Source organism: Vibrio cholerae (genome assembly GCF_008369605.1).
Classification (GTDB): domain Bacteria; phylum Pseudomonadota; class Gammaproteobacteria; order Enterobacterales; family Vibrionaceae; genus Vibrio; species Vibrio cholerae.
The window spans coordinates 102,501-160,171 of the sequence record NZ_CP043554.1; the positions used below are offsets into that span (position 1 = coordinate 102,501).

The window sequence follows — 57,671 nt, forward strand, 5'->3', positions numbered from 1 at the left end:
CCTGGTAGTCCACGCCGTAAACGATGTCTACTTGGAGGTTGTGCCCTAGAGGCGTGGCTTTCGGAGCTAACGCGTTAAGTAGACCGCCTGGGGAGTACGGTCGCAAGATTAAAACTCAAATGAATTGACGGGGGCCCGCACAAGCGGTGGAGCATGTGGTTTAATTCGATGCAACGCGAAGAACCTTACCTACTCTTGACATCCAGAGAATCTAGCGGAGACGCTGGAGTGCCTTCGGGAGCTCTGAGACAGGTGCTGCATGGCTGTCGTCAGCTCGTGTTGTGAAATGTTGGGTTAAGTCCCGCAACGAGCGCAACCCTTATCCTTGTTTGCCAGCACGTAATGGTGGGAACTCCAGGGAGACTGCCGGTGATAAACCGGAGGAAGGTGGGGACGACGTCAAGTCATCATGGCCCTTACGAGTAGGGCTACACACGTGCTACAATGGCGTATACAGAGGGCAGCGATACCGCGAGGTGGAGCGAATCTCACAAAGTACGTCGTAGTCCGGATTGGAGTCTGCAACTCGACTCCATGAAGTCGGAATCGCTAGTAATCGCAAATCAGAATGTTGCGGTGAATACGTTCCCGGGCCTTGTACACACCGCCCGTCACACCATGGGAGTGGGCTGCAAAAGAAGCAGGTAGTTTAACCTTCGGGAGGACGCTTGCCACTTTGTGGTTCATGACTGGGGTGAAGTCGTAACAAGGTAGCGCTAGGGGAACCTGGCGCTGGATCACCTCCTTACACGAAGATTATCGTGATGAGTGTCCACACAGATTGATTCGGTTTAGATTAGAGAAGAGTATCTTAGTGTCCCGTTCGTCTAGAGGCCTAGGACACCGCCCTTTCACGGCGGTAACAGGGGTTCGACTCCCCTACGGGATACCACTTCCCTTGAGAAGTTAATGGGTCGTTAGCTCAGTGGTAGAGCAGTTGGCTTTTAACCAATTGGTCATAGGTTCAAATCCTATACGACCCACCATTTCCTTCATCCACAGGAAGTAAAACATGTGGGCGATTAGCTCAGTTGGGAGAGCACCTGCCTTACAAGCAGGGGGTCACTGGTTCGAACCCGGTATCGCCCACCACTCTTTAAGCATTTTTGGAATACATTTCCAAACCACCCAACACTGCGTGGTTCGGATTTTTGCCGCCGAAAGTCCTTAAAAAGTGGCTCTTAGTGATAAGAAGTACTTTGCTCTTTAACAATTTGGAAAGCTGACAAAACAACAAATTATTGTTGTTTGTAAAGTTCTCAATGTTTATCGAAAGATAAACACCAACAACACATTCAAGTGTGCTTGGTATCGAATAAGACTTCGGTCTTGTTCAAATTTGAGTCCGGCAAAATCTGTCTCGCACTCATGTAAATTAAACGCGAGACAACTTAGGTTGTTTAAACAACAACCCGAAACTCCTTCGGGTTGTATGGTTAAGTGACTAAGCGTACACGGTGGATGCCTGGGCAGTCAGAGGCGATGAAGGACGTACTAACTTGCGATAAGCGCAGATAAGGCAGTAAGAGCCGTTTGAGTCTGCGATTTCCGAATGGGGAAACCCAACTGCATAAGCAGTTACTGTTAACTGAATACATAGGTTAACAGAGCAAACCGGGGGAACTGAAACATCTAAGTACCCCGAGGAGAAGAAATCAACCGAGATTCCGGTAGTAGCGGCGAGCGAACCTGGATTAGCCCTTAAGCACTCGGTGAAGTAGGTGAACAAGCTGGAAAGCTTGGCGATACAGGGTGATAGCCCCGTAACCGACGCTTCATCGAGCGTGAAATCGAGTAGGGCGGGACACGTGATATCCTGTCTGAATATGGGGGGACCATCCTCCAAGGCTAAATACTCCTGACTGACCGATAGTGAACCAGTACCGTGAGGGAAAGGCGAAAAGAACCCCTGTGAGGGGAGTGAAATAGAACCTGAAACCGTGTACGTACAAGCAGTAGGAGCACCTTCGTGGTGTGACTGCGTACCTTTTGTATAATGGGTCAGCGACTTATATTCAGTGGCAAGGTTAACCGTATAGGGGAGCCGTAGCGAAAGCGAGTCTTAACTGGGCGCTCAGTCTCTGGATATAGACCCGAAACCGGGTGATCTAGCCATGGGCAGGTTGAAGGTTGAGTAACATCAACTGGAGGACCGAACCGACTAATGTTGAAAAATTAGCGGATGACTTGTGGCTAGGGGTGAAAGGCCAATCAAACTCGGAGATAGCTGGTTCTCCCCGAAAGCTATTTAGGTAGCGCCTCGGACGAATACTACTGGGGGTAGAGCACTGTTAAGGCTAGGGGGTCATCCCGACTTACCAACCCTTTGCAAACTCCGAATACCAGTAAGTACTATCCGGGAGACACACGGCGGGTGCTAACGTCCGTCGTGGAGAGGGAAACAACCCAGACCGCCAGCTAAGGTCCCAAAGTATTGCTAAGTGGGAAACGATGTGGGAAGGCTCAGACAGCTAGGATGTTGGCTTAGAAGCAGCCATCATTTAAAGAAAGCGTAATAGCTCACTAGTCGAGTCGGCCTGCGCGGAAGATGTAACGGGGCTAAGCAATACACCGAAGCTGCGGCAATATCTTTTAGATATTGGGTAGGGGAGCGTTCTGTAAGCCGTTGAAGGTGAATCGTAAGGTTTGCTGGAGGTATCAGAAGTGCGAATGCTGACATGAGTAACGACAAAGGGGGTGAAAAACCTCCTCGCCGGAAGACCAAGGGTTCCTGTCCAACGTTAATCGGGGCAGGGTGAGTCGACCCCTAAGGTGAGGCCGAAAGGCGTAATCGATGGGAAACGGGTTAATATTCCCGTACTTCTGACTATTGCGATGGGGGGACGGAGAAGGCTAGGTGGGCCAGGCGACGGTTGTCCTGGTTCAAGTGCGTAGGCTTGAGAGTTAGGTAAATCCGGCTCTCTTTAAGGCTGAGACACGACGTCGAGCTGCTACGGCAGTGAAGTCATTGATGCCATGCTTCCAGGAAAAGCCTCTAAGCTTCAGATAGTTAGGAATCGTACCCCAAACCGACACAGGTGGTCGGGTAGAGAATACCAAGGCGCTTGAGAGAACTCGGGTGAAGGAACTAGGCAAAATGGTACCGTAACTTCGGGAGAAGGTACGCTCTTGATGGTGAAGTCCCTCGCGGATGGAGCTGACGAGAGTCGCAGATACCAGGTGGCTGCAACTGTTTATTAAAAACACAGCACTGTGCAAAATCGCAAGATGACGTATACGGTGTGACGCCTGCCCGGTGCCGGAAGGTTAATTGATGGGGTTAGCGCAAGCGAAGCTCTTGATCGAAGCCCCGGTAAACGGCGGCCGTAACTATAACGGTCCTAAGGTAGCGAAATTCCTTGTCGGGTAAGTTCCGACCTGCACGAATGGCGTAATGATGGCCACGCTGTCTCCACCCGAGACTCAGTGAAATTGAAATCGCTGTGAAGATGCAGTGTACCCGCGGCTAGACGGAAAGACCCCGTGAACCTTTACTACAGCTTGGCACTGAACATTGAACCTACATGTGTAGGATAGGTGGGAGGCTATGAAGACGTGACGCCAGTTGCGTTGGAGCCGTCCTTGAAATACCACCCTTGTATGTTTGATGTTCTAACTTAGACCCATTATCTGGGTTGAGGACAGTGCCTGGTGGGTAGTTTGACTGGGGCGGTCTCCTCCCAAAGAGTAACGGAGGAGCACGAAGGTGGGCTAATCACGGTTGGACATCGTGAGGTTAGTGCAATGGCATAAGCCCGCTTAACTGCGAGAATGACGGTTCGAGCAGGTGCGAAAGCAGGTCATAGTGATCCGGTGGTTCTGTATGGAAGGGCCATCGCTCAACGGATAAAAGGTACTCCGGGGATAACAGGCTGATACCGCCCAAGAGTTCATATCGACGGCGGTGTTTGGCACCTCGATGTCGGCTCATCACATCCTGGGGCTGAAGTCGGTCCCAAGGGTATGGCTGTTCGCCATTTAAAGTGGTACGCGAGCTGGGTTTAGAACGTCGTGAGACAGTTCGGTCCCTATCTGCCGTGGGCGTTGGAAGATTGAAGGGGGCTGCTCCTAGTACGAGAGGACCGGAGTGGACGAACCTCTGGTGTTCGGGTTGTGTCGCCAGACGCATTGCCCGGTAGCTAAGTTCGGAATTGATAAGCGCTGAAAGCATCTAAGCGCGAAGCGAGCCCTGAGATGAGTCTTCCCTGATACTTTAAGTATCCTAAAGGGTTGTTCGAGACTAGAACGTTGATAGGCAGGGTGTGTAAGCGTTGTGAGGCGTTGAGCTAACCTGTACTAATTGCCCGTGAGGCTTAACCATACAACACCCAAGGGGTTTTGTAGTGGACTCAAAGCTAAGCGCATAAGAATGTGTGTGAGAACGAAAACAGCTTTCCAGAATTGTTGGTTATCACTTTTTAAGAAAAAGTGAAATCAAAAACAGAATTTGCTTGGCGACCATAGCGTTTTGGACCCACCTGACTCCATCCCGAACTCAGAAGTGAAACGAAACAGCGTCGATGGTAGTGTGGGGTTTCCCCATGTGAGAGTAGAACATCGCCAGGCTTTAACTTGTTGTTTTTAGATATTTAAGAAAAATCTAAAAGCAAAAAAAGTAGACGAAACGTCTAACCAGACAGCGGAGCGGTAGTTCAGTCGGTTAGAATACCGGCCTGTCACGCCGGGGGTCGCGGGTTCGAGTCCCGTCCGCTCCGCCACTTATTACGAAACCCAGTCTTAGGACTGGGTTTTTTGCTATCTGGAACTCATTGAACGCCAGATTTTAATCACCGCTTATCGCCTATCCCAGTACTCATCCTCTACGATGTTCAATCATCCCAAACTGCTGATTCTCTGTTTAATAGTTCTAGTTTATCGCCTTGTTGCATAGCCACATCGAGTAATAAAAAGCCGATGCTTTTGCATCGGCTCGAATAATGCTATGTGATTGATTAACCGCGTAGTGCCGCTTTGGCTAGAAGCGCTTTTTTCTCTGAATCAGAGAGGAAGGCCAACTCTAAACCGTTGAGCTGAGCTTGACATATCTGCTCTTGGCTTAAGCCTGCTTGAGGCGCTGCGATTTCATATTCGTAAGGTAGTTCAATCCCTTCTACAGCAGGATCGTCGGTGTTAATGCAGGCTAAAATACCATGCTCTAAGAAACGCTTAAGAGGATGTGTGGCTAGGCTATCCACCGTGCTCGTCTGTAGGTTGGAAGTCAGGCATGATTCGATACCGATCCGGTGCTGGGCGAGATAGTCCATAAGTTTTGGATCATGGATGGCTTTGACGCCATGACCAATCCTTGTAGCGCCCAGGTCTCTGATCGCTTGCCACATGCTTTCTGGACCTGCCGCTTCACCTGCGTGAACTGTCACATGCAATCCTGCATCTCTGACTTGTTTAAAATGTTGGATAAAGCGGTCACCGGGTTGCCCCAATTCATCACCTGCGAGATCGACTGCCACAATGTGATTTTTCTGGCTTAGGATGGCGTCGAGCTCTTGTTGGCAAGCATCGGTACCAAAGGTGCGGCTCATAATGCCAATAAGGTTGGCTTGAATACCAAAATCACGTACACCAGCGCGGACTCCATCGACAACAGCTTCTACCACTCCTGCAACAGGTAAGCTGTGTTTCATGGCCATGTAATAAGGAGAGAAACGTAGCTCGGCATAGTCAATACGGGCGTTAAGCGCATCTTCGACGTTCTCGTAGGCAACACGACGGCAAGCATTAAGATCGCCTAGTACCGCTACGCCCCAGTCTAGTTTGGATAAGAAGGCAACCAGAGAGGGTTCTGCTTCGACAATTTGTACATAAGGGGTAAGAGTTTCTAACGTGTTTGCGGGTAGCTTAACGCCAAATTTTTGTCCTAATTCCAAAATGGTTTGGGTGCGGATATTTCCATCAAGATGACGGTGCAAATCCGTTAAAGGGAGTGATGAAGTTATCATTATTGTTGTCCTTATCAGTATTTGCCGTTAAGTATAAAAACCAATCCACGGACTGTCAGCTAAGCAAAAGAAAGAAAAGGACTTATTTTGTTTAACTTTGCTTCATGTTAACCAGATCTGTTGGCCAATCCTGATAGGCCATTGGTTTACTGAATAAGAAGCCTTGCCCGCGAGGGCAACCGAGTTGGTTCAGTAAATCCACCTGCTCTTGAGTCTCTATGCCTTCAGCGACCAGCTCGACTTTAAAACCGCGAGTCATGTTAACGATCGCGGCTACCACGCTGTTTTCAATATTGTATGCATTGAGTTGAGAGACAAATTCTCTATCAATTTTTAGGCAATCGAAGGGAAGTTTGTGTAAGTAGGCGAGAGAACTATAGCCTGTACCAAAATCATCGATTGCAATGTGTATTCTTGCTTTTTTCAACTCAAGCATATTGTGCAAGATGACGGGGTCATTATCGACAATACGTGATTCGGTGATTTCGAGTGTCAGGTTGGCAGGCTGTAGGCCGGATTCGTCTAATACGCTGTGTAACTGAGCGATAAAATCGGGATGAGAGAGTTGATTAACCGATAGATTGACATGCATATGGAACGTCGATGGCCATTTATTTTCTGCAATACCACGAACGGTATCAGCACAGGCTTGACGTAAGATCTGCTCGCCAATCGCATTGATCAATCCACTCTCTTCTGCAATCGGAATAAAATCCATGGGTGGGATCAAGCCGAATTCAGGGGAAATCCAACGAGCAAGCGCTTCTGCGCCTAATACTTCACCACTATTTAAATCGACGATCGGCTGATAGAAGGGAACGAACTCTTGATTATCGAGCGCCAGTTTTATCTGCGTGACCATGAGCATTCTTTTGCGTGAAGCATTCGCCATCTCTGGTGAGTAAAAACTGATATGCGTATGTTCTGCCTTTGCGTTACTGAGGGCGATGCTACCATTACGCAGCCAAACGGTCATATTCGGTTCTTCAAGGTACACAATTCCGATCGACACATTCACAGCAATATTGTCGCTTGGCATGCTAAATGGAGAGGCAAACAGCTTGAGAATATCGGTAGCCACACTTTTTAAATCATCTTGCTGATTCACATCGGGTAGGTAGATAGCAAATTCATCGCCACCAATCCGAGCAATCAGAGCGGGCTCGGGAAACGTTACTTTCAGTCTTTGAGCAATAGCAACAAGCAGTTGATCGGCCTGATGGTGACCTAAGCTGTCGTTAATATCGCGAAATTTATCAATCCCAATCAGGATAAGGCCCCCGTTGAGTTGCGGGATTTGATGACAATGCTCAACTAACCCCTCTCGGCTAAGAAGTTGGGTCAGAGAATCGTAGACCAACTGTGAGCGTAGCGCTTTGAATGAGGCTTTGAGGCTATTGGTCATCTCAATAAAGGCTTGGACAAGCAAACTGGTCTCATAGATTTTACCGGGCTTAGGCATGCTGGCTGTCCAGTCACCATTGGCAAGTTGTCTTGCTGCCGAGGCGGTAGAAATGATCGGGTTGGCGACGCGGTTTAATGCCATTAAGCCGAGCCCTAAACCCACTAAGCTCACTAATAATCCTATCGCCCAACTGGTTTTTTGATTTTCAGGTAAGCTGCCTAGGAGATCCCCTTCCGCGATGGAAACACTGATATACCAAGTGAGGCCATATTGATCGGTAAAGGCTGAGGCTTGATTGAAATAGCGCTGTTGATTGACATGGGTAGTAAAAGTACCCACATTTAGGCCTTGCAGATCAAGTTGTTCGGCGCTGCTACGAATGATGGGGTTACGATTCTCGCTGGCGAACAGCCTTTCACCTTTCGGGCTTAACGGTGTCCCCCAAGAAACCACGCTACCTTCACCGGAATGGGCAATCAGGCGGTGCTGTTTGTCCATCACATAAACGTCAGCATTCATACGTTGTTTGAGTTCGGAGAGAAACTGGTTGAACGTATTGAGTTTGACATCAGAAACCATGACGCCAATAAATCTTTTATCCTGAAAAACCGGGCTGAGTGCGGAGAGAGTGATCTCTTGCTTCTCATCCATATTGGTATAAACCGAAGACCATTGTGGCGATGGCTTCTGCGCGACGGGGGCAAACCAAGGCCGCACGCGAGGATCGTAGTTATCAATCACCGTACGCAATTGATCATTCTTTGCCGCAGTTTGATAAATAACTAGTTTATCGTCAGTGCGTGCATCTTTGAGCATTAGGCTGTATTGCTCTGGTGCATCTCGACGCAGTCCTACATATTCACCATTCACTCCACCAAAACCGACCACGTCGATTTGCTGGATATTGTTACCTATGGGATTGGCTGCCGCACGAATGAAGTCTTCAATTCGACTTACGTCATTGAGCTGATAAAGATGGTGAAAGCCCACGTTGTAGGCAATCATCTGATTGGCAAAAAAAGGGCGATTAAGAAAGTCCGACAAGCGTTGTGAGATGCTATCAGTCAGATAAGATAACTTCTTAGAGCTGAGCTCTTTTACCGTTTGCTCATAACGATAGGTTTGCACCGCCGCCATTGCCAAAATCATGAACAGAAAGGTCAAGACAAACGGCAGTATGATGGCGGTTTTTAAGCGAATTTGGCGTTTTAAAGGCATACCCTTCTCTAATCTCACTTCCTGTGCAATAAAGTTGGGTAGGCCGTTAAGCTGACACTTAATATAACTCTTTGAGTTTACGTGTTAGCGTATTCCGTCCCCAGCCCAATACTTTGGCGGCTTCTTGTTTATGTCCATTGGTGTGGTGAAGTGCCGCTTCTAAAAGTATACGTTCAAATTCTGGGAGTGCGTAGGCAAGCAACTCGGTTTCACCGGAGGCCAGTGCAGATTTTGCCCATGTTTCTAACTGTTTCTGCCAACTTATATCATTATCAAAATGGCTGGCTTTCCTTTCTGATAATAATTCGGAAGGAAGATCACTTGGCAGCACTTCACTTCCACTTGCCATCACCGTGAGCCAGCGACACATGTTTTCGAGTTGGCGCACGTTACCCGGCCAATCGAGCTTGGTTAGAATATCCACGGTGCGCGGGTTGAGCGTTTTCATCTCCACTCCGAGCTCTTTGGCTGCCAGCGCTAAAAAGTGTTTAGTGAGCTTTTCAATATCTTGTCGACGTTCACGCAGTGACGGGATATGGATGCGAATAACGTTCAGACGATGGAATAAGTCTTCACGAAATTTGCCTTGATGAACCAGTTTTTCAAGATTTTGGTGAGTGGCTGCGACGATTCGTACATCGACTTTTATCGCGACATGACCGCCAACGCGATAAAACTGACCATCCGCCAACACGCGCAATAACCGAGTTTGAATATCGAGCGGCATATCGCCAATTTCATCAAGAAACAAAGTGCCGCCATTGGCTTGTTCGAAGCGACCTTGGCGCACGGTATTGGCACCAGTAAACGCGCCTTTTTCATGACCAAACAGTTCAGATTCGATGAGATCTTTGGGAATTGCCGCCATGTTGAGGGCAATAAACGGCTTTTGGGCACGAGGGCTGTGTCGATGCAGAGCATGAGCGACCAATTCTTTACCGGTTCCCGATTCACCGTTGATCAATACCGAAATCGAAGAGCGTGATAAGCGACCAATCGCGCGAAACACTTCTTGCATAGCCGGCGCTTCGCCAATGATTTCAGGGGCGGAATAGTTTTCACTGGGACGATGAGATGTCTTGCGCTGCTCTTGACCATGAGCGATGGCACGTTCGACTAAGGTGAGGGTTTCATCGACATCAAAAGGCTTGGGAAGATACTCAAAGGCACCTTGTTGGTAGGCATTGACGGCGGCATCCAGATCCGAATGCGCGGTCATAATGATCACCGGAAGTTCAGGGGTGCGTTGGTGCACTTGATTGAGCAGAGCAATGCCATCCATCCCTGGCATGCGAATGTCTGAGACGAGAACGTCGGGGGTTTCACGCTCCAGTGCCAGCAGTACGCTTTCCGCATCTGCGAAGGTTTCGCATTTTATATGGGCTGAAGAGAGCGTTTTCTCCATTACCCAGCGAATGGAACTATCATCATCGACAACCCAGACGTATCCTCTACTCATAGACAATCCTTAACAGCAATTCAAAATTGGCAAATAAATGGTAAACACGGTGCGTCCTGGCCAGCTTTGCACCTCTATTTTTCCCTGATGTTGATCGATCAGGTTTTGTGAAATGGATAACCCCAAGCCTGTGCCTCCTTCGCGGCCACTCACCATGGGATAAAACAGCGTATCTTGCAGCTCAGGAGGGATGCCGGGGCCGTTATCGATAATCTCGATGCTGGCGACGAGCTTATGACGTTGACCATGGATATTGGCTTGATGCACTGTTCTGGTGCGTAAGGTGATCACGCCGTGCGTTTGGTTAGCCAAAATTTGCGCCGCATTACTGACAATGTTCAGTAAGGCTTGTTCGATTTGATCCGTGTCCATCAAAATATTCGGCAGACTCGGGTCATAATCGCGCTCAAAGATCAAATTCGCGCCCGTTTCTAGCTCGACCAACTGACGCACCTTCTCCAAAATCAGGTGAAGGTTTTCCCATTTTTTCTCCCCCGGTCGTTGCGGGCCGAGTAAGCGATCAACCAATCCCCGCAAGCGATCTGCCTGTTCGATGATGATTTGGGTATATTCCATCAGGGTCGGATCGGGAAGCATACGCTCTAAAAGCTGGGCCGCACCTCTTAAACCACCCAAAGGATTTTTGATTTCATGAGCCAAGCCTCTAACCAATAACTTAGCCGCTTGTTGCTGAGCGTGTTGGTTGAGTTCTTGGGTTAGCCGGCGTTGTTGACCAATCGTGCGCATTTCGGCCAGTAACAGCAGCTCTTTGTGCCACGAAATCGGGCTGACGGTGACTTCGAGCATTAAGGGTTTGCTATCGATTACCAAGGTGACATCGCTATCAGTAATGCTTTGTCCGCTCTGGAGTGGCTGCGTGAGCAGTTGTAAATCGAGAGAGGAGTGTTGCACTAAATGATTTAAGCTTTGATGCATCAAGCGTTTAGCACTTTGTGAAAACAGCTGTTCAGCGGCAGGGTTGGCGTAGCGAATCATCAGTGACTCATCCAAAATGAGCACTGATGTGACCTGATTATTAATGATGGTTTGGCTTAATTCTGCACTCACACTCATTCTCGCTCGATGAACTTTAGGCTTGTTGGGTGATGCACAAAATTGGTGCATCGCCCAACAAGTATGGCGCAAGGGAGTGCAAACCAAAAGAGCAATCCCTTAGGCAATCGAGCTAATAGTCACATCTTGCGGTTATTTCACTGTAGCTCGATGCAAATGCACCGTGATAATCGAGGAAGATGCAATAATCTTGCCGCTTTCAATCGCTTGAATGGTAAAGGTGTGAGTGCCGCGATCGACATTTTTTAATTCCCAAACTGATTGGGTGGTGGGGGCACCATAGGGGCGGCCATCCATCATCAATTGCAATTGCTCACCGATTGAAAGTTTTCGATTGAGCTCAGAGCGAATGAAGAGATTGCCACTATTATTGCGTACCGTATCGTCATGCTTAGGTGAGATTAAACTGATTTTTAGCGGCTCCAGAGTTTGAGGTGCGGGAGATGCTGTCGAATCGGTTAGCTCTGTTTCAGAGGCGGTAACATTGCTAAGCCCTGTTTCATCCTCCGTTTCTGTTGTGACCGGCTCCGTTGAGTCGAAACTTGGCGCAGGGGCTTGTGCTTCATAATCCGGTAACTGGATGGATTTTGCTTTGTCACTTTGTGGCGTGTCACTAAAGTGCAGAACCCCTTTTTCATCGACCCAAGTGTAGACGTTTTGTGCGGCGAGCTGAGGTACCCAAAGCACACTAATGAGTAGCCATAGCAGACGAGACGATGACATATATCACCCCAATGACCTTAATGATTCACTTTATGGATCATGAGCTTATGCTCATGGTTAACGTTGTAAGCGGCATGTTAAAACGAATACTCAAAGGACTGAATATGCAAAAGGCCCGCCTGCGAGGCGAGCCTTAATATTGATGTAACCTAAGTCATTTTTTACACAGACTGAGAATTACACAGAGTAGTACAGTTCAAACTCAAGTGGATGAACAGCAACGTTCACGCGCTCAACATCTTTGGTCTTCAGTGCGATGTAAGAATCAATGAAGTCATCTGAGAACACGCCACCGGCAGTGAGGAACTCACGGTCTGCATCCAGATACTGCAGAGCTTGTTGCAGTGATTCCGCTACTTTTGGAATCTCTGCCGCTTCTTCTGCTGGTAAGTCATACAGATCTTTGTCCATCGCTTCTCCTGGGTGGATCTTGTTCTTGATACCGTCAAGACCCGCCATCAGCATAGCTGCAAACGCCAAGTATGGGTTAGCTGCTGGATCTGGGAAGCGAACTTCAATACGACGTGCTTTCGGGCTTGGTACCACTGGGATACGGATAGATGCCGAACGGTTACGCGCAGAGTAAGCCAGCATTACTGGTGCTTCATAGTGAGGAACCAGACGCTTGTAGGAGTTGGTGGATGGGTTAGTGATCGCATTCAGCGCGCGAGCGTGCTTGATGATACCACCAATGTAGTACAGTGCGGTTTCAGACAGGCCGCCGTACTTATCACCCGCAAACAGGTTAACGCCGTCTTTCGCGAGAGATTGGTGAACGTGCATACCTGAGCCGTTATCGCCAACCAGTGGCTTAGGCATAAAGGTGGCTGTTTTACCAAAAGCGTGCGCAACGTTGTGTACAACGTACTTGTAGATTTGGATCTCGTCTGCTTTCGTGGTGAGCGTGTTAAAGCGAGTCGCGATTTCGTTCTGACCCGCAGTCGCCACTTCATGGTGGTGCGCTTCAACAACCAGACCCATTTCTTCCATGATCAAACACATCGCTGAGCGGATGTCTTGTGATGAGTCAACAGGAGCAACTGGGAAGTAACCGCCTTTTACGCCTGGACGGTGACCTTTGTTACCATCTTCGTATTCAGTACCTGTGTTCCATGCCGCTTCTACGTCGTCAATCTTGAAGAATGAACCAGACATGTTGGTGGCGAATTTCACATCGTCAAACAGGAAGAATTCTGGCTCTGGACCGACAAGAACTGTGTCTGCGATACCCGTAGAGCGCATGTATTCTTCTGCACGTTTTGCGATAGAACGTGGGTCACGATCGTAACCTTGCATAGTCGCAGGTTCTAAGATGTCACAACGAATGTTCAGCGTAGCATCTTCAGTGAATGGGTCGAGCACAGCGGAAGATGGATCGGGCATCATCACCATGTCGGATTCGTTGATACCTTTCCAGCCAGCCACAGAAGAACCATCGAACATTTTACCGTCTTCGAAGAAGTCAGCATCAATTTGGTGAGCAGGGATAGAGATATGTTGTTCTTTACCCTTGGTGTCTGTGAAGCGTAGGTCAACAAACTTAACTTCGTTTTCTTGGATCAGCGATAAAACATTTTCTACTGACATCTTGGATAACCTCCGGTGTTAATAAGCGGTATGGGCTCGAGTCTTAAATAAAGTCGGCAAAGATTACTGCGTTGTACTATAGGTAACCGATGCTGAAATTAATAAAGCGAAAAGCGTGCCATGTTTATAAATCCAATATAATTCATGGTTTTGGTGCTGGAATGTTTGCTTTTTGATGAGCTTGTGCACCAAAAAGATCCTCAGTTGCACTATCATGGTGCGTATGCAGTTGCTCTGCACCATGTTTTACCAAAACGTTTGCTATTTCGCGCTCAATCACTGGGGATGTCAATGGCTGTTAAGCCGGAAACGTTAGAGATAAGTAAAGATGTCGAGCGAAATGAAGAAAAAGTCGACGATTTCAGCGCGACAGATCACATATTTCTAGGTTTTCCGCTAAAATCTGGTACATTATTGGCCGTTTTTGAACCATGTTCGGCGACTGCTTTAAGCAGCCAGCCTCAATGAAAAGTGAAGCAAACCCCGATGACCACTCCGCAAATTGAAAAATTAAGAAACATCGCGATTATCGCGCACGTTGACCACGGTAAGACGACCTTGGTTGACAAACTGCTCCAGCAATCCGGCACGTTAGAGTCTCGCGGTGATGTTGAAGAGCGAGTCATGGACTCGAACGACATTGAAAAAGAGCGTGGTATCACCATTTTGGCGAAAAACACCGCCATCAACTGGAATGATTACCGTATCAACATCGTAGACACCCCGGGACACGCGGACTTCGGTGGCGAAGTTGAGCGTATTATGTCGATGGTAGACTCAGTGCTGCTGATCGTTGACGCGGTAGATGGCCCGATGCCACAAACTCGCTTCGTAACCCAAAAAGCGTTTGCACACGGTTTGAAGCCAATCGTTGTGATTAACAAAATTGACCGTCCGGGCGCACGTCCTGATTGGGTTATGGATCAGGTATTTGACTTGTTCGACAACCTAGGTGCGACGGACGAACAGCTTGACTTCCAAGTGGTCTATGCTTCAGCGCTGAACGGTTGGGCAACTCTGGTTGAAGGCGAAACGGGCGAAAACATGGAACCGCTGTTCCAAGCCATCGTGGATAACGTTGCGGCGCCACAAGTTGACCTTGATGGTCCACTGCAAATGCAAATTTCTCAGCTCGATTACAGCTCTTACGTAGGTGTTATCGGTGTTGGCCGTATCAAACGCGGTAAAGTAAAACCAAACCAACAAGTGACTGTTATCGGTGCGGATGGTAAGAAGCGTAACGGCAAGATCGGTACGGTTCTGGGCTACCTTGGTCTGCAACGTTCTGAAACTGACCAAGCCACCGCTGGCGACATCGTTGCGGTAACTGGTCTGGGTGAGCTGAAAATCTCTGACACTATCTGTGATGTGAATGCTCTAGAAGCGCTGCCACCACTGAGCGTTGATGAGCCAACCGTAACCATGACCTTCCAAGTGAATACCTCGCCATTCGCGGGTAAAGAAGGTAAGTTCGTGACTTCACGTAACATCCTTGAGCGTCTGGAAAAAGAGCTGGTACACAACGTAGCACTGCGTGTTGAACAAACGGAAGATCCAGACAAATTCCGCGTTTCAGGTCGTGGTGAACTTCACCTATCGATCCTGATCGAAAACATGCGTCGTGAAGGCTTTGAGCTGGCAGTATCTCGTCCAGAAGTTATTCTGAAGCACGAAGACGGCCAACTGATGGAACCGTTTGAAACGGTCACCATCGACGTGCAAGAAGAGCACCAAGGCGGCATCATGGAGAAAATCGGCATGCGTAAAGGCGAGCTGAAAGACATGTCTCCAGATGGCAAAGGCCGTATCCGTATGGATTTTGTGATGCCTTCTCGTGGTTTGATCGGCTTCCAAACTGAATTCATGACTCTGACGTCAGGTTCAGGTCTGCTGTACCATTCATTTGACCACTACGGTCCACACAAAGGCGGCGTAATCGGTCAGCGTGTGAACGGTGTTCTGGTTTCTAACGGTACGGGTAAAGCGCTAACGAACGCGCTGTTCAACCTGCAAGAGCGTGGTCGTATGTTCATTGGTCACGGTGTGGAAGTTTACGAAGGTATGGTGATCGGTATTCACAGCCGTGATAACGACCTGACAGTAAACCCACTGAAAGGTAAGCAACTGACCAACGTTCGTGCTTCGGGTACTGACGATGCGCAGGTTCTAACGCCGCCAATCATTATGTCTCTTGAGCAAGCTCTGGAATTCATCGATGACGACGAACTGGTAGAAGTAACGCCAGTGAGCATCCGTATCCGTAAACGCTTCCTGACCGAAAACGATCGTAAGCGTGCTTCTCGTGATGCGAAGTAATCACTGACTTTCGTTTGGTAAGATAAGTCATCTAAGCCCTTAGCTGTCGCCAGTTAAGGGCTTTATTTTTACTGCGAGAGAATTGACTCTGGAGGAAAGGAATCGAATGTCGATTGTGATTATTTCTGGCGGCCCAGGTGCTGGAAAAACCACTTTGTTGAATGCGCTGGCAGAGCGTGGCTATGCCACCTATCCAGAAATACCTCGCCAATTGATTGAGCAAGAAAGCTTAAAACAGGATGGCATTTTGCCTTGGCATGATTTGCCCGCCTTTGCCGAACTTTGCTATGACGCCATGTTGGTGCAAAAACAGTCTGCGCAAAGTGCGTCGATGGCGTTTTTGGATCGCGCGATTCCCGATATTTGTGCGTACTTATTGGGCGCAGAGTTGGCGGTGCCTGCCAAATATTGGTCAGCGAGCTCGGGCTATCATCCACAAGTGTTGATGTGCCAACCCAGCGCAATCACTTATCAACAAGATGAAGTACGACCATACTCACTCGAAGAAGCCATGCACATTCATCACGGGTTAGTGAAGACTTACTCAGGGCTAGGTTATCAGTGTATTGATGTGCCAATGGCATCGATTGAGCAACGTGTAGCATTTGTGTTAACCGCCTTATCCGTGGCAGGATAACCGCAACCCACTGACAAGGATGAGCTATGAAATTGACTCACTCTTTTATTAAGCAGCAGGCTCGATTGGGGCTGAACTTTTTTCGTTACTTACTGGCACGGATGAACCATGACCGAGTCAATGTGAACGCCGGCTATCTGGCTTATATCACCTTACTGTCTATGGTACCCATGTTGACGGTCTTGCTGTCGATCCTCTCTTCCTTTGCTCTTTTTGCGAACGCTGGAGAAGTAATCCAAGATTTTGTGATCACCCATTTTGTGCCTGCGGCGGGCGAAGTGGTCAAAACCGCGTTAATCGAGTTTGTTGCCAATACGGGCAAGATGACTGCCGTAGGCGGCGCGTTTTTGTTTGTTGCCGCCATCATGCTGATTTCCAATATCGATAAAAATTTGAACTATATTTGGCGGGTTCAGCAGAAGCGTCGCGCGGTGTTTTCGTTTTCCATGTACTGGATGATTCTGACGCTGGGACCAATTTTAGTTGGAGCCAGTATTGCCGCGACTTCGTATATCACTTCGCTCAAGATTTTAGATAACGAAGCGCTTTCAGGAGTGTATAACCTGTTTTTACGCTGGTTGCCGTTTGTGCTCTCTTACTGTGCCTTCGTCGGTCTATATCTGCTGGTGCCGAATAAAAAAGTCCACTGGCAGCATGCAATGCTGGGGGCTTTGATTGCCGCCATCTTGTTTGAGTTAAGCAAAAAAGGCTTTGCCGCTTATATTACTCAGTTTCCTTCTTATCAGTTGATATACGGCGCTCTTGCTGCGATTCCCATCCTCTTTGTTTGGGTGTATTTATGTTGGTTAATTGTGTTGGTGGGTGCTGAGGTGACGGCTGCTTTGGGCGAGCGTGAACACTGGAGTGGCTCACAAGACATGCTACACTTTGCGCCATTACCAAAGAATGAAGTAGAGGAAAAACAGAGTGATAGCACTGATCCAACGAGTAAGTGAAGCCGCAGTACGGGTTGATGGTGAAGTGGTCGGCGCAATTGATAAGGGACTTTTAGTGCTACTCGGTGTCGAACGTGAAGATGATGAAGCGAAAGCCAAGCGATTGGTTGAGCGAGTGACCAGCTATCGAGTGTTTGAAGATAGCGAAGGTAAGATGAATCTGAGCGTGAAAGATGTGGGTGGCAGTGTGTTAGTGGTGTCGCAATTTACTCTGCCAGCTGACACCAAAAAAGGGACTCGTGCTGGATTTTCGCGCGGCGCTGCCCCACAAGAGGCTGAGCGGTTATATGATTATTTCTCTGACCTGTGTGCCCAGATTTTGCCAACCGAGCGCGGCCGTTTTGCGGCGGATATGAAAGTGTCACTGATCAATGATGGGCCAGTGACGTTTTGGCTACAGGCTTAATTTGCCTCGTGTTACCAAATGAATAACCAAGCGTGTCTTGCGTAAGGCAAGGCACCTGTTCAGGGATTGAGTATGTTCAAACTTATTACGCCGACCACGGATAATCAGCTCAATAAGTACTTCCATTTTCGTTGGCAAATGTTGCGCGAGCCGTGGCGGATGCCGATCGGTTCTGAGCGTGATGAATACGATTCGATGAGTCACCACCGGATGATTGTCGACAGCCGTGGCTATCCGATGGCGATTGGTCGTCTCTACATTACCCCCGATTGTGAAGGGCAGATCCGCTATATGGCGGTGAAAGCCAATCGCCGCTCTAAAGGTATGGGGTCTTTGATTTTGGTCGCTTTGGAGTCCTTAGCACGCCAAGAAGGCGCCAAGCGTTTAGTGTGTAATGCCCGTGAAGATGCGATTCCGTTTTATGCTAAAAATGGTTTTGAGCGTCGGGGGGAATTAACCGATGAACGTGGCCCGGTACGCCATCAACAAATGGTGAAAACCCTCGACCCGATGGCCAATGTGCTGCGTAAGCCGGAGTGGTGTACGGAACTGCAAGATCGCTGGGGCAAGCATATTCCGATCAGCGATAAGATGGGGATCAAGATCCAGCAATACACGGGCTACCAATTCCAGTGCTGTGCGCAGCTCAACCCCAATCTCAACCCACATAACACTTTATTTGCTGGCTCAGCCTTTACTCTCGCAACCTTGACTGGTTGGGGAATGGCGTGGCTATTAATGCGCGAGCGCGATCTGCAGGGGGATATTGTGTTGGTGGATAGTCATATTCGTTATCGCCACCCTGTAGTGCAAAATCCGGTGGCATCGACGTCGCTTGATGGGATCAGTGGCGATTTAGATCGCTTAGAGTCAGGGCGCAAAGCACGTATTGTCGTACGGGTTATCATCTCCAGCGGAGAGGTTGAAGCGATTGAGTTTATCGGGACCTATATGCTGATCCCGAACTACAAAGCGTTGGTGGCGCAAAAATCGTCATAGCTTCACCGAGTTCATCGCTTCCAGTGCAAGTTCGCAGCGCATTATGGCGCGCTGCGACAATCTTGACTGACTAATTCCGCTTGTTGGAAATCCCAGCTTAACCCCAAACACTGATCGGCCCACGCTTGTTGGATCGTCAATTGCCATTGGCCTTGCTCTGGCTCTAATAGGTCAGTACTTCCCCCTAACTGAGCGTTTAAATTTGGCCCTCTAAGCGGCGTTTGTGTGATGGTTATGCGTCCTCTGTCAGCGCTTACCGCGAGATCGTCTAGCTCGAAAGGCTGGATGATCAGCGTGTTATCACTGCGCAGTGAGAGTAGGCCTTGACGCAGATTCAGTTGTAGTTGGCCATCAAGCGAATGCGCCAGCATGGTGCGATCTCCCGCTATGCCTTGCGCGGTCAAGCTAATGTCGGCCAGCGCTTCCAAACCAAACGGCAGCTTGAACCAAGATTGTAGCGGACCTATCGGCAGAGAATCGGCATCAAGAGAGAGCTGCCAAGGGGCGCTGAGCGAGGTTAAGTCCCATTTTGCATGTGCTTCAACATAGCCTCGCTCAAGTGGCAGAAAGGCGCGGGTAAGCTGCCATACGCCTTGCTCACTGCGCATATTGAGCACACCTTGTGTACTCAGAACGCCTGCATAGCTGGCGCTGTTGGCGGTCACTGAGAGTTGGCCTTGCCAAAAGCCCCATTGACCCTCTTTCACCCATTGCAGATTTTTTCCATCGGCATTCAGCCCCGAGGCTTGCCAAAATGGCCGATTAACGGTTTGAATCATCTGTAGGTTATTGATATCCAAATGCTCAATTTGCAAGTTTTGCCAAGCGGGGAGTGGTTGGGAGAAAGGTAAGAGATCTTGCGGCTGTTCAGCAATCCATTTCGCCCCAGTGATGGTTAATTGGGCAAGGTTGAGGCTCGTTTCCGTGATATGGCCTTTGACCTGTACATCGCCTTGCCAAACTTGGCTATGCCCATCAAGCTCTATTCCTTGCGGGGTAAGGGTCAGTTCAGCACTCGGTTCGACCCATTGCGTAGCAAGCCACTGCGCTGAATCCGCATTCAAGGAGAGGTAAGCTTGCTGCTGTTGCCAGAGACTGTGCCGCAAATCGTAGTCTTCCACAGAGAGATTGAGGTTCTCCCACGCCACACCGTTGAGAGTGAGTTGGCTATTGAGCAGATCTAAACTGTTGATGTGATAAATACTGGGCGCAATTGTTTGCCACAACGAGTGGTGACGCCACTCATCGAGATTGAGGTTAAGGCGACTGAGAGTCACATTGATCAGCGACCAGCCTTGTGGATACTGTTCCGCTTGTCCTGAAATGGGGCTATTGTGCCAGTTGAATGAAAACCCGTACACGGTACTGTCTTGGGCTTGGTAATTGGCATCAACCAGCACTTGGTTAAATGCTTCACCATCGATAGTGATTTGGTCTGCCGCGAGCTGAATTTTTCCGTACGGTAACTGTTGTTGGGGTGAGTCCCAAACTGGCTGCTTGATCTGTAAGCTGACGCCACGCGCGATAATCCCTTGGTCAGCCCAGTCAATATTGTGCAGCGCCAGTTGGTTGAGATGGACAGATTCCGGCAAGGTAAAATTGGGTAAACCGTGGGCGAGGTTAGCGCCATCAATTAATACGCTATCGATTTCGAGTTGTTGTTCAAGCAAGCCATAAGGATTCAGCCACAAATCCATTTGCTGTAATTCAATGGTGGGTTCGCTGGCGATTTGCACCCCGCTCAAGCGCAGTTTAAACGGATAAAGGTATTCGATTTTGGCAAAGCGCAGCGTTTCCGGCCACAACTGCTGCACAATCCATTGTGCGGAGGGCGTGAAGTAGCGAGTATGCATAATGCCAAATCCCGCTAAGACTAAAATCAGTAGTAGTGCGATGCCTGCGACACCAATCGCCAGTATTTTTCTCATAGTCCCTGCGTTGCCATCATCAAAATTTTGCCAGCACAGAAGATACGGAGTGGCTGGCAGCCTGAGTTGTTAAATTGTACCGTATTCTCATCCTCAGCTTGGAGTAAAGCATGAGAGACAGCAACAAAAAAAGCCCCTCGAAAGAGGGGCTTGCTACTCAGTTATCACTTTTCGGTCAATTTGCCTTTAGTCGAGCTTTGGACCCGCGGCGACCAGTGCTTTACCTTCGGCGTTATCCGTGTACTTGTCGAAGTTGTTGATGAAGCGCGTTGCCAAGTCTTTGGCTTTGCTTTCCCACTGCAGTGGGTCAACATAAGTATCACGTGGGTCGAGGATCATAGGATCGACGCCGGGCAGTGCGGTGGGCACTTGCAGATTAAAGATTGGGATATGTTTGGTTTCCGCTTTTTCGATCGAACCATCCAAAATCGCATCGATAATACCGCGCGTATCTTTAATTGAGATGCGCTTACCGCTGCCGTTCCAACCTGTGTTAACCAGATAGGCTTCGGCGCCCGCAGCTTCCATACGTTTTACCAGCACTTCTGCATACTGAGTTGGGTGCAGAGTGAGGAACGCTGCGCCAAAACAGGCGGAGAAGGTTGGGGTAGGTTCAGTAATGCCACGCTCAGTACCCGCCAGTTTAGCCGTAAAGCCAGACAAGAAGTGGTACTTGGTTTGCTCAGGCGTCAGTTTTGAAACTGGAGGCAATACGCCAAACGCATCGGCAGACAGGAAGATCACCTTAGTCGCATGACCGCCTTTGGAAACGGGTTTTACGATGTTGTCGATGTGATAAATAGGGTAAGAAACACGGGTGTTCTCGGTTTTTGAACCATCATCAAAATCAATCGAACCATCACTACGAACCGTGACGTTTTCCAGTAGAGCATCACGGCGGATCGCGTTATAGATATCCGGCTCTGCTTCTTTAGACAGCTTGATGGTTTTCGCGTAGCAGCCGCCTTCAAAGTTGAACACGCCATCATCATCCCAGCCGTGCTCATCGTCACCAATTAACGCACGTTTTGGATCGGTGGATAGGGTGGTTTTACCCGTACCAGAAAGACCGAAGAAGATGGCGACATCGCCCGCTTTACCCATGTTGGCAGAGCAGTGCATAGAGGCAATGCCTTGTAGCGGCAGGAAGTAGTTCATCATCGCGAACATACCTTTTTTCATCTCACCGCCGTACCAAGTACCGCCGATGAGCTGCATGCGCTCGGTCAGATTAAACACAGTGAAGTTTTCTGAGTTCAGACCGTGCTCTTTCCACTTCGCATTGGTACATTTTGCGCCGTTCATTACGACAAAGTCTGGTTTAAAGTGCGCCAGCTCTTCTTCGCTTGGACGAATGAACATGTTTTTCACAAAGTGTGCTTGCCATGCTACTTCGGTGATGAAGCGAACACTTAAGCGAGTATCGGCGTTGGCACCACAGTAGCCATCGAGCACGAATACGCGTTTACCAGAAAGCTGCTTGGTCACCAAGGCTTTCAGGTCATTCCACACTTCTTGATTGATCGGTTTGTTGTCGTTTTTCGCTTTGTCTGACGTCCACCACAGCGTATCGCGAGTGGTATCATCTTTAACGATAAACTTATCTTTTGGTGAGCGGCCAGTGAAGATGCCAGTATCAACCGCAACAGCACCCAATTCAGTCACCACACCACGTTCATAACCTTCGAGATCTGAACGGGTTTCTTCGGCAAATAACATTTCATAGCTCGGGTTACGAACCAGTTCAGTTACGCCGGTGATCCCATATTGGGCTAGGTCGATTTGTGCAGCCTTAGTATGTTCCATAACGGTCATAGGTGCTCCTTGTAGGATTTTGTAGGGATTTTGTAAGAATTTATGTAATTGTTATCTATAGACCATGCTAGCAACGGACCAGAGATAAAACAGGGAGGCAGCTCAAATATTGCCCACCAAGTTTCTGTGGTTTTAGGTAACTCGTCACATATATTGGCATCGATATTTTATCGCGTGCGCAAACCTTTGCGCCAGTAGCACAAGATTAATACTTTACAGAAATTAAGTACGGCGTACTGTTGTTAGGTTCTTTGATTTTATTGATTTTTTAGCATGAAAAAGCCAGCGATAAGCTGGCTTTTGGGCGGTTTTTACGTGCTTGTTAAACGTAGCGAATTAATGCAAGGTTGAACCGTTCGCCGATGAGGGAGCATACAATTCAGCGACTTGCGCTGAGTCAAACGAGTAGGTCGTACCGCAATAATCACAATGCAGAGCGACGGCACCATCTTGAGCAAGAATATCGTTAATCTCTTCACGTGCGACGGTCACAATCGCGGCAGCACTGCGTTCACGTGAGCAGCCACAACGGAAGCTGATCTGTTGTGGTGTGAACAGTTGCACCGTCTCTTGGTTGTAAAGACGATACAGCAACTCTTCTGCTGGCAGCGCAAAAAGCTCTTCATCCTTGATGGTGTTAGTTAATTGTTCTAGATGCTCGAAATCTTCAGCTGAACCTTTACCATCGGGTACGATTTGCAGCAACATGCCTGCGGCACAAGCTTTCCCATCGTGTTTGCCAACACGGATCCATAAACGGGTCTTAAGCTGCTCCGAACGTTCAAAGTAACCTTCCAGCACTTGTGCTAGGGTGTCGCCTTCCAAACCGACCACACCTTGATAGCGCTCGCCTTGCTTAGGTTCAATGGTGATGACCAGATGACCTTTGCCAAGCATGTCATGTAGGCTTGCATCATCCGCAATATCGCCTTTCCAGCGAGCCACGCCACGCACTTGTTGGTTGTTATCGCCGTTGATGACCACGAGAGAGACCGGTCCATTACCTTGCAGTTGCAGGGTGATTGAGCCTTCAAACTTCAGCGTCGCTGTCAGCAGTGAGGTGGCGACCAGTAGTTCACCGATGAGGTGTTGTACGGCGGCAGGGTATTCCTGACTGGAAATCATCTGTTGGTAAGTGTCGTCCAGTTGAACCAACTCACCACGTACAGAAAGGTCTTTAAATAGATAGCGATGTAGCATGTTGTTCGCCATTGATTGTGTCGTCATAAGGAATAATCCGGCTATTTACTGATGGATGAATTTGAGTAGATCTCGGCGCTGTTTCTTGTCAGGACGTCGATCCGGACTCGGGTTGAGTTGGCGCATCATGGCATTGCGTTCACGTTTGGTGATGCTTTCGGCCGTTTCGCTATAGAGCTGTTGTGCTTCAGGTGCCCCACGGCGTTGGTCTGAGATCTTTTCAATAATGACCGTTTTCTCATCATGACCTTGACGCAATGTGATTTGCGCTCCAATTTCAACCGATTTGCTGGGTTTGGCGCGCTGGCCATTATAGTGGACTTTGCCCCCTTCGACCATATTTCGCGCGAGCGAGCGTGTTTTGTAAAATCTTGCTGCCCACAGCCATTTATCCAGTCTCACCTCTTCTGCGCTGGAACTCATTGCCACATTGCCTCTCTAAGCTTATTACATTTGACTATTATTCATGCTTAACAATGGTGTTTGCAGGGCTGTTTTTCAAGCAAGTCGACAATTTAACGTTTGAGACACTTCGCTCCACTATGCTTGTGTTATATTGCGATGCCTGCATAAAGTATTGAAAAACATCTGTACAAACAGATTTGCGCAATATGAAGCGTAAAAAGTACAGAAAGGAATAACGTGGAAATTTATGGAATTTAAACAACTTCCTCCGTTGGCAGCGTGGCCGCGTTTATTGAGCCAGAATACGCTGCGGTGGCAAAAGCCGATCAGCGAAGGATTAACGCTACTGTTATTAGTTGCTTCGGCGTGGACGCTGGGCAAGATGGTGTGGGTCGTCTCGGCTGAACAAACACCAGTGCCGACTTGGAGCCCCACGTTATCAGGGCTTAAGGCCGAACGTCAGCCACTCGATATCAGCGTATTGCAAAAAGGTGAGCTGTTTGGTGTGTTTACTGAGCCGAAAGAAGCTCCGGTTGTGGAGCAACCTGTGGTGGTGGATGCTCCGAAAACGCGCTTGAGCCTTGTGCTGTCTGGTGTGGTGGCGAGTAATGATGCGCAAAAAAGTTTGGCTGTTATCGCCAATCGTGGTGTGCAAGCGACGTATGGCATTAATGAAGTGATTGAAGGGACTCAGGCCAAGCTAAAAGCCGTGATGCCGGATCGAGTCATCATCAGCAACTCTGGGCGTGATGAAACCTTGATGCTTGAAGGGTTAGACTACACCGCGCCTGCGACGGCTTCGGTATCCAACCCGCCGCGTCCACGACCCAATCAACCTAATGCTGTGCCGCAGTTTGAGGATAAAGTGGATGCAATTCGTGAAGCAATCGCACGAAATCCGCAGGAAATTTTTCAATATGTGCGCCTATCTCAGGTAAAACGCGATGACAAAGTACTCGGCTATCGCGTCAGTCCCGGGAAAGATCCGGCACTGTTTGAATCAATAGGTTTACAAGATGGCGATATGGCCGTGGCTCTGAATGGCCTAGATCTGACCGATCCTAATGTAATGAACACGCTATTTCAGTCGATGAATGAGATGACTGAAATGAGTCTGACCGTTGAGCGTGATGGTCAACAACATGATGTATATATTCAATTTTAACGCTAAGGCGAGTAACGACGCCTTAGTGAGGCAAGGGAGTTCCCAGTGAAATATTGGCTGAAAAAAAGTTCATGGCTGTTGGCGGGCAGTTTGCTGTCTACCCCTCTAGCGATGGCAAACGAGTTTAGCGCCAGCTTTAAAGGCACCGACATTCAAGAATTTATCAATATTGTGGGACGCAATCTTGAGAAAACCATCATTGTCGACCCTTCGGTACGCGGCAAAGTCGATGTGCGCAGTTTTGATACCTTAAACGAAGAGCAATATTACAGTTTCTTCCTCAGTGTGCTCGAAGTGTACGGTTTCGCCGTCGTTGAAATGGATAATGGCGTACTGAAAGTCATCAAATCGAAAGATGCAAAGACCTCAGCCATTCCGGTGTTGAGTGGTGAAGAGCGCGCCAATGGCGATGAAGTCATTACCCAAGTGGTCGCGGTGAAAAACGTTTCCGTACGCGAGTTGTCCCCTTTGCTGCGCCAACTGATTGATAACGCAGGGGCGGGGAACGTAGTGCACTACGATCCGGCGAACATCATTTTGATCACGGGGCGAGCTGCGGTAGTGAACCGTTTAGCGGAAATTATTCGTCGCGTTGACCAAGCCGGTGACAAAGAGATTGAAGTGGTTGAGCTTAATAATGCATCGGCAGCTGAAATGGTGCGGATTGTTGAAGCGCTCAACAAAACGACAGACGCGCAAAACACCCCTGAATTCTTAAAGCCCAAGTTTGTGGCAGACGAGCGTACCAACTCGATTTTGATTTCTGGCGATCCTAAAGTGCGCGAGCGCCTCAAGCGTCTGATCAAGCAGTTGGATGTTGAGATGGCGGCCAAAGGCAATAACCGCGTGGTGTATTTGAAATACGCCAAAGCTGAAGATCTGGTCGAAGTACTGAAAGGGGTGTCTGAGAACCTGCAAGCGGAAAAAGGCACCGGACAGCCGACCACTTCAAAACGTAATGAAGTGATGATTGCCGCGCACGCTGACACCAACTCGTTAGTGCTTACTGCGCCGCAAGACATTATGAATGCGATGCTGGAAGTGATTGGACAGCTAGATATTCGCCGTGCGCAAGTGTTGATTGAAGCGCTGATTGTCGAAATGGCAGAGGGCGATGGGATCAACCTTGGTGTGCAGTGGGGCTCGCTGGAAAGTGGTTCAGTTATCCAATATGGCAACACTGGCGCGTCGATTGGCAATGTGATGATTGGTCTTGAAGAAGCCAAAGACACAACCCAAACCAAAGCGGTTTATGATACTAATAACAACTTCTTGAGAAATGAAACGACGACCACCAAAGGGGATTACACCAAGTTAGCCTCTGCATTGTCGAGCATTCAAGGTGCTGCAGTCAGCATCGCGATGGGCGACTGGACGGCCTTAATCAACGCGGTCTCTAATGATTCCAGCTCGAATATCCTGTCATCACCCAGCATTACGGTGATGGATAACGGTGAAGCCTCCTTTATCGTGGGTGAAGAAGTGCCGGTTATCACAGGTTCTACTGCAGGCTCTAATAACGACAACCCATTCCAAACCGTGGATCGTAAAGAAGTCGGTATCAAGCTTAAAGTGGTGCCGCAGATCAACGAAGGTAACTCAGTCCAGCTCAATATTGAGCAAGAAGTCTCGAACGTGTTGGGCGCCAATGGAGCGGTAGACGTGCGTTTTGCGAAGCGTCAGCTCAACACTTCTGTGATGGTGCAAGATGGGCAGATGTTGGTGCTCGGCGGTTTGATTGATGAGCGAGCTCTTGAGAGTGAGTCGAAAGTCCCGCTCTTGGGGGATATTCCTCTGCTGGGTCAACTGTTCCGCTCAACCAGCTCGCAAGTGGAAAAGAAAAACCTGATGGTGTTTATCAAGCCGACCATTATTCGTGATGGCGTGACGGCCGATGGCATCACCCAACGTAAATACAACTACATCCGCGCCGAGCAACTGTTCCGCGCCGAAAAAGGTTTACGTCTGCTGGATGATGCTAGCGTGCCTGTGTTGCCGAAATTTGGCGATGACCGCCGCCATTCACCTGAAATTCAAGCCTTTATTGAGCAGATGGAAGCCAAGCAATGACCGAAATGGTGATCTCTCCAGCTGAGCGACAGTCGATTCGTCGTCTGCCCTTTAGCTTCGCCAATCGCTTTAAGTTGGTGCTGGATTGGAATGAGGATTTCTCCCAAGCCAGCATTTATTACTTAGCGCCATTGTCGATGGAGGCGCTCGTCGAAACCAAGCGGGTGGTCAAGCACGCTTTCCAACTGATTGAGCTCTCTCAAGCGGAGTTTGAAAGCAAGCTAACCCAAGTCTATCAGCGTGATTCTTCAGAAGCGCGTCAATTGATGGAAGACATTGGTGCCGACAGTGATGACTTCTTCTCACTGGCGGAAGAGCTGCCTCAAAACGAAGATTTGCTAGAAAGTGAAGATGATGCGCCGATCATCAAATTGATCAACGCCATGTTGGGCGAAGCGATCAAAGAAGGCGCGTCAGATATTCACATTGAAACTTTTGAAAAAACACTGTCGATCCGTTTTCGAGTCGATGGCGTACTGCGCGAAGTACTGGCACCCAGCCGCAAACTCTCATCGCTGCTCGTTTCACGGGTCAAGGTGATGGCCAAGCTCGACATTGCCGAAAAACGTGTGCCGCAAGATGGCCGTATTTCGCTGCGTATCGGTGGCCGCGCGGTCGATGTGCGGGTTTCAACCATGCCTTCATCACATGGTGAGCGAGTGGTAATGCGTTTGCTGGATAAAAACGCGACGCGCCTTGATCTGCACAGTTTGGGTATGACGGCGCATAACCATGATAACTTCCGCCGTTTGATTAAGCGGCCGCATGGGATCATTCTGGTGACTGGCCCAACCGGTTCGGGTAAATCGACCACCTTGTACGCGGGTTTGCAAGAGCTCAACAGCAGCGAGCGCAACATTTTAACCGTAGAAGATCCGATCGAATTTGATATTGATGGTATCGGTCAGACCCAAGTCAACCCGAGGGTAGACATGACCTTCGCGCGGGGGCTACGTGCTATTTTACGTCAAGACCCCGATGTGGTGATGGTGGGGGAAATTCGTGATTTGGAAACGGCGCAAATTGCGGTGCAAGCCTCGCTGACCGGCCACTTAGTGATGTCGACTCTGCACACCAACACGGCCGTTGGGGCGGTGACTCGGCTGCGCGATATGGGCATCGAGCCTTTTTTGATCTCCTCTTCACTGCTCGGTGTTCTGGCTCAGCGCTTGGTGCGCACCTTATGCCCAGATTGCAAAGAGCCTTACGAGGCGGACAAAGAGCAGCGCAAACTGTTTGATAGCAAGAAAAAAGAACCGCTGATCCTTTATCGCGCCACGGGCTGCCCTAAATGTAACCACAAAGGTTACCGTGGCCGAACCGGTATCCACGAGCTGCTGCTGGTGGATGATGCGTTGCAGGAGCTGATCCATAGCGAGGCGGGCGAACAGGCGATGGAGAAACACATTCGCGCGACCACGCCGAGCATTCGTGATGATGGTCTAGATAAAGTGCGCCAAGGCATTACTTCGCTAGAAGAAGTGATGCGGGTGACTAAGGAGTCCTAATGGCCGCGTTTGAATACAAAGCGCTGGATGCCAAGGGACGCCATAAAAAAGGCGTGATTGAGGGCGATAATGCACGTCAGGTGCGTCAGCGCCTGAAAGAACAAGGCCTAGTGCCGATGGAAGTGGTGGAGACTCAAGTCAAAGCCGCGCGCAGTCGCAGCCAAGGTTTTGCGTTTAAGCGTGGGATCAGTACGCCGGATCTGGCGCTGATCACTCGCCAATTGGCGACTTTAGTTCAATCCGGTATGCCACTGGAAGAGTGTTTACGCGCGGTTGCCGAGCAGTCGGAAAAACCGCGGATTCGCACCATGTTGGTGGCGGTGCGCGCCAAAGTGACCGAAGGTTACACCCTCTCTGATAGTCTTGGCGATTATCCGCACGTGTTTGATGAGCTGTTTCGTTCTATGGTTGCGGCGGGCGAAAAGTCTGGCCACCTCGATTCCGTTCTGGAACGTTTAGCGGATTACGCCGAAAACCGCCAGAAAATGCGCTCTAAACTGCAACAAGCCATGATTTACCCTGTGGTGCTGGTGGTATTTGCAGTCGGTATCGTGGCGTTTTTGTTGGCAGCGGTAGTACCGAAAATCGTGGGGCAGTTTGTGCAAATGGGGCAAGCCTTGCCGGCATCGACTCAGTTTCTGCTTGATGCCAGCGATTTCCTGCAACATTGGGGGATTTCGCTGCTGGTCGGTCTCTTGATGCTGATTTATCTGGTGCGCTGGTTGCTGACCAAGCCCGATATTCGTTTGCGTTGGGATCGCCGAGTGATTTCCTTGCCTGTGATTGGCAAGATTGCACGCGGTCTGAATACTGCGCGCTTTGCGCGTACGCTGTCGATCTGTACCTCAAGTGCAATCCCGATTCTGGATGGTATGCGCGTTGCGGTGGATGTGATGACCAATCAGTTTGTGAAACAGCAAGTATTGGCTGCGGCCGAAAACGTACGCGAAGGCTCTAGCCTGCGCAAAGCGCTAGAGCAGACCAAGCTCTTTCCTCCCATGATGCTGCACATGATTGCCAGTGGTGAGCAGAGTGGAGAATTGGAAGGCATGTTGACGCGCGCTGCGGATAACCAAGACAACAGTTTTGAATCAACGGTCAACATCGCGCTTGGCATTTTTACCCCGGCCTTGATTGCCTTGATGGCGGGGATGGTGCTGTTTATTGTGATGGCGACCCTGATGCCGATTTTGGAAATGAATAACTTAATGAGTCGTTAAGTCGTCACGCGCGGCGAAAACGACATAGTGTGGAGTAACTATGAAAAAAATGCGTAAACAAACGGGCTTTACCCTGCTCGAAGTAATGGTGGTTGTGGTGATTTTGGGCATTCTGGCCAGCTTTGTTGTCCCCAACCTCTTAGGTAACAAAGAGAAGGCGGATCAACAGAAAGCGGTGACCGATATCGTCGCGCTGGAAAATGCGTTGGATATGTACAAGCTCGACAACAGCGTTTACCCGACGACCGATCAAGGTTTGGAAGCCTTAGTGACTAAGCCAACCAATCCAGAGCCGCGTAACTATCGCGAAGGCGGTTACATCAAGCGTCTGCCTAAAGATCCTTGGGGTAACGACTACCAATACTTGAGCCCAGGCGATAAAGGCACGATTGACGTGTTCACCTTAGGTGCGGACGGTCAAGAAGGTGGCGAAGGTACCGGTGCCGATATCGGTAACTGGAATATCCAAGATTTTCAATAAGTTTGGCTAATTAGCGGTAACAGACGAAACCTTATGACAGCGACACGCGGTTTTACTTTGTTGGAAATTTTGCTGGTGCTGGTGCTGGTTTCGGTCAGTGCGGTGGCGGTCATCGCCACCTTTCCGGTTTCCGTCAAAGATGAAGCCAAAATCAGTGCGCAGAGTTTTTATCAGCGTCTGTTGCTGCTCAATGAGGAAGCGATTCTTAGCGGGCAAGATTTTGGCGTGCGGATCGATGTCGATACGCGCCGTCTCACTTTTTTGCAACTCACCGCCGACAAAGGCTGGCAAAAGTGGCAAAACGACAAGATGACCAACCAAACCACCCTTAAAGAAGGGTTACAGCTCGACTTTGAGCTCGGTGGTGGCGCTTGGCAAAAAGACGATCGTCTGTTTAATCCCGGCTCTCTGTTTGATGAAGAGATGTTTGCCGATGAGAAAAAAGAGCAAAAACAGGAACCGTCTCCGCAACTGTTTGTGCTATCGAGTGGCGAAGTGACCCCATTTACGCTGAGCATTTTCCCTAAAGGGCAGGAGCCCGATGAGCAGTGGCGAGTGACCGCGCAAGAAAATGGCACTCTGCGTCTACTGGCTCCTGGAGAAAGTGATGAAGAGTAAACGCGGTTTTACCTTGCTTGAAGTTCTGGTCGCGCTGGCAATTTTCGCTACCGCGGCGATCAGTGTGATCCGCTCGGTCAGTCAACACATCAATACGGTCAATTATCTGGAAGAGAAGATGTTTGCGGCCATGGTCGTGGATAACCAAATGGCACAAGTGATGCTCAATCCGCAATCTTTAGCGGCGCGTGAGGGCAGTGAGCAGATGGCCGGACGGACTTGGTACTGGAAGCTGAGTCCAGTCAAAACAGCCGACAATCTGCTCAAAGCCTTTGATGTCAGTGTCGCCACAGAAAAAGGCGCGACCCCAGTCGTGACGGTGCGCAGCTATGTGGCGAACTAACCAAGCATCTTCTCGCCAGAATATGGCGGGCTTTACTTTGATTGAAGTGTTGGTGGCGATTGCGATTTTCGCGAGCTTGAGTGTGGGCGCCTATCAGGTGCTCAATCAAGTCCAACGCAGCAATGAAATTTCTGCCGAGCGCACTGCGCGTTTGGCTGAATTGCAACGCGCCATGGTGATCATGGATGCCGATTTTCGGCAAATAGCTCTGCGCCAATTTCGTACCGATGGCGAAGCGCCGAGCGAGCAAATCCTACAATGGAAAGAATCGCTGCTCGATTCGGATCAGCACGGTTTGTTGTTTGTACGCTTGGGTTGGCATAACCCACAGCAACAATTTCCACGCGGTGAAGTGGCGAAAGTCGGTTACCGCCTGTTTGAAAACCGCTTAGAGCGGGTCTGGTGGCGCTACCCAGATACTCCAGCGGGGCAGCAAGGGCTGATCTCTCCGTTGTTAACTGGGGTGGAAGATTGGGCAGTACAGTTTTATTTGCAAGGTGAATGGAGTAAGGAGTGGGTGCCCACTAACGCCTTGCCTGAAGCCGTGAAAGTGACCTTGCGCCTAAAAGATTACGGTGAGATTGAGCGGATATACCTTACAGGGGGCGGTTCACTCAATATGACGCAAGAGAGTGTTGAAAATGCGGGCTAAACAGCGCGGCGTGGCGTTAATTGTGATTCTGCTCCTGCTGGCGGTGATGGTCTCGATTGCTGCGACCATGGCCGAACGTCTGTTTAGCCAGTTTCAGCGTGCCACGCATCAGCTCAACTATCAGCAGGCTTATTGGTACAGTCTTGGCGTCGAAGCGCTAGCGAAAAAAGGCATTGAGCAGAGCTACCAAGACAGTGAAACCATCAATTTGAGTCAGCCTTGGGCTTTGAAAGAGCAAACCTATCCGCTCGATTACGGACAGGTGCGCGGCAAAATCCGCGATATGCAAGCTTGCTTTAATCTTAATGCACTCGCGGGGGTAAAGCTCACGCCAGACAGTGTGAAAAAACCGTATTTGCTGACGGTGCTGCAAGCGCTGCTTGAAGGGCTGGAAGTGGAGAGTTATCAAGCGGAAGTGATTGCCGATTCGACGTTAGAGTTTATTGATAAAGATGACTCTGTACGCACCGCTTATGGGGTGGAAGACAGTTACTATGAATCGATGATCCCGGCCTATATGGCGGCGGATACTTGGTTGGCCGATGCGAGCGAGTGGCGTGCGGTACAACAGGTGGGGGGAGAAACGATGAATAAAGCCTTACCTTATGTGTGTGCGTTGCCAACCGATCAATGGCGCTTGAATGTGAACACGTTACCCGCTGAGCAAGCGGCACTGCTGGCGGCCATGTTTAGCCCAACATTGAGTCCGGAAAGCGCGAAAACCTTGCTCGAAGGGCGACCTTTCGATGGATGGGCAAGTGTGGATGATTTTCTTGCCCAATCGGCACTCACCGGAGTGGATAACGCGGTGCGTGAGGAAGCGAAGAAATACCTCAGTGTAGATAGCCATTATTTTGAATTAGATGCACAGGTGCTGGTCGATACGTCTCGCGTGCGGATCCGCAGCCTGTTTTACAGTAACGATAAGAAAACTGCGACGGTGATACGCCGCCGCTTTGGAGGGATCAGTGAGCGAGTTTCTGACCGTTCGACTGAGTAGTCAAAAAGAGGCCGATATCCCTTGGCTGGTTTGGTCTGCCGAGCAGCAAGAAGTGATTGCCAGCGGCCAAGTGGCTGGTTGGGAAGCCTTGCATGAAATTGAGTCTTATGCCGATCAGCGCAGCGTAGTGGTATTACTGGCGGCGAGTGATTTAATTTTAACGTCAGTGGAGATCCCGCCCGGCGCTTCTCGTCAGCTTGAAAATATGCTGCCGTATTTGTTAGAAGATGAAATCGCCCAAGATGTGGAAGATGTGCACTTTTGTGTGCTGAGTAAAGGACGAGAAACGGCGGATGTGGTCGGTGTCGATCGTCTTTGGCTGCGCGCTTGCCTAGATCATCTCAAAACGTGCGGTTTTGATGTGAAGCGCGTATTGCCTGATGTACTGGCGATCCCTCGCCCAGAGCACGGTTTAGCGGCCCTGCAATTGGGTGATGAGTGGTTAGTGCGTAAAAGCACTACGCAAGGGATGGCAGTGGACGCGCAGTGGCTAAGCTTACTGGCCGCTTCCGATTGGGTGCAAAATGAAAGTGAGTATTTGCCTTTACAAGCGCTCACGCCGCTTCCTGAGCTGAGCTTAGCTGAAACCCAAGCGTGGCGTTATGAGCCGAGCGGTTTAGTCATGCAACTGCTGACTCAGGAGGCCTTAACCAGCAAGTTCAACTTGCTGACGGGGAGTTTTAAACTCAAGTCTTCTTGGCTGCGGTATTGGCAAATATGGCGCAAAGTGGCGATCGCCGCTGGGTTATTTGTCGCGGTTTCAATCAGTTATTCGCTGTTTCAGGCGCATCAATACGAAGCACAAGCGGACGCTTACCGCGCGGAAAGTGAGCGGATTTTCCGCAGCATCTTCCCTGATAAACAGAAAATCCCGACCGTGACTTATTTGAAAAGACAGATGAGTGATGAGATGGCGCGTTTATCTGGCGGTGCCAGTGTGGGCAGCGTTTTGAAGTGGCTAAGCCCGTTGCCTGAGGCTTTGAAAGGGGTCAATCTACAACTGCAAAGCATCAAATTTGACAGTAACCGCAGTGAGATTCGCCTAGAAGCGACCAGTCGTGATTTCCAAAGTTTTGAACAAGCTCGCACTCAGCTTGAGCAGTATTTTGCTGTTGAACAGGGGCAGCTCAATAAAAATGGCGAGCAAGTGTTTGGCGTGTTTGTGGTGAAGCCCAAGTAAGGAGAAATGATGAAAGAATTATTGGCTCCTGTGCAGGCTTGGTGGCGAAGTGTCACCCCTCGTGAGCAAAAGATGGTAATGGGCATGGGCGCGCTGACGGTACTCGCTATCGCTTATTGGGGCATATGGCAGCCTTTGAGTGAGCGTACTGCCCAAGCTCAAGCACGATTACAAACCGAAAAACAGCTACTGAGTTGGGTGAGTGAAAACGCCAACGACATCGTAACGCTCCGTGCGCAAGGGGGCAGTGATGCGCCAAGCGATCAACCACTCAATCAGGTGATCACTAACTCGACGCGTCAGTTCAATATTGAGCTGATCCGCGTGCAGCCGCGCGGCGAAATGATGCAGGTCTGGATCCAACCGCTCCCGTTTTCGCAATTGGTCTCATGGATTGCGTATTTGCAAGAGCGCCAAGGGGTGAGCGTGGATGCGATTGATATTGACCGTGGTAAAGTGAACGGCGTTGTGGAAGTCAAACGTCTGCAACTGAAGCGTGGAGGCTGATATGAAGCGTGCTGTTGGCTATGGTCTGTTATTTTCCACAGTGTTAATGACCAGCGTGGTCGTGCATTTGCCTGCCCAAGTGGCGTTTAGCCCGCTACCGCTGCCTGAAGGTTTAGAGCTCACCGGCATAGAGGGTACTCTGTGGCAAGGTCAAGCCGCGCAAGTTCGTTGGCAAGGCATGAGCCTAGGCGATCTCAACTGGGATCTCCACCTCTCGGCGTTACTGTTGGGGCAGTTGGAGGCGGATATCCGCTTTGGCCGCGGCAGCAGCACACAACTAAGAGGGAAAGGTGTCGTGGGGATCGGTTTGAGTGGTCCCTATGCCGATGATTTTTTACTCTCCTTACCGGCTGCGCAAGCCATTACTTGGCTACCGCTACCCGTACCACTGATGGCGCAAGGGCAGTTGGAGATGGCCGTCAAGCAGTACCGCTTTGGTGAGCCTTACTGCCAGCAAGCCGAAGGCAGCTTAGCTTGGTCAGCCGCGCAGCTAGAATCGCCGCTTGGTGCGCTGCAGCTTGGTACTGTCGTGTCGGATTTTACCTGCCAAGAGAGCGTTGTGACCCTGAAAGGTGGCCAAAAAACTGCGCAGGTGAGCAGTGAATTTAACCTCAGTTTACAGCCGGACAATCGCTATCAAGCACAAGCGTGGTTTAAACCAGAAGCGGAATTTCCTGAGAGTTTAAAGGAGCAGTTGAGCTGGCTACCGCAGCCTGATGGGCAAGGTCGCTATCCGTTCAATCAACAAGGTCAGCTCTAGGATGTGTTATCCCATTCATTTCACGCCCAACTGGGCGTGAAATTTTATCGGCTAGTCTTTGATTTTTAAGATCTCATTCCAAGGTAAATCCGCATCACCAAGCACGATGAAGTTCGGGTTTTCCAAGGTTTCTCGCTCATTGTAAGAGAGGGGCGATAATTGAGTGCTCAGAATGCGCCCACCCGCTTCTTCGACAATGCACTGGGTTGCGGCGGTATCCCATTCGCCAGTTGGACCAAGGCGCAGATAGCAATCTACTGCACCTTCTGCCACTAAGCAGGCTTTCAGTGCCGCAGAGCCCAATGGCACCAAGTCATAATTCCAAGCACTGCTTAAACGGCGCGTGATTTTGTTGATGTCTTGGCGACGGCTGATGGCAATCGCGATCGAGCTGCTCGGCAGCTCATGTTTGTGAGTCTGAATTTTGAGGCTCTGCGCCATGTCGGGGATCTTCCACGCCCCTTTGCCTGCGTAAGCGTAGTAAGTCACACCAGAAACGGGGCCATACACCACCCCCATCACCGGATGGTTATTTTCCACGAGCGCAATGATGGTCGCGAAATCGCCGCTACGTGCAATGAACTCTTGAGTGCCATCCAGCGGATCCACCAGCCAATAGCGCTGCCATGTTTCGCGAGTGGCAAGGTCGATATTCGCTTCTTCCTCCGAGAGGATCGGAATATCAGGCGTCAGCTCGCGCAGCTGCTCACACAGAAACTTATGTGCGGCTAAATCGGCGCTGGTGACGGGCGTTGAATCACTTTTGGTGAAGGCTTCATAAGATTTATTTTGATAGATATCGAGGATGAGTTGCCCTGCCGCTCGCGCGATGTTAATGACATCGGGCAGTAAGTGCGAGAGATCCTGTGGTGTAGACATAGAGACTCCGAAGGCGCGTGACTCACGCCTGAAGAAAACGCAGGGCCAGCAGTAAGGCTGTGATGCTGCGCGCTTCACAAAAATCGAGATGGGTCAGCAGATCTTCTGCTTGTGCTAAAGGCCAGCGAATGATCTCCAACGGCTCTGGCTCATCCCCCTTTAACTGTTCTGAGTATAGATCCTGAGCAACAAAAAGAACCATTTTACTGGAGAAGTAAGAAGGAGCCAGCACCACCTCTTTGAGCGGCGTTAACTGGCGCGCGCCAAAACCAATTTCTTCTTTTAATTCACGATTGGCCGCTTGCTCGGCGGTTTCACCATGATCGACCAAGCCTTTTGGAAAGCCTAATTCGTAACGCTCCGTTCCTGCAGCGTATTCGCGCACGAGGAGTAAATCACCTTGGGCTGTGATCGGCACCATCATCACCGCATGACGACCGCTCGGCTTCATGCGTTCATAGGTTCTTTGTTCACCGTTTGAGAAACGCAGATCCAAAGCTTCAATAGTAAACAGACGCGATTTGGCGACCGTTTCACGATCCAGAATTTCTGGTAAAGATTTGGATGACATACGCAGACTCCTGAGCAAAAAAGTTTTCTTAATATATGAGAAATAATCGCAGTTTGAAACGTTCAATATGCCGACACCAATAAAAAAGCTGATGTGAATACATCAGCTTCGAATTGGAGTGATAGGCAGGCTGAACGCTTAGTAGTAAGAGTGCTCACCGCGATCGTGCTCGGTGGAGTCACGTACCGCAGTCAGTTCACCGGCAAATTGAGCCAGTAGCTCTTTTTCAATGCCTTCTTTAAGCGTCACGTCGACCATTGAACAGCCGTTACAGCCACCGCCAAATTGCACCAGAGCCACACCATCATCCGAAATGCTGATCAGACGAACGTGGCCACCATGGCCGGCCAATTGAGGGTTGACTTGGGTTTGCAGGGCGTATTCTACGCGCTCCATCAGCGAGGCATCGTCAGAAACTTTGCGCATTTTCGCGTTAGGGGCTTTCAGGGTTAGTTGTGAACCCATTTTGTCGGTGACAAAGTCAATCACCGCTTCTTCCAAAAAGGGCAAGCTAAGTTCATCAACATAGGCAGAAAAGCCACTGAAAGGGTATTCCGTATCAGTCGCTTCTACGGCTTCCGGTGGGCAGTAAGAGACGCCACACTCGGCATTTTGGGTGCCTGGGTTAACCACAAACACACGAATATTGGTGCCTTCAGGCTGCTGAGCCAGCAGCTTAGCGAAGTGAGATTGGGCAGATTCAGTAATAGTAATTGGATTTGACACGACGAATACCTGAGTAAAAGAATAGGTTATTGCTCACCATTCTACTCCTGAGTTAGCGATGATCCAGCCCTTTTGCGTTAAAAAACGTCAACCGTGGCTATCTTTCGGCTCGGGAGTGCGGCATATGCAGTAAATATCAATGCTTTGCACACCGACATCAAGCAGTAAATCGCATAAATGTCGGATCGTACTGCCTGTGGTCACCACATCGTCCACAATCGCAACATGTGGTTGGTTTGGCGGATGATTCAGCACAAACGCATCGCGTAGGTTGTGGATTCGCTGCGCCTTGCTGAGTCCTTGTTGATGCGGTGTGGCTCGGCGGCGTGCAAAGAGTTGGTAGTCATATTCAATGTTCAGCACATTGGCTAACTCGCGCGCCAGCAGATCGCTTTGATTAAAGCCGCGTAGCCAACGTCGCCGCCAATGCAGCGGTACACTGCACAGCAAAGGGGCTGGCTCGTTAATCTGGGTGGCGAGTAGCTTAGCCAAGCGCGGCGCTTGCCAAAACTGGCGTTGGTATTTGAGTTGATGCACCGCATCACTAAGTGGAAAGCGGTAATCGCCGACACACATCAGTTTTCGCCACGGCGGAGGCTGACCCAAACACTGCCCGCACTGATCAACTGGGGTAAGAGTCGGTAAACCGCAGCGTGCGCAGCGATAACCGTGCTCAAGCCAAGCTTGGCAGGCAGAGCAGACGCCAAACGGCGAATTTGTATCGAGTGCCAGTCGGCAGAGATGACATTCCGGAGTCAGCAGTGGTGCGGTAGTTTTTCTGAGCCAATGGGTTAACATAGCGAGCCAAGAATCGGGGTAATGTGCTTCATCTTGCCAATTGGCAGTGTGGATGAAGATGAAAATAGAGGGAGAAACTGTGACCATGGCGTTGTATTGGCAAGTCAGTGGACAAGGGCAAGATCTGGTATTGGTACACGGCTGGGGCATGAATGGTGCGGTGTGGCAGCAAACCGCACAAGCCTTGAGTGACCATTTTCGAGTGCATGTGGTGGACTTACCCGGTTATGGTCATAGTGCCGAACAACATGCTGCGAGCTTAGAAGAGATTGCTCAAGCCTTGTTAGAGCATGCACCGCGCAACGCCATTTGGGTCGGCTGGTCACTGGGTGGCTTAGTCGCCACGCACATGGCGCTGCATCATTCAGACTATGTCAGCAAATTGGTGACGGTCGCTTCCTCGCCCAAATTTGCGGCGCAGGGCAGCTGGCGTGGTATTCAACCGGATGTGCTGACCGCGTTTACCGATCAGTTGGTGGCCGATTTTCAGCTGACCATTGAGCGCTTTATGGCGCTGCAAGCCATGGGTAGCCCAAGTGCGCGCCAAGATGTGAAAGTGCTTAAACAGGCTGTGCTGTCGCGCCCTATGCCTAATCCACAATCATTGCTCGCAGGGCTGACGATGCTCGCCGAAGTCGATTTGCGTGATGAGCTGCAACACATCAGCGTGCCTATGCTGCGGCTATATGGTCGGTTGGATGGGTTAGTCCCCGCGAAAGTCGCCCGTGATTTGAACCATTTAGCGCCTTACAGTGAAGCGTTCATGTTTGACCAATCTTCCCATGCGCCGTTTATGACCGAGGCGGAGGCGTTTTGTCAGCAGCTTATCGAGTTTGCGACTCGTTAGATCCCCCCTTCCTACTTTAAGCTGTCACTCCAAGTCGTTTGGGGGAGTGTGAATTTTGTCGCGCTGACCAAAATTTGACTCAATCATTTTCGGAACAGGTCGATAAATAGACTAACCCAGAGTGAAAGCCGAGGGTGGGCGAAGCTGAGGAGGTTTCGGCTATGCTAGTGTCACCGACCAATGTCAGTGTGCCGCTGATCGCCCCATCAGTGAACGTGCAAACGGAGCAGGCCGCACGCGACAATCGTGTTCGCGAGCCAGTGACGCCAACCGTACAACTGGCCAAATCGAACGCTGAACGTAAGATCAAAGAGGATGATAAGCGTCGCAAGCAACCATCGTGGGATCCAGCAGAACACCCACGTTATGATATCGGCGGCGAAGCGGAGGCGCAGACCTCCCATCACGATGAACCGAAAAGTGAGCTTGAGCGATTGTTTGATCTGCTCGCACTCGCTTCGTACAGCCAAGAGCAAGGCAAAGGTTATGCGATGCGTTTTCGCTTACCTAAGCACATCATTGATGCGGCGATAACAGAAGGCAAAATGGCGCGCCGGCGTGTCGTGATCAAATACTATTATGGTCACGCAGTGGCACCCAACACACCTTCAGAGGTGATTGCAGTTTTGTAGGTGAGTTATCTCGCGCAATAAAAATCCCCACTTCGGTGGGGATTTTTTTATGCGGCATAACGGCTACGTCATGAGGAAATGTGTTTATCGCTGGCTATTTCTTCGCTTTAGCGAAAGCGGCAGCAAACGCACCGCCCATCGCGCCACCCAGTGCATTACCTTGCGGTTCATCACGGCGCGGAGCGCGGCGCTCTTGCCCTCCCCGTGGTGCAGCGCTGCGTTGGCTACGGTTATCTTGTCCCGGCTCATCGTTTAAGCGCATCGAAAGAGCGATTCGCTTACGCTGTACATCCACTTCCATCACTTTGACTTTGACTATGTCACCGGCTTTAACCACTTCACGCGGATCTGAGATAAAGCGATCGGTCAGCGCAGAAATATGCACTAAGCCATCTTGATGGACGCCGATATCCACGAACGCGCCAAAGTTGGCGACGTTAGAGACCACGCCTTCCAACACCATGCCCACTTCCAGATCTGACACCTCATGGATGCCTTCAGCAAAGGTCGCGGTTTTGAATTCCGGACGCGGGTCACGCCCCGGTTTATCCAGCTCCTTGATGATGTCGGTCACGGTGGGTACACCAAAGTTTTCATCGGTGTAATCGACCGCGCGAAGAGTGCGCAGGAACTCTGTATTGCCAATCAGCGCTTTCAGATCTTTGCTGTTCTTCTCAGCGATAGTTTTCACCACCGGATACGCTTCTGGGTGCACCGCTGAAGCGTCGAGCGGGTTTTTGCCATCCATAATGCGCAGGAAGCCGGCACACTGTTCAAACGCTTTAGGCCCCAAACGCGGCACTTTTTTGAGGGCACTACGCGACTCAAAACGACCGTTTTCATCACGATAATCCACAATGTTTTGCGCGAGTGCTGCAGACAAGCCCGCAACACGAGTCAGTAGCGCTGCCGAGGCGGTATTCACATCCACACCTACGGCGTTTACACAGTCCTCAACAATCGCATCCAGACGTTTCGCAAGCAGGGTTTGGCTCACATCGTGTTGATACTGGCCAACCCCGATTGATTTCGGGTCGATCTTCACTAATTCTGCGAGTGGGTCTTGCAGACGACGCGCGATAGAGACTGCGCCGCGCAATGACACATCCAGATTCGGGAACTCTTTCGCCGCTAGCTCTGAAGCGGAATACACCGATGCTCCCGCTTCGCTGACCATGATCTTTTGTACTTTGAGGTTGCCGCGCTTGATTAAATCCGCCGCAAAAGCATCGGTTTCACGAGACGCCGTACCGTTACCAATCGCAATCAGGTCTACGTTGAACTTTTTCACCAGCAGAGCGATAGATTGCATGGCGCGATCGTACTGATGCTGTGGTGCATGTGGGTAAATGGTGTCGGTTGCCAGCACTTTACCGGTTGCGTCAACCACGGCGACTTTACAGCCAGTGCGCAGACCCGGATCGAGGCCCAATGTCGCGCGAGGGCCCGCCGGTGCCGCCATCAGCAGATCTTTTAAGTTGGTGGCGAACACTTCAATCGCTTCAATTTCCGCGCGCTCTTTCATCGCGCTCATCAGTTCGGTTTCCATGTGCATGGAGATTTTGATCTTCCATGCCCAACTGATCACCTGTTTGCGCCACGCATCAGCCGTCGCTTGGCTCAAATGAATACCGTAATGCTCGGCAATCAGAGTTTCGCAGTAGGATTGGCGCGCACTCTCTTCCAATTCAGGATCGGCATTCAACGTCAGGGTTAAGAAGCCCTCATTACGGCCACGCAGCATCGCCAATGCGCGATGTGAAGGCGCTTTGCTGATCGGCTCACGGTGATCAAAATAATCTTTAAATTTCTCACCCGCTTGCTCTTTACCCTCGATCACGCGCGACACAATTTCCGCGTTGCGATTGAGGTGCTGACGGATTTTTTCCAGTAGGTTGGCATCTTCCGCGATGCGTTCCATCACGATAGCGCGTGCGCCATCCAGTGCGGCTTTGCTGTCGGCGACGCCTTTCTCGGCATTAATGTATTTTGCCGCTTCGCTTTCAGGGTTAGTATTAGGCTGCGTCCACAGCGTATCGGCCAGTGGCTCAAGACCCGCTTCAATCGCGATTTGGCCTTTGGTGCGGCGTTTCGGTTTGTAAGGCAGATAGAGATCTTCAAGGCGGTTTTTGCTGTCGGCACTTAAAATCGCCTGCTCCAGCTCAGGGGTGAGTTTGCCTTGTTCTTGAATCGATTTGAGGATGGTTTGGCGACGGTCATCCATCTCACGCAGATAGGCAAGACGGCTATCTAAGTTGCGCAGTTGGGTATCATCCAATCCTCCCGTCACCTCTTTACGGTAACGGGCGATAAAAGGAACGGTATTGCCATCGTCGATCAGGGTGACGGCAGCGATAACTTGCTCAGGGCGAACATTCAGTTCTTGAGCAATCTGGTGGCAGATAGCTTTGCTCATCCGTGGTGGTCTCTTTTTGACATTTTCGGTTTATATGGGGGCAGTTACGCCTGACTCCAGCTCAACGTTTGAATGGAAGAGGAGTTTGAGCCTGCCCTCTAGACAGTTACTGATAATAGGCGGCTATTAATAACACGTCTGCTGCTCGCTTTTGAGAGCTTTCAGTCAAATCTTTTGCCCTGACTGGCAAAGCGTGCGAAAAATCGGTACTTTTCGCGCAACCCTATTTTGTTGAGAATCCCGTGTGAAAACTAAGCTGATTACCCGAGCTGGCTACAACAAGCTCAAGCAAGAACTCGACTATTTATGGAAAGAACAACGTCCCGAGATCACCCAAAAAGTTTCTTGGGCGGCGAGCCTTGGCGATCGCTCAGAGAACGCTGATTACACTTACAACAAGCGTCTGCTGCGCCAGATTGATCGTCGTGTACGCTTTCTGAGTAAGTTGCTGCCAGAGCTGAAAATCGTTGATTATTCACCGCAGCAAGAAGGCAAAGTGTTTTTCGGTGCTTGGGTGGAAATTGAAAACGAAGCCGGAGACGTGAAGAAGTTTCGCATTGTCGGCCCCGAAGAGATTTACGGCGATGCCAAAGATTACATCTCGATTGATTCCCCGATGGCGCGCGCGCTACTCAAAAAGCAAGTGGATGAAGAGTTTCAGGTGCAAACCCCAACGGGCATGAAAGAGTGGTTTATCAATTCGATTGAGTACGAGAAAGGGGAGTGATTCCTCTAGAGGCTGAAGACCACAATCTTAGTCAATCAGCTCGTTACCTAAAGCTTCGGCGGCTACTGTGTGAGGGGCGGTGGAGAGAGTGGTCAGTAAGTAGCTGTTTTTTGTACCTCGTTTGACCTGATAGAGGGTCTGATCGGTTTCATTTATCAATAAGTGGCTACTGATTTGAGTCTCACCTGAGATAAATATGCCGCCAATACTGGCGGTGACTTGCAGTTTGTTGCCGCACAGTAATCTTAATTCTTGGATGCGTTGACTGACGCTCGCAGCGATATCTTGGCTTTGTTGTTGTGTCAGGTGAGAAAGCAACAAGGCAAACTCGTCGCCGCCTAACCGATAAGCGGTACAAGGTACAGAAAAGTTATGTTGTAGAGTTGCGGCAATCCTTACTAAACAAAGGTCGCCCGCTTGATGTCCATGAGTATCGTTAAAGTGTTTGAAGTTATCCAAATCAATCATCATTAAACAGAGCCCTGCCTGTTGCTGCTGATTTTCCAATAGTAAGGCTTCGAGTTGTTGATGAAAGTGGCGTCGATTGGCTAATCCCGTCAGTGGATCGTGAGTGGCTTGGAACTCACTGCGCATTTCCGCTAATTTACGCTGAGTGATGTTGTGGTGAGAAAGAACCCAATACTGATATTGCTCGATCTTCAAGGGTACAACACGCATGAGAAACCAACGCTGCTCGTTAGGACTATGGCATGGATACTCATGATAATAGCTGTCGGATTGGCCTTGGATGACGGCTTGTATGCCTTGATAAGCCTCGAAAGCTCGAGTTTCTCCGGCCTGTGAAGCTTTATAGAGAGCGTCTAAATAATTGATGTTTATCCAATCATACTGTTCATCGACACCATTATTTTGCCCAAATTCGACCCACGCACGGTTCACATCTACGATTTGACCTTGTGCATCAATAACAGCGATTTGTTCCATCAACGAATGATAGATTGCGGTGTGCAGAGAACAGATATTCATAGTTGCCAACGTTGTGTTGTTCCCCTTTTGCCAAGCTATATTCACCCTACCGACAATTCGACGTAGTTTGGCGATAACGCTGACAGAGGATATCTCATCAAGCCTGACAACGATTATGCTGACTTTTGTTTATGCAAATCGTTGCTAACATGAGTGTAGATTATTTTTTAAATAGTCATTAAAGAAATAATCTGCGGGTGAGTGAGCTTGCTAGTCAGTATCTATTCCGCTACAAAGACATAAAGATTAACAATTCTTTACGCGCGGTGAGCGGTAACGATGTTACATTTTACTCGCCCGAAGCGTCGGGGATTGAACAACAGTTAGGTGGGATCATGGTGGAAAATCATAAAGTTTTAGTGGTAGATGATGATGCGCGTTTGCGCGCGCTGCTTGAGCGTTACCTGTCCGAGCAGGGGTTTCAAGTTCGCAGCGTGGCGAACGGTGAGCAGATGGATCGTCTGCTGACGCGCGAAAACTTCCATTTGATGGTGCTGGATTTGATGTTGCCGGGTGAAGATGGTCTTTCTATCTGCCGTCGTCTGCGCAATTCCAACAACATGATCCCGATTCTGATGCTCACTGCCAAAGGCGATGAGATTGACCGCATTGTCGGCCTAGAAGTTGGTGCCGATGATTACCTGCCTAAGCCATTTAACCCACGTGAGTTGCTGGCGCGTATCAAAGCGGTATTGCGCCGCCAAGTGATTGAAGCGCCGGGAGCGCCCAGTGCAGAAGAGACCATCATTGAATTTGGTGAGTTTCGCTTAAATCTTGGTACGCGAGAAATGTTCCGTGGTGAAGAGGCAATGCCGCTCACTTCCGGTGAATTTGCTGTGTTAAAAGCACTCGTGACCAATGCCCGTGAACCGCTTTCGCGCGATAAACTGATGAACATGGCGCGTGGCCGCGAATATTCCGCGATGGAGCGTTCGATTGACGTACAGATTTCTCGTCTACGTCGTATGCTCGAAGTTGACCCTAGCAAACCGCGCTATATTCAAACCGTATGGGGACTCGGTTACGTGTTTGTTCCTGATGGTAAAGCCGCCAACTAACTTCTTTTAGGCACGCCGGGCAAGGGCGTCCTCGCTCCGCGCGTGCCCTTGCTACATTTAGGTGCCTTATGCGAATTCGCAGTTCATTTACCCAATCGATCCTGCTGTTTTTCTCTCTGTTGATCGCCAGTCAAATTTATTCTTACTACGCGGTTTTTAACTATGCGTTGCTGCCGAGTTTGCAGCAGTTCAACAAAATTCTTGCCCATGAAATCAGCTTGATGCTCGATGACACCAGTAATCCCAATGTCAGTTCCGAAATGGATGCGTTGCTCAAAAGGCGTGTGCTTGAGCAATTAGGGGTGACGATTCATAGTAACGAGAGCCCCGAAGCGGTCGAATATCAACACGCGATCAGTTTGGATTTGATGAGCGAAGAGATGAGTAGTGAGCTGGGTTCACCCACAGAAGTGCGCATGGCGTTGGGCGAAGAGAGCTACATCCTGTGGATGAAGATCGATTCTCTGCCCGGCCAGTTGCTGCGTATTCCACTCTCAGAGCTGCAGGAAGAAGATTTCGCGCCGCTGTTTCGTAACAGCATTATTATGGCGCTACTGATTGTAATTGGTGGCTGGCTGTTTATTCGTCTGCAAAACCGTCCACTGATTGCCTTGGAAAAAGCCGCCAAAATGGTAGGTCGTGGAGAAACGCCACCACATCTACCTGAGCAAGGCACGCTAGAAATCCGCTCGGTAACGCGCGCGTTTAATCGAATGTCGAAAGGCATTCAAGCACTGGAAGAAGATCGCGCGCTGTTGATGGCGGGGATCAGTCATGACATCCGCACGCCCCTGACCCGCATCCGCTTGGCAACCGAGATGATGTCACCAGAAGACAGCTACCTAGCTGAGAGCATCATCAGCGATACTGAAGAGTGTAACCAGATCATCAGCCAATTTATGGATTACCTCAAACCCGTCAATCGTGAAGCGTTTGAGGCGGTGGATCTGAATGATATTGCCAGCGATGTGGCAAGCTCTGAAGGGGGATACGAAGTGCAGATTGAAACCGATCTGCAAGCGGAACTCGCGCCCGCTTTTGGTAACCCGATTGCGATTAAGCGTTCACTGAGTAACTTGGTAGTGAATGCGCTGCGCTACGGCAACGGTTGGGTCAAAGTGAGTAGCGGCATGACGGCCGATAAGAAGCTAGTCTGGCTGTCTGTGGAAGACAATGGGCCGGGTATCGATCCAAGCCAAGTGAATAAAGTGTTTGAGCCTTTTACTCGTGGGGATACCGCGCGGGGCAGTGAAGGGACGGGCTTAGGCCTCGCGATTGTGAAGCGGATTGTCAGCCAGCATCATGGCGCGGTGTCGGTCAGCAATCGCAGCCAAGGGGGGCTGCGTGCTCAAATTAGTTTCCCGACTAAGCAGCAAAAGGGCTAACCTAAGTTAGCCCTGACTGAACCGTTAGTTTGATTCTTGCGCCGTATCGGTAACCGAAGCGGCGTTTTCATCTATGCGTACTTCTGGCAGCAGCAAGTTAAGCACGATAGCGGTAATACCACCTGCGGCTACACCTGAAGAGAACAGATTCTTAATAAATTCAGGCATAAACTGCAGAATCTCTGGCTTTTGCGCAATTCCCAAACCCATTGAGAAGGAGAGCGCCATGATCAGAATCGCACGGCGATCCAAATCGACGCGAGAGATAATGCGCACGCCTGCCGCAGCAATCGTACCAAACATCACAATCGTTGCGCCGCCAAGCACAGGTTCAGGAATCAACTGTACAAAGCTTGCAACGCCGGGGAAGAGGCCAAGTAGCACCAACATGCCCGCGATAAAGTAACCCACATAACGGCTGGCAACGCCGGTTAATAGGATCACGCCGTTGTTTTGGCTAAAGGTGGAGTTTGGAAAGCTGTTAAATACCGCGGCAAGGGCAGAGTTGAGGCCATCGGCCAATACGCCGCCTTTGATGCGCTTCATATACACAGGGCCTTTCACGGGCTCACCAGAGACTTCGGAGGTCGCCGTGATATCACCAATCGCTTCTAGTGCAGTGATGAGGAAAATCAGCAGCAGAGGAATAAACAGCGACCAGTCAAACCCTAAGCCATATTGCATCGGGATAGGCAGTGCGATGAGTTGAGTCTGTGCCAAGTTATCGGTATTGACCATGCCCATCAGGTACGCCATTACATAACCTACCAGCATCGCAATCACAATCGAAGCCACTCGCACGTAAGGGTTGTGCGCTCGGTTCAGCAGCACAATGATCGCTAATACAGTTCCCGCCAACGCGAGTTTATCAAGGCTACCAAAGCTTCCATCGGCCATAGCCGCATAGCCACCACCCATCGAAATTAAGCCAACTTGCACCAGTGTCAGGCCAATCAAGGTCACCACAATCCCAGAGACTAATGGAGTGATAATGCGCTGGGCAAATTGCAGCACGCGGGACAGTAAAATTTCAGCGCTTGAGGCGACCAAAATCGTGCCAAAAATCGCCGCCATCATGGTCTCTATATCTGCACCGCCTGCTTTGAGCGCAAGTCCAGCACCAATAATGGGGCCTAAAAAGTTAAAGCTGGTGCCTTGAATGGAAAGCAAACCTGAGCCAATTGGACCAAAGGTGCGGATTTGAATAAAGGATGATAAACCCGAAGCAAACAGTGACATGCTGATGATGGTGTTGGTTTGATCGGCAGGTACACCAAGGGATTGGCAAATGATCAGCGATGGGGTGATCACGGCGACAAACATCGCCAGCAGATGTTGCAAGGCTGCGAAGAGAGTTTGAGGCAAAGGTGGACGATCATTGAGTTGATAGACCAGATCTGCCTTACGTGAAGTCGGTTGTGTCATAGCGATTTTCCTGATGGTCAATAACACCTTGCGCACGCTGAATGGGTGGTTAAGGTGGAGCAGAAGCCGCTTCTGAGATTGCTGTTATCCCCTTCCTACTTGAAGCTGTAGCGGTGTTGGCTCCGTTCGTTCACCCCAATCACATAGTTTGTCTATGCTCATGGGGATGAACTCACTTGCCGCCTACCTGCAACTCCAAGTAGTTTGGGTATAATCAGACTCTGCTCTGGGTAGAGAGGTAAATGTTTGCGCTTACCGGAAAATGGCGGCGATTATAGAGGTTTTACTCAGGAAAGCAAACGTTTGCTCATAAGGTTTTAGACCGACTTGATGAGGATCAAAACCACTAAGCTTTGGCGTAAATATCGCGCTCGCCTAACCAGCGATCGATGATGGCTTGTGCATTCTGCGGGTAACGTTCATGGATATGGCGTGCGATGCGTTGTACTTGCGGAACCAGTTGCTGATCGCGTACCAGATCGGCAATTTTGAAATCGGCCAAGCCGGTTTGTTTGGTACCCAGTAGCTCTCCGGGGCCGCGAATTTCCAAGTCGCGCTGCGCGATGACAAATCCATCGTTGCTTTCACGCAAAACGCCCAAACGCTTTTGCGCGGTTTTGGAGAGTGGTGCATGAAACAGCAGCACACAATGGCTGGCTACGGTACCACGCCCAACACGGCCGCGTAGCTGGTGAAGTTGAGCTAGCCCCAAACGTTCGGGGTTTTCAATGATCATCAAGCTGGCATTAGGCACATCCACGCCCACTTCAATCACTGTGGTGGCGACGAGCAGATGCAGCTCATTGTTTTTAAACGCTTGCATTACCGCTTGCTTCTCAGCCGGTTTCATCCGGCCATGCACTAAGCCGATTTTGACTTCGGGCAGTTTACGTTGCAGTTCCTCGGCCGTTTCTGCGGCCGCTTGCGCTTCCAGCACTTCGGATTCATCAATCAAAGTACACACCCAATACGCTTGCTTGCCTTCGTTGAGGCAGGCGTGGCGAATGCGCTCGACAATCTCATCGCGTTTGGTATCCGGAATCGCTACGGTTTGAATCGGAGTACGCCCGGGGGGTAACTCATCAATCACTGAGGTTTCCAAATCGGCATAAGCCGTCATCGCCAAAGTACGCGGGATCGGAGTAGCAGTCATGATGAGCTGATGCGGATACGCGCCTTGTTTTGCGCCTTTCTCGCGTAGCTCTAAGCGCTGATGCACCCCGAAGCGATGCTGCTCATCAATAATCACCAAGGCAAGATGGTCAAACGACACTTGCTCTTGAAACAGTGCATGGGTGCCGACCACCATTTTCACTTCGCCACTGGCGATGCGTGCCAGCTCCGTTTCCCGCGCTTTGCCTTTAAGCTTACCCGCGAGCCATCCTACTTGAATGCCCATCGGTTCCAGCCACTGCGCAAAATTGAGCGAGTGCTGCTCGGCCAACAGCTCGGTAGGAGCCATCAAGGCCACTTGATAACCATGCTCAATAGCCCGCACTGCCGCAAGTGCTGCGACTAAGGTTTTGCCTGAGCCCACATCGCCTTGCACTAAGCGCATCATTGGATGTGGTTTTTCTAAATCCGCTTCAATTTCGGCGACCACACGCTGCTGCGCCTTAGTCGGTGAAAAGGGAAGCTGTGCCAAGAGTTGTTGTTTGAGTTGGTGGACGGGGGTCAGTGGCAAGGCCACATCTTGCTGGCCTTGGCTGCGAATCGCGAGCATAGAGAGATTCTGTGCCAGCAGTTCTTCCATGATCAGCCGAATTTGCGCCGGATGTCGCCCTTGTTCAAACAGGCGCAAATCGATATCCGCCGATGGGCGATGAATGATTTTCAGCGCTTGGGCTAAGGTCATCTGCTGATCGTAAAGTCCGGATGGCAGTAACTCCTGCACCGCAGATTTCTCAAGCAGCACCAACGCTTGGTCAGTCAAATTACGTAGGGTGAGTTGGCGCAGTCCTTCAGTGGTTGGGTAAACCGGAGTCAGGTTTGGCTCAACATCTGGCGTTTGTGCAGGGGCAAAGAATTTGTAGTCAGGATGGATGATCTCTAAGCCTTGATTACCGCGTTTGATTTCCCCATAGGCATGCACAAATTTGCCTTCCGCAAAGTTGTTTTTCATCGCCGCGGTGAAGTTAAAAAAACGCAGTGTCAGTGTACCGTTGCCATCACTGATTCTCACGGTGAGCATTTTGCGTTTGCCAAACAGGGTATCCACTGCCATCACTTTGCCTTGTACCGCGGCCCATAAACCGTGGTGCAGTTGCACTATCGGATAAACGCGAGTGCGATCTTCATAACGCAGCGGAAGATGAAACAGCAGATCCTGCACCGTGTGCAAACCGACTTTCTCCAGTTTTTCGGCGACTTTGGCCCCGACACCGGAGAGTTCACAAAGAGGAACGGCTGAGAGGAGTTGTGACATGCGCGTTTGATCTAACCATTTGACTTAATGGCTATTCAAACATCGAGCTGTGTTTTTGTACAGGAAAAATTGCCCAAGATAGGGGTGAAACGCAGGTTTCCCCCTCTCTTGTGTTGATCAGTTCTTGCGGCGGCGCACTTTAAGCGCGTGAGGCATGGTGCGGATTTTGCGCATGATGCCAGCTAAATGCACCCGATCTTTGGTGGTGAGCAGAACCGTGACCGTGTACAAGCGACCATCGCGCTCTTCCGTTGACAGGCCATGAATATTCGAGCCCGTTTTGGAGATCACATTGGTCAGTTCTGCCAGTGCACCTTGGCGGTTTTGCATATCCACTTTCAGCTCAGTAATGAACTCTTGATCGTAATCTTTGGTCCATTCCACCGCCATGTACTTGTCTGGCTCTTTTTGATAGCCGCGTACGTTTGGACAGGTTTCACGGTGTACCACTAAGCCACGTCCCGGTGAAACGTGAGCGATGATGTGATCGTCAGGAATGGGGTGACAACAGTTGGCAAAGGTGAGCAGAATGCCTTCTGCGCCGCGGATCGGCAGTTTATTTTTATTGCCGCCGGATTTGCTAGGCTCGGTCAGTTCATCAGCATTGCCAAGTAGGCGGCGTGCAATCACGATACTCATCAACTCACCCAAACCAATCGCGGCCAGCAAATCATCCATCGAGGCGATTTTTAGATCGCTCAAGACTTTGCTGATGTTCTCTGGGGCAATTTCGTTAACTGAGTGTTCGCCAAGCGCATGGTTAAGTAGGCGACGACCGAGAGTAATCGAGTCTTCGCGACGCATCGTTTTCAGCACTTGGCGAATTTTGGTGCGTGCGCGCGAAGTCACCACATAGTTGAGCCATGCCGCATTCGGACGAGCGCCCGGTGCGCTGATGATCTCCACCGTCTGGCCACTTTTCAGCGATTGGCTGAGCGGGTATGGCGTGCGATCGACTCGCGCGCCGACGCAGGTATTACCGATGTCGGTATGTACCGCGTAAGCAAAATCGACGGCGGTTGCGCCCATTGGCAGCTCAACGATACGACCTTTTGGCGTAAAAACGTAAATCTCATCTGGGAACAGATCGGATTTGACGTTTTCGATAAATTCAAAGGAGTTACCGGCGCTTTGTTGTAACTCAAGTAGGCTTTGCATCCAGCGCTGCGCTTTAATCTGCGCGGTAGTGCCGCCACGCTCACTATTGGCCTTATACGACCAATGGGCTGCCACCCCTTTATCCGCCATCTGATCCATATCTTCGGTACGGATCTGCACTTCTACCGGAACGCCGTGGGGGCCAACCATGGAAGTGTGCAGCGATTGATAGCCGTTGGCTTTCGGGACGGCAATGTAATCTTTCATCCGCGCTGGGCGCGGCTTGTACAAGCTATGCACCTGACCCAACACGCGATAGCAGGTATCTGCGGTATCCACCACAATCCGAAACGCGTAAATATCCATAATGGTGTGAAAGCGCTGCTCTTTGGTTTTCATCTTGTTGTAGATGGAGAACAGATTTTTCTCACGACCCACCACGCGAGCCGGCAGCCCCACTTCTTGTAAGCGGCCTTCGATTTCACTGTGGATGCGTTGGATCATCTCTTTGCGGTTACCGCGCGCGGCTTTCACCACCTCTTTAAGGACGCGATAACGATTCGGGTAGAGCGCTTCAAAGCCTAACTCTTCGAGCTCGGTTTTGATGTTATGGATACCCAAACGATGGGCGAGGGGAGCATAAATTTCTAAGGTTTCACGGGCAATGCGGCGTTTTTTATCCGGACGTAGTGCACCGAGGGTGCGCATGTTGTGCGTGCGGTCGGCCAGTTTGATCAGGATAACCCGAATATCCTGCACCATGGCCAGCACCATTTTGCGAAAGTTTTCCGCCTGCGCCTCTTTGCGGTCGCGAAATTTGAGCTTATCGAGCTTAGAAACCCCGTCCACCAATTCGGCGACTGAGCTGCCAAAATGGGCATCTAAGTCTTCTTTGGTGACATCACAATCTTCAATCACATCATGCAGCAGTGCCGCTTGTAGCGTTTCTAGGTCGAGACGCATCTCGGCGAGAATTCGCGCGACGGCAACAGGGTGAATGATATAAGGTTCGCCGCTTGAGCGGGTTTGCCCTTCATGGGCATCTCTGGCTACCACATAAGATTGGCGCAGAGCCTCAATTTGAGGCTCTGTGAGGTATTCTTGGGCAACGTCTTTTAGACTATCGAATAGATACAAATTTCAGGCCCGGCGGGTTAAATCGCTACGATTAACGGTTGTGCATGATGCTGCTAACTGCAGCCAGCTCTGCCGCTTCTTGTTCTTGCTGCTCTTGACGCTCACGCGCATCCAGCACATCTTTCGTGATCAGCCCTTCTTCGATTTCGCGCAGAGCGATAACCGTTGGCTTATCGTTCTCTTCCGGCACCAATGCATCTTTACCGCCAGATTGCATTTGACGAGCGCGGCGAGCCGCAACCAGAACTAAGTCGAAACGGTTGCCAATTTTTTCAACAGCGTCTTGAACTGTTACGCGTGCCATGAGAACTCCAAAATTTAGTTAACTGATAAGTTGAATGACGAGAAAGTATACAGGCTAACCGGTTGAGATTCTAGCAACGGGATAGACTGATAACCCAAGCTGGCTGTTTATTCAGCCAACAGAGCAGACAACATAGCGCTATATTTAGCAGCTTGCTTGTCTTGCTTCAATCTTTCTGCACGAATGATGGCTTTGAAATCCATTAGCGCGACATCAAAATCATCATTAATGATGACGTAATCATATTCGCTGTAATGCGAAATCTCAGATTTAGCCTCACCCATGCGTTTAGCGATCACCGCTTCGCTGTCTTGACCGCGCGTGTTTAAGCGGCGTTCCAGCTCTTCTTTCGAAGGCGGCAGGATAAAGATGCTTTTCGCTTCTGGCATTTGGCTGCGGATTTGACGCGCGCCTTGCCAGTCGATATCGAGAAACACATCAATCCCTTTGTTGAGTGTGTTTTCAATCCACACCCGAGAAGTGCCGTAATAGTTGCCAAACACTTCTGCGTATTCGAGGAATTCCCCTTTGCCGATAAGCTCAATGAAATGTTCTTTCTCGACAAAATGGTAATGAACGCCATCTTGTTCGCCGGGGCGCATACCACGTGTGGTATGTGAGACCGAGACTTTCATTGCATAGGTTGGGTTTTGCTCCAGTAGGGCGGCAATTAAGCTTGATTTACCTGCGCCACTGGGTGCAGAAACGATATAAAGAGTACCTTTGCCCATCGATTCGGTTCCACTTAGGTTGGGATTATGTCTTTGCCTTAACCGGCAATGATTTAAAGATAGCACTGACTGGATCCAGAATGGATGATTTTTCAGCCAGAAAAATGGAGGCGAAGAGTAGCACGATCTGCAAGATCTTCTCAAGCGTTGCGATGGCTTGTCGGTTAAACTCTCCGCGCAAAAAGGATGATCATTTCGGAATGATGACGCCATCGTTTGCTCAAAAAATACCCTTGCGCCGGATAACGTTTGGGATATAATCGCCGCCCTTGTGAGTTGGCTGTTGGTCAACCATGTAAAATTTGAGCCGGAAGCGTGCTTCCAATTTGGGTTCCCTCGCCCCCAAACCAAACTAAAAAGGTACAGTATGAATCACTTTACCCCTGCGCAGCAGCGCAAAGCCCTTGGCTATCTTGTTTTGTTTCACCTCGTGATCATTGCGTCGAGCAATTATCTGGTGCAAATCCCGTTTACCATTTTCGGTTTCCACACTACGTGGGGCGCATTCACTTTTCCGTTTATCTTTTTAGCGACCGATCTCACCGTACGTATTTTTGGTGCAGGATTGGCGCGTAAGATCATTTTTCTGGTGATGCTTCCTGCATTGGCGGTCTCTTACTTGCTTTCGGTGGTGTTTTTTGAAGGCCAATACCAAGGTTTAGCGCCGCTGAGTGAATTCAATCTGTTTGTCGCGCGGATTGCGATCGCCAGTTTTATGGCATATCTGCTTGGCCAGATCATGGATGTGCATGTGTTCAACCGCCTACGTCAAATGAAGCAGTGGTGGGTGGCACCAACCTGTTCGACGCTGTTTGGTAATGCACTCGATACCATCGCTTTCTTCTCGATTGCTTTCTACCAGAGCAGCGATCCGTTTATGGCTGAGCATTGGACGGAAATCGCTTTAGTCGATTACACCTTCAAGCTCATCATTAGCTTAGGTTTGTTTGTGCCTATGTACGGCGTCTTGCTTAACTACCTGATCAAAAAGCTGACTGCGGTGAACCCCAATTTTGCGATGGCGAGTGCCAAAGCTTAATTAAACCAAGCGCGACACGGTCGCCGCGGCGAGGAAAAACAAAGCCCGAGAGAAGTCTCGGGCTTTTCACATTTAGGATTGAGTAGTCAGTATTAACTTAGTGGCTGTGTGCCGCGCCTGCACCTTTTGGATAGCGGATAGATTCCACCATATCCTGCACATCTTGTGGTACTTCAGCGGTGAATTTGTTAACCACAATCGCCACCACAAAGTTCAAGCACATACCGAGTGTACCAATGCCCTCTGGGCTGATACCGAACCACCAGTTGGCTGGAACGCTCGCGGCTGGGTTAATGAACTTGAAGTAGATGATGTAAGCTGCAGTAAAGGTGATCCCTGCCAACATACCTATGATCGCCCCTTCTTTGTTCATCTTCTTATAGAAGATGCCAAGGATGATCGCTGGGAAGAAGGAGGCTGCAGCCAGACCGAAGGCGAAGGCCACCACCTGAGCGACGAATCCCGGAGGATTGATGCCCAGATAACCCGCGCCAACGATGGCGAGTGCGGCGGCAATCCGCGCGGCGAGCAACTCCTGCTTATCGGTCATATCGGGTTTAAACCCTTTCTTCAACAAGTCATGAGAAATCGCGGTTGAGATAACCAGTAGCAGACCCGCTGCGGTAGAGAGTGCGGCGGCAAGGCCACCCGCTGCCAGTAGAGCCACAACCCAGTTCGGCAGTTTGGCGATTTCAGGTGAAGCCAGAACGATGATGTCGTTGTTGATGGTCATCTCGTTACGCGCGTCGCCTGAGTAGAACATACGACCATCGCCGTTTTTATCTTCCCATTTGACAAGGCCCGTGCTTTCCCAGTTGCGATACCAAGTCGGTGCTTCAGCAGCCGTCACACCTTGCATGTCTGGACCGTTGATGGTGTCAATCATGTTGACGCGAGCAAAGGCTGCTACCGCGGGTGCAGTGGTGTACAAGAATGCGATAAACACTAACGCCCAACCAGCAGAGACACGTGCATCTGACACTTTAGGTACAGTGAAGAAGCGAATAATAACGTGAGGTAGACCTGCTGTACCCACCATCAATGCTGCGCAGATAAAGAAGACGTCAACCATACTCTTTGAGCCATCCGTATAGGCGGTAAAGCCCAGTTCCACGGCGAGGCCATCTAACTTATTGAGGAGATAGTCATCGGTTCCTGTCAGGGTTGAACCAAAACCAATTTGTGGAATGGGGTTCCCTGTCATCATCAGTGAAGTAAAGATCGCAGGCACCAAGAAGGCGAAGATCAGTACACAGTATTGTGCTACTTGGGTATAGGTGATGCCCTTCATGCCGCCCATTACCGCGTAGAAGAACACGATCGCCATACCGATCACGATACCGACGTTGATGTCAACTTCAAGGAAGCGCGCAAACACCACGCCGACACCGCGCATTTGTCCCGCCACATAAGTGAACGAAATAAAGATGGCACAGAATACGGCAACCATACGCGCGGTTCTGGAGTAGTAACGGTCTCCGATAAAATCCGGCACGGTAAATTTACCGAATTTACGTAGGTAAGGAGCAAGGCAAAGTGCAAGCAGCACATAACCGCCCGTCCAACCCATCAGGTAAACGGTGCCGTCATAGCCGATAAAAGAGATGATGCCTGCCATTGAGATGAAGGAAGCCGCTGACATCCAGTCGGCAGCGGTAGCCATGCCGTTGGCGACAGGGTGTACACCACCGCCCGCAACATAGAACTCACTGGTCGATCCCGCACGGGCCCAAATCGCAATACCGATATAGAGCGCAAAAGTGATGCCGACCAGAATAAACGTCCAGGTTTGAATATCCATGCTCAGCCCCTTAGTCTTCTTGTACGTTATATTTCTTGTCGAGCGCATTCATGCGCGCAACATAGACAAAGATCAGGGCAACAAAGGTGTAGATCGAACCTTGTTGCGCGAACCAAAAGCCGAGTTTGAACCCAGCAAATTCAATCGTATTCAGTGCATCGACAAACAAAATGCCGGCGCCGAATGAGACTAAAAACCACACTGCAAGCAGTGAGCCCATGATCCCCAAGTTTTCCTTCCAGTAGGCTTGAGCATGTTCAGATGATTTGAACGCCATGGCCTTCTCCTTCCTTTTCGTTATCCCGTTAGAGGTGTTAACACAATGTTACGCATCTTAGGTTAGCAGCCTAATAGCAAGGGATCTGTGCAACTTTAGTCGGGGGATTTAGGCCAAAAAACAGCGTTAAAGCGAAGGGTTATTCGACGGCAGCTATAAAAATGAGATGTTAATCTGATGTTAATGTAGCCAAAAGTATAACGACGACGAGTGGCGTAATGGTTTTTTTGTCGAGCAAAGCTCGCTAAAGCGTGATTTGTTTACATAAACTTTTCTTAGTGATGTCATGAATTCGTGCACAATAGGCGGGCAAACTTATTGATAAACAGGGCAATCCGTTAACGACATCAAGTCGTTAATCGCAGACTGGGAGGTAGAGTGGACGCCGTTACGATTAACAGTTTTTTTATGATAGGTGCCTTATTGATAGGCATCAGCGTATTACTTAGCCCTGTCTCTTCGAAATTGGGGATCCCGATTTTATTGGTGTTTCTCGCGGTTGGTATGTTGGCGGGAGAAGATGGCATTGGACAGATTGCCTTTGATAATTATCCCGTAGCCTATTTAGTCAGTAACCTCGCTCTGGCGATTATCTTGCTCGATGGCGGGATGCGCACTCGAGTGGCGAGTTTTCGCGTCGCATTCTGGCCCTCGGTCTCTCTCGCGACCTTAGGTGTTGCTGTGACCACCTTGCTTACTGGTTTGCTCGCGATGTGGCTATTCAATCTGAGCCTACTGCAAGGTGTCTTGGTTGGTGCGATTGTAGGTTCGACGGATGCGGCGGCGGTATTTTCTCTGCTCAAAGGGCGCAGCCTCAAT

48 protein-coding genes, 4 tRNA genes and 3 rRNA genes (2 of these 55 cut by a window edge) are annotated in these 57,671 nt (G+C 50.0%); 32 read left to right on the forward strand and 23 right to left on the reverse strand.

Going from position 1 to position 57,671, the window contains the following annotated elements; genetic code table 11:
- From F0316_RS00540 to F0316_RS00570, 7 genes are all read left to right on the forward strand, one after another.
- A 16S ribosomal RNA gene (locus F0316_RS00540) occupies positions 1-748 on the forward strand (it extends 795 nt beyond the left edge of the window).
- A gap of 68 nt (positions 749-816) precedes the next feature.
- A tRNA-Glu gene (locus F0316_RS00545) sits at positions 817-892 on the forward strand.
- 19 nt (positions 893-911) lie between these two features.
- Positions 912-986: transfer RNA gene (locus F0316_RS00550), tRNA-Lys, on the forward strand.
- 30 nt (positions 987-1,016) lie between these two features.
- Positions 1,017-1,092: transfer RNA gene (locus F0316_RS00555), tRNA-Val, on the forward strand.
- A gap of 342 nt (positions 1,093-1,434) precedes the next feature.
- Positions 1,435-4,321, forward strand: a 23S ribosomal RNA gene (locus F0316_RS00560).
- A gap of 129 nt (positions 4,322-4,450) precedes the next feature.
- Positions 4,451-4,566: ribosomal RNA gene (rrf, locus tag F0316_RS00565) — 5S ribosomal RNA — on the forward strand.
- The 16S, 23S and 5S rRNA genes sit together here with 4 tRNA genes alongside, the layout of an rRNA operon.
- A 75-nt stretch (positions 4,567-4,641) precedes the next feature.
- A tRNA-Asp gene (locus F0316_RS00570) sits at positions 4,642-4,718 on the forward strand.
- A gap of 234 nt (positions 4,719-4,952) precedes the next feature.
- Here the strand turns inward: F0316_RS00570 and add are convergent.
- The 6 genes from add to glnA form a co-directional block, all read right to left on the reverse strand.
- On the reverse strand, positions 4,953-5,957 hold the full coding sequence (gene add / locus F0316_RS00575; RefSeq protein WP_142740433.1) for an adenosine deaminase: 1,005 nt from the start codon (positions 5,955-5,957) through the stop codon (positions 4,953-4,955).
- Between the two features lie 91 nt (positions 5,958-6,048).
- Positions 6,049-8,580 (reverse strand): phosphodiesterase GepA, encoded by a 2,532-nt coding sequence (gepA, locus tag F0316_RS00580; protein WP_001128651.1) that lies wholly within the window; start codon positions 8,578-8,580, stop codon positions 6,049-6,051.
- A gap of 58 nt (positions 8,581-8,638) precedes the next feature.
- Positions 8,639-10,039, reverse strand: coding sequence for a nitrogen regulation protein NR(I) (glnG, locus tag F0316_RS00585; protein WP_000086389.1), 1,401 nt, complete (start codon positions 10,037-10,039; stop codon positions 8,639-8,641).
- A gap of 9 nt (positions 10,040-10,048) precedes the next feature.
- Positions 10,049-11,107 (reverse strand): nitrogen regulation protein NR(II), encoded by a 1,059-nt coding sequence (gene glnL, locus F0316_RS00590; RefSeq protein ID WP_002162735.1) that lies wholly within the window; start codon positions 11,105-11,107, stop codon positions 10,049-10,051.
- Positions 11,108-11,245: 138 nt separating this feature from the next.
- Positions 11,246-11,836, reverse strand: coding sequence for a DUF4124 domain-containing protein (locus F0316_RS00595; RefSeq protein ID WP_000099257.1), 591 nt, complete (start codon positions 11,834-11,836; stop codon positions 11,246-11,248).
- Between the two features lie 177 nt (positions 11,837-12,013).
- Entirely contained in the window at positions 12,014-13,423 is a 1,410-nt protein-coding gene (gene glnA / locus F0316_RS00600; protein WP_000110151.1) for a glutamate--ammonia ligase, read from the reverse strand.
- A gap of 144 nt (positions 13,424-13,567) precedes the next feature.
- Between glnA and F0316_RS00605 the strand changes: the two genes are divergently transcribed.
- From F0316_RS00605 to F0316_RS00630, 6 genes are all read left to right on the forward strand, one after another.
- Positions 13,568-13,891: a hypothetical protein gene (locus F0316_RS00605; RefSeq protein WP_000244708.1), complete on the forward strand. Its 324-nt coding sequence runs from the start codon at positions 13,568-13,570 to the stop codon at positions 13,889-13,891.
- 18 nt (positions 13,892-13,909) lie between these two features.
- Complete coding sequence (gene typA, locus F0316_RS00610; RefSeq protein WP_000211151.1) at positions 13,910-15,739, forward strand: translational GTPase TypA; 1,830 nt, start codon at positions 13,910-13,912, stop codon at positions 15,737-15,739.
- A gap of 106 nt (positions 15,740-15,845) precedes the next feature.
- Positions 15,846-16,376 carry an AAA family ATPase gene (locus tag F0316_RS00615; RefSeq protein WP_001965890.1) on the forward strand — a complete coding sequence of 177 codons (531 nt, stop codon included), beginning with the start codon at positions 15,846-15,848 and terminating at the stop codon, positions 16,374-16,376.
- A gap of 26 nt (positions 16,377-16,402) precedes the next feature.
- A complete protein-coding gene (locus F0316_RS00620; RefSeq protein ID WP_000778670.1) occupies positions 16,403-17,332 on the forward strand; it encodes a virulence factor BrkB family protein in 930 nt (309 codons plus the stop codon).
- A complete protein-coding gene (dtd, locus tag F0316_RS00625) occupies positions 17,304-17,738 on the forward strand; it encodes a D-aminoacyl-tRNA deacylase (RefSeq protein WP_000560961.1) in 435 nt (144 codons plus the stop codon). The genes F0316_RS00620 and dtd overlap by 29 nt, the downstream gene beginning before the upstream one ends.
- A 72-nt stretch (positions 17,739-17,810) precedes the next feature.
- On the forward strand, positions 17,811-18,737 hold the full coding sequence (locus F0316_RS00630) for a bifunctional GNAT family N-acetyltransferase/hotdog fold thioesterase (protein WP_000475471.1): 927 nt from the start codon (positions 17,811-17,813) through the stop codon (positions 18,735-18,737).
- Positions 18,738-18,778: 41 nt separating this feature from the next.
- Here F0316_RS00630 and F0316_RS00635 read toward each other — a convergent pair whose 3' ends face one another.
- The 4 genes from F0316_RS00635 to hslR all read right to left on the reverse strand — a co-directional run bounded on the left by F0316_RS00635 (position 18,779) and on the right by hslR (position 24,103).
- Entirely contained in the window at positions 18,779-20,665 is a 1,887-nt protein-coding gene (locus F0316_RS00635; RefSeq protein ID WP_148525736.1) for an AsmA family protein, read from the reverse strand.
- Between the two features lie 186 nt (positions 20,666-20,851).
- Positions 20,852-22,480 carry a phosphoenolpyruvate carboxykinase (ATP) gene (gene pckA, locus F0316_RS00640; protein ID WP_000217613.1) on the reverse strand — a complete coding sequence of 543 codons (1,629 nt, stop codon included), beginning with the start codon at positions 22,478-22,480 and terminating at the stop codon, positions 20,852-20,854.
- 336 nt (positions 22,481-22,816) lie between these two features.
- Positions 22,817-23,692 carry an Hsp33 family molecular chaperone HslO gene (hslO, locus tag F0316_RS00645; RefSeq protein ID WP_001911276.1) on the reverse strand — a complete coding sequence of 292 codons (876 nt, stop codon included), beginning with the start codon at positions 23,690-23,692 and terminating at the stop codon, positions 22,817-22,819.
- A 33-nt stretch (positions 23,693-23,725) separates the two neighbouring features.
- On the reverse strand, positions 23,726-24,103 hold the full coding sequence (gene hslR / locus F0316_RS00650; RefSeq protein ID WP_000098852.1) for a ribosome-associated heat shock protein Hsp15: 378 nt from the start codon (positions 24,101-24,103) through the stop codon (positions 23,726-23,728).
- Between the two features lie 229 nt (positions 24,104-24,332).
- Here hslR and gspC point away from each other — a divergent pair, with 229 nt between their 5' ends.
- Genes gspC through F0316_RS00710 form a run of 12 tightly spaced genes read left to right on the forward strand, consistent with a single transcriptional unit; the run spans position 24,333 to position 35,589 of the window.
- Positions 24,333-25,250, forward strand: a complete 918-nt coding sequence (gene gspC / locus F0316_RS00655; RefSeq protein ID WP_000394675.1) for a type II secretion system protein GspC — start codon at positions 24,333-24,335, stop codon at positions 25,248-25,250.
- A 45-nt stretch (positions 25,251-25,295) separates the two neighbouring features.
- On the forward strand, positions 25,296-27,320 hold the full coding sequence (gene gspD, locus F0316_RS00660; RefSeq protein WP_000878557.1) for a type II secretion system secretin GspD: 2,025 nt from the start codon (positions 25,296-25,298) through the stop codon (positions 27,318-27,320).
- A complete protein-coding gene (gene gspE / locus F0316_RS00665) occupies positions 27,317-28,828 on the forward strand; it encodes a type II secretion system ATPase GspE (protein ID WP_000138174.1) in 1,512 nt (503 codons plus the stop codon). Before gspD ends, gspE begins: the two co-directional genes overlap by 4 nt.
- Positions 28,828-30,048 (forward strand): type II secretion system inner membrane protein GspF, encoded by a 1,221-nt coding sequence (gspF, locus tag F0316_RS00670; protein ID WP_000718695.1) that lies wholly within the window; start codon positions 28,828-28,830, stop codon positions 30,046-30,048. Before gspE ends, gspF begins: the two co-directional genes overlap by 1 nt.
- Positions 30,049-30,088: 40 nt before the next feature.
- Positions 30,089-30,529 (forward strand): type II secretion system major pseudopilin GspG, encoded by a 441-nt coding sequence (gene gspG, locus F0316_RS00675; protein WP_000738789.1) that lies wholly within the window; start codon positions 30,089-30,091, stop codon positions 30,527-30,529.
- Between the two features lie 33 nt (positions 30,530-30,562).
- Positions 30,563-31,147 carry a type II secretion system minor pseudopilin GspH gene (gene gspH / locus F0316_RS00680; RefSeq protein WP_095471498.1) on the forward strand — a complete coding sequence of 195 codons (585 nt, stop codon included), beginning with the start codon at positions 30,563-30,565 and terminating at the stop codon, positions 31,145-31,147.
- On the forward strand, positions 31,137-31,490 hold the full coding sequence (gene gspI / locus F0316_RS00685) for a type II secretion system minor pseudopilin GspI (protein WP_000837699.1): 354 nt from the start codon (positions 31,137-31,139) through the stop codon (positions 31,488-31,490). Before gspH ends, gspI begins: the two co-directional genes overlap by 11 nt.
- Complete coding sequence (gspJ, locus tag F0316_RS00690) at positions 31,477-32,142, forward strand: type II secretion system minor pseudopilin GspJ (RefSeq protein ID WP_149560143.1); 666 nt, start codon at positions 31,477-31,479, stop codon at positions 32,140-32,142. Before gspI ends, gspJ begins: the two co-directional genes overlap by 14 nt.
- A complete protein-coding gene (gene gspK, locus F0316_RS00695; protein WP_001201881.1) occupies positions 32,132-33,142 on the forward strand; it encodes a type II secretion system minor pseudopilin GspK in 1,011 nt (336 codons plus the stop codon). The genes gspJ and gspK overlap by 11 nt, the downstream gene beginning before the upstream one ends.
- Complete coding sequence (gspL, locus tag F0316_RS00700) at positions 33,111-34,322, forward strand: type II secretion system protein GspL (RefSeq protein ID WP_001288754.1); 1,212 nt, start codon at positions 33,111-33,113, stop codon at positions 34,320-34,322. The genes gspK and gspL overlap by 32 nt, the downstream gene beginning before the upstream one ends.
- 9 nt (positions 34,323-34,331) lie before the next feature.
- Positions 34,332-34,829: a type II secretion system protein M gene (locus F0316_RS00705; protein ID WP_000661339.1), complete on the forward strand. Its 498-nt coding sequence runs from the start codon at positions 34,332-34,334 to the stop codon at positions 34,827-34,829.
- Between the two features lies 1 nt (position 34,830).
- On the forward strand, positions 34,831-35,589 hold the full coding sequence (locus F0316_RS00710) for a type II secretion system protein N (RefSeq protein WP_057555112.1): 759 nt from the start codon (positions 34,831-34,833) through the stop codon (positions 35,587-35,589).
- Between the two features lie 51 nt (positions 35,590-35,640).
- Here F0316_RS00710 and cysQ read toward each other — a convergent pair whose 3' ends face one another.
- The 4 genes from cysQ to F0316_RS20330 all read right to left on the reverse strand — a co-directional run bounded on the left by cysQ (position 35,641) and on the right by F0316_RS20330 (position 38,713).
- On the reverse strand, positions 35,641-36,468 hold the full coding sequence (gene cysQ / locus F0316_RS00715; protein WP_000106799.1) for a 3'(2'),5'-bisphosphate nucleotidase CysQ: 828 nt from the start codon (positions 36,466-36,468) through the stop codon (positions 35,641-35,643).
- A gap of 22 nt (positions 36,469-36,490) precedes the next feature.
- A complete protein-coding gene (gene nudE / locus F0316_RS00720) occupies positions 36,491-37,039 on the reverse strand; it encodes an ADP compounds hydrolase NudE (RefSeq protein ID WP_000095814.1) in 549 nt (182 codons plus the stop codon).
- A gap of 138 nt (positions 37,040-37,177) precedes the next feature.
- Complete coding sequence (gene nfuA, locus F0316_RS00725) at positions 37,178-37,765, reverse strand: Fe-S biogenesis protein NfuA (RefSeq protein ID WP_000070178.1); 588 nt, start codon at positions 37,763-37,765, stop codon at positions 37,178-37,180.
- 87 nt (positions 37,766-37,852) lie between these two features.
- Entirely contained in the window at positions 37,853-38,713 is an 861-nt protein-coding gene (locus F0316_RS20330) for a ComF family protein (protein ID WP_148548259.1), read from the reverse strand.
- Between F0316_RS20330 and bioH the strand changes: the two genes are divergently transcribed.
- Together bioH and F0316_RS00740 are read left to right on the forward strand one after the other, a co-directional pair.
- Positions 38,649-39,410 carry a pimeloyl-ACP methyl ester esterase BioH gene (gene bioH / locus F0316_RS00735; protein ID WP_001240449.1) on the forward strand — a complete coding sequence of 254 codons (762 nt, stop codon included), beginning with the start codon at positions 38,649-38,651 and terminating at the stop codon, positions 39,408-39,410. The two genes, F0316_RS20330 and bioH, sit on opposite strands and share 65 nt — an antisense overlap.
- A 161-nt stretch (positions 39,411-39,571) precedes the next feature.
- On the forward strand, positions 39,572-40,042 hold the full coding sequence (locus F0316_RS00740) for a hypothetical protein (RefSeq protein ID WP_000961393.1): 471 nt from the start codon (positions 39,572-39,574) through the stop codon (positions 40,040-40,042).
- Between the two features lie 94 nt (positions 40,043-40,136).
- Here the strand turns inward: F0316_RS00740 and F0316_RS00745 are convergent, their stop codons facing one another.
- Complete coding sequence (locus F0316_RS00745) at positions 40,137-42,458, reverse strand: Tex family protein (RefSeq protein WP_148522681.1); 2,322 nt, start codon at positions 42,456-42,458, stop codon at positions 40,137-40,139.
- A gap of 244 nt (positions 42,459-42,702) precedes the next feature.
- On the opposite strand from F0316_RS00745, the gene greB reads away from it, so the two are divergent.
- Complete coding sequence (greB, locus tag F0316_RS00750) at positions 42,703-43,185, forward strand: transcription elongation factor GreB (RefSeq protein WP_000850494.1); 483 nt, start codon at positions 42,703-42,705, stop codon at positions 43,183-43,185.
- Positions 43,186-43,212: 27 nt separating this feature from the next.
- Here greB and F0316_RS00755 read toward each other — a convergent pair whose 3' ends face one another.
- On the reverse strand, positions 43,213-44,172 hold the full coding sequence (locus F0316_RS00755) for a sensor domain-containing diguanylate cyclase (protein ID WP_001017691.1): 960 nt from the start codon (positions 44,170-44,172) through the stop codon (positions 43,213-43,215).
- A gap of 197 nt (positions 44,173-44,369) precedes the next feature.
- On the opposite strand from F0316_RS00755, the gene ompR reads away from it, so the two are divergent.
- Together ompR and envZ are read left to right on the forward strand one after the other, a co-directional pair.
- Positions 44,370-45,230, forward strand: coding sequence for an osmolarity response regulator transcription factor OmpR (ompR, locus tag F0316_RS00760; RefSeq protein WP_001292055.1), 861 nt, complete (start codon positions 44,370-44,372; stop codon positions 45,228-45,230).
- A gap of 68 nt (positions 45,231-45,298) precedes the next feature.
- Entirely contained in the window at positions 45,299-46,615 is a 1,317-nt protein-coding gene (gene envZ, locus F0316_RS00765; RefSeq protein WP_069213187.1) for a two-component system sensor histidine kinase EnvZ, read from the forward strand.
- Between the two features lie 24 nt (positions 46,616-46,639).
- Here the strand turns inward: envZ and F0316_RS00770 are convergent, their stop codons facing one another.
- The 5 genes from F0316_RS00770 to gmk all read right to left on the reverse strand — a co-directional run bounded on the left by F0316_RS00770 (position 46,640) and on the right by gmk (position 53,735).
- Entirely contained in the window at positions 46,640-48,040 is a 1,401-nt protein-coding gene (locus tag F0316_RS00770) for a uracil-xanthine permease family protein (protein WP_162807424.1), read from the reverse strand.
- A 346-nt stretch (positions 48,041-48,386) separates the two neighbouring features.
- Entirely contained in the window at positions 48,387-50,465 is a 2,079-nt protein-coding gene (recG, locus tag F0316_RS00775) for an ATP-dependent DNA helicase RecG (RefSeq protein WP_114717300.1), read from the reverse strand.
- A 117-nt stretch (positions 50,466-50,582) separates the two neighbouring features.
- Complete coding sequence (gene spoT / locus F0316_RS00780) at positions 50,583-52,700, reverse strand: bifunctional GTP diphosphokinase/guanosine-3',5'-bis pyrophosphate 3'-pyrophosphohydrolase (protein WP_000280452.1); 2,118 nt, start codon at positions 52,698-52,700, stop codon at positions 50,583-50,585.
- A 31-nt stretch (positions 52,701-52,731) separates the two neighbouring features.
- A complete protein-coding gene (rpoZ, locus tag F0316_RS00785; RefSeq protein WP_000135052.1) occupies positions 52,732-53,004 on the reverse strand; it encodes a DNA-directed RNA polymerase subunit omega in 273 nt (90 codons plus the stop codon).
- A 107-nt stretch (positions 53,005-53,111) separates the two neighbouring features.
- Entirely contained in the window at positions 53,112-53,735 is a 624-nt protein-coding gene (gene gmk, locus F0316_RS00790; RefSeq protein WP_000515793.1) for a guanylate kinase, read from the reverse strand.
- A gap of 367 nt (positions 53,736-54,102) precedes the next feature.
- Here gmk and F0316_RS00795 point away from each other — a divergent pair, with 367 nt between their 5' ends.
- A complete protein-coding gene (locus F0316_RS00795) occupies positions 54,103-54,774 on the forward strand; it encodes a 7-cyano-7-deazaguanine/7-aminomethyl-7-deazaguanine transporter (RefSeq protein ID WP_001015358.1) in 672 nt (223 codons plus the stop codon).
- 97 nt (positions 54,775-54,871) lie between these two features.
- Here the strand turns inward: F0316_RS00795 and F0316_RS00800 are convergent, their stop codons facing one another.
- Entirely contained in the window at positions 54,872-56,575 is a 1,704-nt protein-coding gene (locus tag F0316_RS00800) for a sodium:solute symporter family protein (protein WP_000354544.1), read from the reverse strand.
- Between the two features lie 10 nt (positions 56,576-56,585).
- Positions 56,586-56,852 carry a DUF4212 domain-containing protein gene (locus F0316_RS00805; RefSeq protein WP_000874728.1) on the reverse strand — a complete coding sequence of 89 codons (267 nt, stop codon included), beginning with the start codon at positions 56,850-56,852 and terminating at the stop codon, positions 56,586-56,588.
- Between the two features lie 378 nt (positions 56,853-57,230).
- Here F0316_RS00805 and F0316_RS00810 point away from each other — a divergent pair, with 378 nt between their 5' ends.
- Positions 57,231-57,671 carry the beginning of a potassium/proton antiporter gene (locus F0316_RS00810; RefSeq protein ID WP_000340298.1) on the forward strand. Its footprint extends 1,305 nt past the window's final position, so only the first 441 of its 1,746 coding nucleotides appear in the window; it begins with the start codon at positions 57,231-57,233; its stop codon lies off the right edge, out of view.

What these genes read in the sequence shown, in the direction of transcription:
- bioH (WP_001240449.1), top strand. Translation starts at nt 38,649, where the DNA reads ATGGCGTTGTATTGGCAAGTCAGTGGACAAGGGCAAGATCTGGTATTG.
- F0316_RS00795 (WP_001015358.1), top strand. Translation starts at nt 54,103, where the DNA reads ATGAATCACTTTACCCCTGCGCAGCAGCGCAAAGCCCTTGGCTATCTT.
- F0316_RS00620 (WP_000778670.1), top strand. Translation starts at nt 16,403, where the DNA reads ATGAAATTGACTCACTCTTTTATTAAGCAGCAGGCTCGATTGGGGCTG.
- glnG (WP_000086389.1), bottom strand. Translation starts at nt 10,039, where the DNA reads ATGAGTAGAGGATACGTCTGGGTTGTCGATGATGATAGTTCCATTCGC.
- gepA (WP_001128651.1), bottom strand. Translation starts at nt 8,580, where the DNA reads ATGCCTTTAAAACGCCAAATTCGCTTAAAAACCGCCATCATACTGCCG.
- F0316_RS00605 (WP_000244708.1), top strand. Translation starts at nt 13,568, where the DNA reads ATGGTTTTGGTGCTGGAATGTTTGCTTTTTGATGAGCTTGTGCACCAA.
- gspC (WP_000394675.1), top strand. Translation starts at nt 24,333, where the DNA reads ATGGAATTTAAACAACTTCCTCCGTTGGCAGCGTGGCCGCGTTTATTG.
- cysQ (WP_000106799.1), bottom strand. Translation starts at nt 36,468, where the DNA reads ATGTCTACACCACAGGATCTCTCGCACTTACTGCCCGATGTCATTAAC.
- F0316_RS00635 (WP_148525736.1), bottom strand. Translation starts at nt 20,665, where the DNA reads ATGAGAAAAATACTGGCGATTGGTGTCGCAGGCATCGCACTACTACTG.
- F0316_RS00805 (WP_000874728.1), bottom strand. Translation starts at nt 56,852, where the DNA reads ATGGCGTTCAAATCATCTGAACATGCTCAAGCCTACTGGAAGGAAAAC.
- F0316_RS00800 (WP_000354544.1), bottom strand. Translation starts at nt 56,575, where the DNA reads ATGGATATTCAAACCTGGACGTTTATTCTGGTCGGCATCACTTTTGCG.
- gspJ (WP_149560143.1), top strand. Translation starts at nt 31,477, where the DNA reads ATGTGGCGAACTAACCAAGCATCTTCTCGCCAGAATATGGCGGGCTTT.
- rpoZ (WP_000135052.1), bottom strand. Translation starts at nt 53,004, where the DNA reads ATGGCACGCGTAACAGTTCAAGACGCTGTTGAAAAAATTGGCAACCGT.
- hslR (WP_000098852.1), bottom strand. Translation starts at nt 24,103, where the DNA reads ATGAGTTCCAGCGCAGAAGAGGTGAGACTGGATAAATGGCTGTGGGCA.
- pckA (WP_000217613.1), bottom strand. Translation starts at nt 22,480, where the DNA reads ATGACCGTTATGGAACATACTAAGGCTGCACAAATCGACCTAGCCCAA.
- glnA (WP_000110151.1), bottom strand. Translation starts at nt 13,423, where the DNA reads ATGTCAGTAGAAAATGTTTTATCGCTGATCCAAGAAAACGAAGTTAAG.
- F0316_RS00595 (WP_000099257.1), bottom strand. Translation starts at nt 11,836, where the DNA reads ATGTCATCGTCTCGTCTGCTATGGCTACTCATTAGTGTGCTTTGGGTA.
- F0316_RS20330 (WP_148548259.1), bottom strand. Translation starts at nt 38,713, where the DNA reads ATGCCCCAGCCGTGTACCAATACCAGATCTTGCCCTTGTCCACTGACT.
- nudE (WP_000095814.1), bottom strand. Translation starts at nt 37,039, where the DNA reads ATGTCATCCAAATCTTTACCAGAAATTCTGGATCGTGAAACGGTCGCC.
- envZ (WP_069213187.1), top strand. Translation starts at nt 45,299, where the DNA reads ATGCGAATTCGCAGTTCATTTACCCAATCGATCCTGCTGTTTTTCTCT.
- gmk (WP_000515793.1), bottom strand. Translation starts at nt 53,735, where the DNA reads ATGGGCAAAGGTACTCTTTATATCGTTTCTGCACCCAGTGGCGCAGGT.
- gspG (WP_000738789.1), top strand. Translation starts at nt 30,089, where the DNA reads ATGAAAAAAATGCGTAAACAAACGGGCTTTACCCTGCTCGAAGTAATG.
- F0316_RS00745 (WP_148522681.1), bottom strand. Translation starts at nt 42,458, where the DNA reads ATGAGCAAAGCTATCTGCCACCAGATTGCTCAAGAACTGAATGTTCGC.
- F0316_RS00615 (WP_001965890.1), top strand. Translation starts at nt 15,846, where the DNA reads ATGTCGATTGTGATTATTTCTGGCGGCCCAGGTGCTGGAAAAACCACT.
- recG (WP_114717300.1), bottom strand. Translation starts at nt 50,465, where the DNA reads ATGTCACAACTCCTCTCAGCCGTTCCTCTTTGTGAACTCTCCGGTGTC.
- gspE (WP_000138174.1), top strand. Translation starts at nt 27,317, where the DNA reads ATGACCGAAATGGTGATCTCTCCAGCTGAGCGACAGTCGATTCGTCGT.
- typA (WP_000211151.1), top strand. Translation starts at nt 13,910, where the DNA reads ATGACCACTCCGCAAATTGAAAAATTAAGAAACATCGCGATTATCGCG.
- F0316_RS00770 (WP_162807424.1), bottom strand. Translation starts at nt 48,040, where the DNA reads ATGACACAACCGACTTCACGTAAGGCAGATCTGGTCTATCAACTCAAT.
- hslO (WP_001911276.1), bottom strand. Translation starts at nt 23,692, where the DNA reads ATGGCGAACAACATGCTACATCGCTATCTATTTAAAGACCTTTCTGTA.
- gspK (WP_001201881.1), top strand. Translation starts at nt 32,132, where the DNA reads ATGCGGGCTAAACAGCGCGGCGTGGCGTTAATTGTGATTCTGCTCCTG.
- gspI (WP_000837699.1), top strand. Translation starts at nt 31,137, where the DNA reads ATGAAGAGTAAACGCGGTTTTACCTTGCTTGAAGTTCTGGTCGCGCTG.
- gspH (WP_095471498.1), top strand. Translation starts at nt 30,563, where the DNA reads ATGACAGCGACACGCGGTTTTACTTTGTTGGAAATTTTGCTGGTGCTG.
- F0316_RS00740 (WP_000961393.1), top strand. Translation starts at nt 39,572, where the DNA reads ATGCTAGTGTCACCGACCAATGTCAGTGTGCCGCTGATCGCCCCATCA.
- F0316_RS00630 (WP_000475471.1), top strand. Translation starts at nt 17,811, where the DNA reads ATGTTCAAACTTATTACGCCGACCACGGATAATCAGCTCAATAAGTAC.
- F0316_RS00705 (WP_000661339.1), top strand. Translation starts at nt 34,332, where the DNA reads ATGAAAGAATTATTGGCTCCTGTGCAGGCTTGGTGGCGAAGTGTCACC.
- F0316_RS00755 (WP_001017691.1), bottom strand. Translation starts at nt 44,172, where the DNA reads ATGAATATCTGTTCTCTGCACACCGCAATCTATCATTCGTTGATGGAA.
- F0316_RS00710 (WP_057555112.1), top strand. Translation starts at nt 34,831, where the DNA reads ATGAAGCGTGCTGTTGGCTATGGTCTGTTATTTTCCACAGTGTTAATG.
- add (WP_142740433.1), bottom strand. Translation starts at nt 5,957, where the DNA reads ATGATAACTTCATCACTCCCTTTAACGGATTTGCACCGTCATCTTGAT.
- gspF (WP_000718695.1), top strand. Translation starts at nt 28,828, where the DNA reads ATGGCCGCGTTTGAATACAAAGCGCTGGATGCCAAGGGACGCCATAAA.